Origin of the sequence: Deminuibacter soli (assembly GCF_003412455.1) — a bacterium.
GTDB classification, from domain to species: domain Bacteria; phylum Bacteroidota; class Bacteroidia; order Chitinophagales; family Chitinophagaceae; genus Deminuibacter; species Deminuibacter soli.
The window spans coordinates 1-57,671 of sequence record NZ_QTJU01000008.1 but is presented as its reverse complement, the minus strand read 5'-3'; the positions used below and the strand labels follow the sequence as shown (position 1 = coordinate 57,671).

Below are 57,671 nucleotides of genomic sequence, written 5' to 3'. Positions count from 1 at the left end.
CAGTAACGATATTAAGGAAGTGATGAGTAACGTAGAGTACGATGTCATCTGCTTCTTTACCCCAAGCGGTGTAAAAAGCCTCTACGATAATTTCCCCGGCTTCCAGCAAAACGGTACCAGCATTGGTGCATTCGGCAGCAACACGGCCAAAGCAGTGGAAGAAGCCGGGCTGAACCTCGAAATAAAAGCTCCCGCACCACAGGCACCCAGCATGGTAGCAGCACTCGACCAGTTTTTAACCAACGCAGCAAAAAAATAAAACACCACAGGCCAACAATGCCTGCGTTGCTTTTGTAAATACATTCCCGATCCTGCTCTTGACAAGCAGGATCTTTTTTTTAGCTATTCAAACTAACCCCAATGTCCAACCGATTGATCAATGAAACCAGTCCGTACCTGCTGCAGCATGCACACAACCCGGTTGACTGGTATCCGTGGGGACCAGAAGCGCTGGAAAAAGCAAAGGCAGAGAACAAGCCTATACTCGTAAGCATTGGTTATGCGGCCTGCCACTGGTGCCATGTTATGGAGAAAGAGAGTTTTGAGAACGATGCCACTGCCGCACTGATGAACCGCAGTTTTATCAACATCAAGATCGACCGCGAAGAGCGGCCCGATCTCGATCATATTTACATGGATGCCGTGCAGGCACTCACCGGCAGCGGCGGCTGGCCATTGAATGCTTTTCTTACACCTGACGGAAAACCGTTTTATGGCGGAACCTATTATCCGCCCGTAAGCGCCTACCAGCGTCCCAGCTGGACGCAGGTGCTCGAATCAATCAACGATGCCTGGCAAAACAAACGCGAAGAAATAGAAGCACAGGCCGGTAACTTAACCGATCACCTGTTAAATGCCAACAGCTTCGGCATACGCACACCCGGCGCCGAAGAAACGGCAGCCCTTTTTACCCGTGATAACCTGCAGCAGATTGCAGCTAATATATTAACCCAGGCCGATACCGAATGGGGTGGGTTTGGGCATGCACCCAAATTCCCGCAAACCTTTGCCATACAGTTTTTATTGCGTCATCATTATTTCACCGGCAGCGAACCTGCCTTACAACAGGCATTGCTGAGTATTGATAAAATGATTGATGGTGGCATTTACGACCAGGCAGGTGGCGGCTTTGCACGTTACAGTACCGATAAGGAATGGCTGGCCCCGCATTTTGAGAAAATGTTATACGATAACGCACTGCTGGTTGCCGTGCTGGCCGAGGCTTACCAGCTCACCGGCCGCCAGCAATACGCAAACGTGATACATGAAACCCTTGCTTTTGTAGAAAGAGAGCTCTATGCATCCGACGGCGGTTTTTACAGCGCACTGGATGCAGACAGCGAAGGGGTGGAGGGTAAATTCTATACCTGGCAAAAGGCAGAGATCAACGAACTGCTGGGCAATGATGCAGGATTGTTTTGCCAGCTATACGACGTGCAGGACCATGGCAACTGGGAACATACCAATATTTTGTGGATTCCCGGGCAGCGTGAAACGGTTGCAGCGGCTCATCATATAACAGTACAGCAGCTCGAAGAAAAAATGCAGGCCTGGAAAACACTGTTGCTGCAGCGAAGAGCGCAAAGAGTGCGGCCTGCGCTGGACAATAAAATACTGCTGGGGTGGAATGCCCTCATGACAACTGCTTATTGCAAAGCCTATGCAGCTACCGGTAACACCCATTACCGTGAGGTAGCAGAAAAGAACATCAGGATGCTTTCCAGTTTATTCAGCGCGGCAGACGGCGGTTTATTTCATTCACTAAAAAAGGATCAGCCTCCTGTTGAAGCCTTCCTTGACGATTATGCGTATTTTGTACAGGCACTGGTTGCGTTGCAGGAAATAACCGGCGAAGTGAAATACCTTGCCCGTGCAAAGGAGCTGATGGAGTATGTAGAAATGCATTTTGCAGCAGATGGGGGTTACTTTTTTTATACGCACAATAAGCAGCAGGATGTAATCGTTCGTAAGAAAGAAGTGTATGATGGCGCCACACCTTCCGGAAATGCAACTATGGCATTTAACTTGCTGTATTTGTCTGTCGCATATAACCGCCCCCAATGGTACAACCAGGCGGAAACTATGATCGCCGGATTAGGACAGGCCATTACCCGTTACCCCACTTCTTTCGGAGTATGGGCAGGTGTGGTTCAGCTGGCAACAATGGGACTGAATGAAATTGTTGTAACCGGCACCGATCCTGGCAATATCCTGAATGATATACTGCGTTGTTTTATTCCCAATAAAATTATCCAGTCGTCTTCAGCAACCCATCCCGACTTCCCATTACTGGCCGGCAAGCCGGTACAACCTGAAACCGCCATTTTCCTGTGTAAAAATTACGCCTGCCATGCACCCGTTTATGCGGTGCAGGAACTGATAAAATCTATCCGGTCAGGTATGTAAGCCATGCCTTCAAAACATGTCCCGCACAGCCGGAATGCGTTGTAATGAAAAACAGGCCAGTTTTATTGGAGTGATCATTAACATTTATTGACATAACCAGCAATAGCATTGCTAGTCAGCAAGTTGTTGCAATAAAAATGATTGGGGTTGAAACAATATTCTGAACAAAAAGGCGTTTTTAAGCCTTACCAGGTAGCTGCTTGTTAACGATTTAATAAAAGTTGCCTGATATGTTTAAATAGCTATATTTGCTCAATACCCTTCAAACCATATTAGTAGAATGAGAAGCCAATTGATCGCAATATCCGCACTAACTGCGCTTATTTTTGCAGCTGGTTGCAATAAAAAGGGGAAGTATCAGGGCCCCCCGGATGATGGCCAATTACATGGAGTAAGTCCTTCAGCGCGGGGTAGTATGGGTAAACCACTCGGTATGGTATATGTGCCACCGGGAACCTTCCACATGGGTCCCAGCGATGAGGACATCAATTACAATTTAACAGCCCGTAACAAGCAAGTGTCTATCAATGGATTCTGGATGGACGCCACCGAAATTACCAACAACGAATACCGTCAGTTTGTAATGTGGGTGCGCGATTCACTGGCCGCCGTTGACCTGGGTTATATGAAAACCGGTCAAAGCGGGGATACTGCCATTGACTGGAAAAAAGCGCGTACCATTAATTACACCGATAAAACCACGCTGGAAAAACTGAACCGCATGGTGTTGGCGCCGGATAACCGGTTGTACAATAAAATCGGGATCGATCCTGATAAACTGGTGTACAATATCCAGGGCTTTAACCTGAAAGAAGCCGCCAAACGCGAAAACGCAGGCGTACCGGTAAGTCACTTCATTTACCGCTACGAGCAGAAAGTATATCCCGATACACTGGTTTGGATGCGTGATTTCTCCTACTCTTATAATGAGCCGATGGCTAAACGCTACTATACACACCCTTCATTCGGCAATTACCCTGTAGTAGGGGTGAGCTGGAAACAGGCAGTAGCCTTCTGTCACTGGCGAACACATTACCTCAACAGTTTCCTCGAAGCCAAGAAAAAAGCAGTGGAAAGCGATTTCCGCCTGCCTACAGAAGCTGAATGGGAATACGCTGCAAGGGGCGGCCGCACACAATCCATGTTCCCCTGGGGTAACTTTTACCTGAGAAACAAAAAAGGTTGTCTGCTCGCCAACTTTAAACCAGGCAGGGGTAACTACCCTGAAGACGGTGGTTTCTATACCGTACGCGCCGATGCCTACTGGCCCAACGATTTTGGCCTGTACAACATGGCGGGTAATGTGGCAGAATGGACCTCTTCCTATTACTACGAAGGCTCTTACAACTTCCAACATGATATGAACCCCGACGTTCGCTACGACGCTAAAGACAATGATCCTCCCAGGATGAAGCGCAAGGTAGTAAGGGGTGGCAGCTGGAAAGATGTGGGTTATTACCTGCAAACCAGCACACGCAACTACGAGTACCAGGATACAGCAAAATCGTACATCGGTTTCAGGTGTGTGATTGACCTGCCTGCCATGCTCAAAAGGCGTTAATCGTTAAAGTTTAGCTATAAACGGAATACTAATAAACTATACCCAAGAATCCTTAAAGGCTGGCATCAGCCTTGTGAAAGACGTTTTCAGCAATTGAACCATACACAAAAACACAAACAAAAACTTAACTATGGCATCTGGAGTTTCTCCCGCAGTAAACAGGCTCGTAAACGTTATCGTATGCGTAGGCGCATCTATTGTAATTGTTGGTGCGATGTTTAAAATCCAGCACTGGCCAGGCTCTAGCGTATTCCTTCCGCTTGGTCTGGGTATCGAAGCAGTGATCTTCCTCGTATACGCGTTCTTGCCTCCGCCCGATAGTGGCCACGAAACAGCTCCTGTAGCTGTAACCGCAGCAGGTAACCCTGCACTGAAAAACATGGAAAAAATGTTGCAGGACGCAGATATCACTCCTGCCAACCTTTCTAAACTGAGCGCCGGTTTCCAGAAACTGGGCACTACAGTAGAAAAAATGGGTGAAATCAGCGATGTAGTAAAAGCTACAGGCGACTATACACAGAAAACCAAAGAAGCAGCCATTGCTTTAACTTCTGTAAAAGACGCTTACGTTACTACTGCCAACTCACTGGCTTCATTCAACAATGCAGCCGGCAGCACACAGGTGTTCCACGAGCAGGTACAGGTACTCACCAAAAACTTGTCTTCTTTAAATACTATTTACGAATTGGAATTGCAGGAAAGCAATAACCATCTGAAAGCCCTGAATCAGTTCTACAGCAAACTGGCCGAAGCTTCAGCTGCTATGAGCAACAGCGCCGATGACGCAGTCAGCGCTCAGAAACAGATTGCAATGCTGGCTACAAACCTGGGCAAACTGAACCAGATTTATGGCAATATGCTCACTGCAATGCAGGGTAGATAATAGCGCATATAAACTTGATGATCCAATTTCGTAACATGTATTAAAATCTATTCCTGATATGGCACTACCTAAAGAGCCACGGCAGAAGATGATTAACCTGATGTATTTGGTGCTGACTGCATTGTTGGCGCTGAATGTGTCGAATGAAATCCTGAACGCCTTTAAAACCGTGGATCGTAGCCTGAATAATGCCAGTGCAACGATTAATGATAAAAACGCAGCTATCTTCAAGTCTTTTGAAGCTAAATTAAAAGACCCAGCCAGCCGCGAACGTGCGGAGAAATGGCTTCCCAAAGCGCAGGAAGCGCAGAAATTATCTGAAGATATGTTCGCCTACCTCGAAGGACTTAAGGTTGAGCTGAAAAAACAGTCTGGCCTTGAAGTGAAGAATGGTGTGGAAGAATATAAGGAAGATAACCTGGAAGCTACCACCCACCTGTTCGTGGAAGGTAAATATGGCAAAGAATTACAGCAGAAATTAGCTGATTACAAAAACAAAATGCTGGCAATTGACCCGGATATTAAAACCGAATTTGCCAAAACATTACCTATCGATCTCAGCATCCCTAAAACACAGGAAGCAACCAACCAGAAATGGGAATTTGCTTACTTCCATATGACGCCAACGGTTGCAGGCATTACCATTATGAGTAAATTCCAGAATGATGTGCGCAACAGTGAAGCCATGGTTATTGATGCCATTCACAGAAAAGTAGGTGAAGTTGCCGTAGTATACGATCAGTTCCAGGCTATAGCCAGCCAAAGCTCGGCGTACCTGATGCCTGGCCAGGAATTAACCATCACCGGTGGTGTAGGTGCCTTCAGTAAAGCTGCAGCGCCTACCGTAAGCATCGATGGTGCTACCGTTCCGCTGAATGCTGACGGTGTTGCTGAATACAAAACAACGGTAGGCGGCCCCGGCGCGTATACTAAAAAGGTGCATATTTCGTTTAAGAAACCAGACGGCACCATGGGCTCACTGGATAAGGACATCGTTTATAACGTTGGTTCTCCCACCGGTGCAAGCGTAAGTGCTGACAAAGTGAAAGTACTGTACATTGGTTTGCCTAACGACCTCAGCGTAAGCGGCGGTAGCGTAGGTGACGAAAAAGTACAGGTTAAACTGGACAATGGTTCCCTGGAAAAAACCGGTCCCGGTAAATACGTAGCGCATCCTTCAACAGCAGGCAAGGCAAACGTAACCGTAGTTGCCGATGGCAAACCAACCAACTTCGAGTTCAGGGTAAAATCAGTACCTGATCCTGTTGCCATGATTGGTAAAGACAAAGGTGGCCGCGTACCAACCAATAACCTGAAAGCCCAGCAGGGTGTGCGTGCTGAACTGGAAAACTTCGTGTTTGAAGGGGTAAGCTTTAACGTAACCAGCTTCGTGGTATATGCTACAGGTGCTGGCTTTGGTAACCCGGGCATCGCACAGAATGCAGGTGCTTATTTTGGTGCAGACGCCAAAAGAATTATGAGCAAACTGCAACCTGGCAGCACGCTGGTGATAGATGAAATCAAGGCGGTAGGTCCTGACGGACGTACAAGAACCTTACCTACACTTGCTTTCAACTGTTATTAAGGATTTTACATTACAATATTTAAAATATGAAAACCAGTATAGTTAAAGCGATATTGTTGGCGGTAGGGCTGGTATCCTTCCTCGCGATCGATACGCAGGCGCAGAAAAAGAGAAAGCCGCGCGCACGTAGTGGTTATGGAACGACTACTGATACTACTCAGAACAACAATTCGCAATCTGGTTATGGCAATCCGCCATCGGGTTATGGTGCCCAGCCTTCATCAGGTTATGGTACCCCTCCGCCGGCTAACAATGCACAGCCGCAGAGCAATGTACCACTCGAGGTGATTCCTAATTCAGGCGGCGGTTTAACCGATACCATCAAGCAGTCGCTGCGTAATGACAATGCAGTAGAACGCAACCTGGTAAAAGAAAGAACGCCACTGACGTACGAGAACATCCGGGAAGATGATGCCGTTTACCGTCAGAAAGTATGGCGCGTAATTGACGCAAGGGAAAAAATGAACCTTCCGTTCCGTTATGCCGCTACAGAAGACAATGGTAACCAGCGTTTCATCTCTATCCTGTACAGTGCCATCAATGGTACAGACAGTGTAACAGCTTTCTCTGCCGATGATGACCGTTTTACAACGCCTCTAACCAAAGAGCAGGTGGTAAAATCACTTTCCGGCGGTGCTGGTTTTGATACAGTAGACGTAACCGACCTGAATGGTAACGTGGTAAAAAGGGAAGTACGCGGCAAACAGATACCGATTGATTCTATCTACAAATTCAAAGTGAAAGAAGAATGGATCTTTGATAAAGAATCATCACGCATGTTTGTACGTATCCTTGGTATCGCACCCATGATGCGTTTGCGCACCTCAAGCGGTATGGACCTTGGTGAAGATGTAGTGCTTTTCTGGGTGTACTACCCCGATCTGCGTCCCACACTGGCCAAGTACGAAGTATACAACGGTAAAAACTACGGTGGCCGTATGAGCTGGGAAGAGCTTTTTGAAAGCCGCATGTTCTCCAGCTACCTCGTAAAAAGTACTATTGATAACCCGTTCGACAAAGAGTTTAAAGAATACATTAAAGACCCCCTCTTCCGCTTGCTGGAAGGTGAGAATGTTAAAGATAAAATCTTTAACTACGAGCAATCGCTCTGGTCTTACTAAGGTTATTCAAATAATATAAAAGGTCCCGGCTCGTCCGGGACTTTTTTTGTGCCTGTATCAACCGGTTTCCAGGGCAACTTTTCATAAGTGTCGTTTCTACACAAACCGTTGCGTATTTACTTTGATAGATGGTTAAAAAATGGACGGCTGCCGTTCAGGCAAAATTGAATGGCAATAATGGCCCTGGTTTCTTGAAACGCTTGCTGTGACTGCATTTCACGAGTAGTAATGTGTATATAAAACACGAAAGTATTATGCAATCGTGTACATTAAAAATTGTATATAACTGCAAAAAAACCAATGAAAAAACTTGCCGGAGCATTTTCATTACTTACCTTTACCCTGGTTTTTCATAGGATATTGGATTTTAAAATGGGGTTGGATTTCTATCCTGGCCCCTTTTTTATTTTAGGCCTGTCCTCAACAGAAACACCGGTTTTGCGCAACCGCTTTCAGGCAAATCTTCCGTACGGCTACATGTTCTCCCGACTATGTTTGCTCCCCTGTTTTTATCGGCAAAAAATAATCAGTTATCGATATTGCCTGCTGCTTGCTCCGGGTTCGCTTCCCCGTGTTCGGGTTCGTGAAAATGATTAAAAACAAGCATGGCTTTTGCCTTCCCGATTAAACCGGAAAGTTCCGCTACTGTTTTGCCCTGGATGTTTTTAACAGACTTGAATTCTTTCAACAGCTGGGTGGCCGTTTGCTTGCCAATTCCCTGTATCTGCTCCAGTTCGTTTACAAAAGTGCCCTTTGAGCGTTTTTGCCTGTGAAAGGTGATACCGAAACGGTGCACTTCGTCGCGTATGCGGCGTATCAGTTTCAGGCCCTCGCTGTCCCAGGGTAGTTTGATCGATTCACTGTCGCCGGGGAAAAACAGTTCTTCTTCGTTTTTTGCGAGACCCATCAACGTCATTTTACCCACCAGTCCCAGTTCGCGGATGCTTTCCATGGCAGCGCCCAGCTGGCCTTTGCCTCCGTCGATAATCACCAGCTGGGGCAGGGGCTTTTCTTCTTCGGTGAGGCGTTTGTAGCGGCGGTACACGACTTCTTTCATGGTGGCAAAATCGTTGATGCCGGTAACGGTTTTTACATTGTAATGGCGGTAATCCTGTTTGGCGGGAATACCATCCCTGAAACAAACCATGGCCGATACCGGGTAACTGCCCTGGAAATTGGAGTTATCGAAACATTCGATGTGCACCGGCACTTCGGGCAGCTGCAGGGCCTGTTGTATTTCGTACAGCACTTTCTTCTTCTCCATATCGGTACGGCCTTCCAGCTGCAGTATTTTGCGTTTGTGCAGCTCTTCCTTAAAGTAATTCACGTTTTTAAGGGAAAGATCCAGCAGCTTCTTTTTATCGCCGCCTTTGGGCAGTGTAATGGTTACATTGCCGTCAGGGTATTCAATGGCAAAGGGCAGTACAATTTCATGCGCGGCACTGTTTAGCTTCTCGCGCAGGTTTAGCACGGCAAATGCCAGCACATCTTCTTCGCTTTCTTCAATCTGGGCTTCCAGTTCAACGGTATGGGTTTGCACAATGGTGCCGTTTTCTACCATCAGGTAGTTCACGTAAGCCGTGTTGTGTTCTTTTAAAATAGAGAATACATCGAGTGTGCCCAGGTGTTTGCTCACAATAACAGAGCGCGACTGGTAGTTTTCGAGGTGTTCAATTTTGCGGCGTACCATCTCCGCTTTTTCAAACTGCATGTTTACGGCCAGTTCGGTCATCTGCGCTTTAAACACATTGATCACGGGTGTAAGGTTGCCTTTCAGCAGCTGACGTACCTGCTGCAGTCCTTCTGCATAATCTGCTGCAGTTTGCAGCCCCTCGCAGGGGCCTTTACAATTGCCCAGGTGATATTCAAGACAAACCTTGAATTTGCCTTTCTGTATGTTGTTCTGCGTAAGATTGAGCTTGCAGGTACGCAAAGGAATGTATTGCCTGATAAAGCTGATGAGTTCCCGTACTTTACCTGCTGAGGTAAACGGCCCCAGGTATTCGCTGCCATCGTTTATTTTGCTGCGGGTTAAAAAGATACGCGGGTAGGGCTCTTTTTTAATAACGATGTACGGATAGGTTTTATCGTCTTTCAGGTTGATGTTAAACCTGGGCTGAAACTGTTTAATCAGGGAGTTCTCCAGTAAAAATGCATCCTGTTCCGAATCTACAATGGTAAATTCAATGCGGTTAATGCGCTGCACCAGCTCGTGTGTTTTATAGCCGGTGAAGGTTTTGGAGAAATAGGAGCTGATTCTTTTGCGAAGGCTTTTGGCCTTACCCACATACAGCAATGTGCCGCCTGCATCAAAATATTTGTAGATGCCCGGTTGAACCGGGATGGTGGCTGCTATTTGCTGAAATTCCTGCTGCGTCATGTCTTGCCTGTTAATTTTGTCCGTTCCACACGAGGGTGGTTTGTGTATTGCTGTTTTTGCCTTTGTGGCTGATGCTTGTGTTGATGGTGCAGCTTTCGTTCTGCTTCCATCCCAGGCGGGTAACAATAGAACTGTCGTTGCGGTTTTCCATGGTGGTGATAAAAATGCGTTTCACTTTCTGGTCTTCCGGTTTCAGCAGCACATCAATGCGCTGTACAGGCAGGTCTTTGTTGTTGGTGGTATAGCTGATGGTATAGCTGTTGGTGCTCTGGTCGCCGAATACGGATTCGCTGTAATATTTTTTGATAGCGGGTTCTGCAATATTAAACCGGGTAAATACCTGTGTAGCTTCATTAAACTGCTCGCGGGTAATAGTGGCCGAATCTTTTTTATCGTCGGTTACCGTGAGGCGGTACATAAAGTAAGGCACGCTGTCGATAGACTTGATTTGCGCGCGCAGGTAATCCTGCACAGGAAAAAATGCCACGGTATCGTTGTTGTAGGTATTGGGCGGTGGCGCCGCATGCTGTTTGCAGGCTGAAACCAGCAGCGCACAGGCTGCCAGCAAGTACAATGATTTCATACGGTAAAGATACGGCCATAAAAAAAGAGAAGATGCACAGATGGCATCTTCCCTTTAAGCAGTTGTGTTTGTGTTGCGGCTTTAACGAATGGTTTTGGTAACGCTGAGCTTAATCCCGTAATCAAGCAGGTATTCTTTGATGGGATAAGCCGATTTGAAGGTAGACAGCTGCTGGTAACGGAACTGCGGTCCAAACTGCCACCTATAGTCACCCGTACGGTAACTGATATAGGCGCCGAAGCTGGTGTTCACATTCCAGTGACGCAGAAGGGATGACCCGTCGGTATAATTTTTCAGGTTGGTAGAGAGCACAAACGGGTCTTTGTTAAACATATAGGTGGGCGCTGCGAGTGCGGTAACGCCCCAGGTGAAAGGTTTTGTAGCGCTGGCCTTCCAGTCGATCCCGATAGGCAGTGACAATTCACGGTACCGGTTTTTGAGGATGGACAGTGTATTTACAGTGGTGCTGTTGTCGTAAGTAGGGGCAGGCTGCGGGCCGGGGCCTGAAGAGCTGCCAGGCAGGGGCTGGTCATTGCTGTGCTGGGTATAGGCTTCAATGTCGTACTGGCGCTGATTATACTGCAAACCGCCTTTCAGGGTCAACTGCCTGTTAAGCCGGTAACCGAGCAAAACGCCCACTTCCATGCCTATGGCCGGTTTGTGACGTACCACCTTGTTTACGTCAACCGAAGTGTTGCCGCTGAGCGGGGTAGGTAAAAAGCGCTGCAGGTCTGCATTGCCTTTATCATTCAGCAGGCGGCGGTAGCTGGCCGAGGGCGTAATGTACGCTTCTATATCAAACCTGGAGATCCTTGGTTTTAAGGTAATAGCCGTAGTCTGTTTGGTAAAGCCGAGGTTTTTCAGCAATTCATCGTTGGGATTATGCGTGGCCGCGTTGGCGCTGAAATTAAACTTGTTATTGTAGGTGAGTGTGTCAAACCTGTAAGCGGCATTAAATGCAATACCTGAGGCAGGCAATGTATCGGCACGGCTGAAATTAAACGTGTCAACCAGCGCCTGTGCAGTAGCTTCTGCGGGTAACTGCAGCTGCGCAGCAACCGGTGGCGGAGCCGGTGCAATGGCAGCGGCGGTAACACTGGCGGCTACAGCAATATCGGCTGCCGGGGCATTTTGCTCGTGTATTCTTTGCCTGGCATCATCAATGGTGCGGCGGGTAATAATTTCTGTGGCAATAGATTCTTCGAGCGGTTCAACAGAATTGGGGGCGGGTGTAGCGAGCGCAAGCTGCACTTCGGGTGTAGCCATGCGGTAACGGGTATTGTTAAGCAGCTTATCTGCCGGTTTTAACAGTAAAGTGCTTACTACCAGCAAGGCAATGATAATAATGGAAATAAAGGTGAGGGCAGGCCAGCGGCCACGTTCATGCAATTGCTCGTGAATATTACGCCACAGCTGATCGCCCGGATACATCCGGTGATGCTTTACCTTATTTTGAAGGTAATCCTCAAATTCGTCGTTATAAAAGGGGCTTCGCATCGGTAAGGCTCATATCATTTATTAGTCTTCAAAGAGAGCAGCCACGCTGCATCGGGTTCCGGTTTTTCCAGAATCTTTTTTCTTACAAGAATCGTTTCAAGCATAGCACGTGCACGGGTATACTGGCTTCTGCTGGTACTTTCCTCAATATCGAGCATTTCTGCAATCTCCTTATGACTGTAGCCTTCAATGGCATATAGGTTTAAAACGGTTCGGTAACCAATGGGTAGCAGGCGGATACATTCAATAACCTGTTTGGCCTGCATAATGGCAGGAATGGTATCTTCGCGTACCTGCAGCAGCGCGGCATGCGCGAGGTCTACATTTTCATTGAATTTCTTGTGTTTCTTGATCAGGTTGATACAGGTATGAACAACGATACGCCTGATCCATCCTTCAAAAGCGCCCTTGTGCTGAAAGGTGTGAATTTGTGTAAACACTTTGATGAAGCCCTCCTGCAGCATGTCTTCCGCATCTTCACGGCTTTGCGCAAAGCGATAGCACACCGAGAGCATCTTGGGACTGTACCTGTTGTACAATTCCCGCTGTGCAGCCGGATCGTTTTGCAAACAGCCTGTTAAAAGAGCACTCTCATCCATCAGCAGTGATTGTGTCTTTTAAAAATACACATAATTTTCGGTAAAACCTTAAATAATGGCCGGTAGACAGGGGGAAGAAAATTTTGCAACATTGTTGAAAAAATGATCCATATCCCTAAATTTGCAGCATTGTATCAAAATTAAACAGCAGTTATGAGGCAAACGGTTTTTCTGGCGTTGCTCATGGGGTTGGCAACACAGGGAGCATTAGCACAAAGAGATTCTACTGGCAAGAAAGAGACAGGATCGCGTTCGGTACATCCCGTATTGACGGGCAGGATAACCGACGCCAAAACCGGTAACATGCTGGCAGGAGCAACCATTTATTTTCCCGACGCACACACAGGTGCCATCGCAACCGGCGACGGCAGTTATAAAACCCGTGTGCTGGGCAATGGCAAACACCTGGCTGAAATAAGCTACCAGGGTTATGCCACCGTGATCAGGGAAATTACCGTTCAGGGAAACACCACGCAGGATTTTGCACTGCAACCGGCCGTGGTAGAGCAGGAAAACGTAACCGTAACCGGTGTTACCTCGGCCATCAGTACCAGGCGCTCACCGCAATCGATCGAGATTGTTAAACACAACGACCTGCTGAACACTTCTTCTACCAATGTAATTGATGCATTGACCAAAACAGTACCCGGCGTGGCAGGTGTTACAACCGGCCCGGCTATTTCAAAACCATTTATCCGCGGCCTGGGCTACAACCGCGTGCTTATTGTAAACGACGCTGTTCGCCAGGAAGGCCAGCAATGGGGCGATGAACATGGCATTGAAGTAGATGACTACAGCGTAAAACGTATTGAGGTGCTGAAGGGACCGGCTTCATTGATGTATGGCAGCGATGCACTGGCAGGTGTAATTAATATACAAAGCTTAACGCCTGCGCCTGAAGGCAGCATGAATGCCCATGTGCTGAGCGAATACCAGACCAACAGCCGCCTGCGTGGTTTTTACGGCGATGTGGCAGGCACCAAAAATGGTTTCAGCTGGTCGGCTTACGGCAGTTACAAAGGGGCAGCGGATTACCGCAACAAATACGACGGCCCGGTTTTTAACTCCAAGTTCTACAACAAGAATGTAGGCGGTTTGCTGGGTTACAGCGGCAGCTGGGGCTACAGCCATTTAATGGCCAGCAGCTTTGACCAGCACATTGGTTTTAACGAAGGCGAACGTGATTCTGCCACCGGCAAATTTTTAAAGGAATTGCCCGGAGGTGAGGAAGTAATTGCCAGCGGATCTGACTTCAGCAAAATAAAACCGGTGGTGCCTTTTCAGCACATTCGCCACTTTAAAGTAACCAGCGACAATGCGTTCAACATCGGCAAAAGCAAGCTGGATGTAACCGTTGGCTACCAGCGCAGCCGCAGGCAGGAGTTTGGTAATGTAGACGATATCAGCACACCCGATGCCTTTTTTGATTTGAAAACCGTGAACTACAGCGTACGTTACCACTTACCTGCATCCGGCCCCTGGCGTACCAGTTTCGGAAGCACAGGCATGTATCAAACCAACACCAACCGTGCAGCAGAAGTGCTGATACCTGATTACAGTTTATTCGATATTGGTGGTTTTGTTTTTGAACAATACTCTACCGATAAGTTAACCGTGAGTGGTGGCGTTCGTTTCGATAACCGCCATGTAAACGGCAAACAGTTGCTGGAAGACGGCGCTGAAAAATTTGCACCTTTCACGCAGAACTTCTCCAACCTCACCGGCAGCGTGGGCGCAAGCTACGCACTGTCGCATGTAGTGAACCTGAAAGCCAATATCGCCCGCGGTTTCCGCGCACCCAATATGGCCGAACTGGCCAGCAACGGTGCACATGAAGGCACGGTTCGCTATGAAGTGGGAGACCACAACCTGAAGTCTGAAACCAGTTTGCAGGGCGATGCAGGTGTGGAAGTAAACTCCGAACACGTATCACTGGATGCAAGTTTGTTTTACAACCACATCACCAATTTTATTTACTACCGCAATGTGCTGAATGCTGCAGGGCAAGACAGTACAGTGGCCGATCCTGACGACGGCTCGCCTCTGAACGTGTTTAAATTTGCACAGCAAACCGCGAACCTGTACGGTGTAGAAATGAAACTGGATATTCACCCGCACCCGCTTGACTGGCTGCATTTCGAGAACATTTTCTCTTACACACGCGGTAAGTTTACACAGGCTGTTGATGACAGTAAAAACCTGCCCTTTGTACCTTCCGCACGTTATATTTCTGAACTGCGCGGCAACTTTTTTGCACAGGGTAAAAATGGGTTGAAGAACCTGTATGTAAGTGTAGAAAGCGATTACACCTTCGATCAGAACAATGCATTCACCGGCTTTGCTACTGAAACCGCCACGCCCGGCTACTGGCTGATTAATGCAAGCATCGGTTCGGACTTTACCGATAAAAAAGGCAGAACATTGTTCAGTTTACACCTGGCCGGTTATAACCTGGGCGATGTAGCCTATCAAAGTCATTTAAGCCGTTTGAAATACCTCCCGGTAAATGAGGCTACAGGCAGACAAGGCATTTTTAACATGGGCCGTAACTTCAGTATAAAGCTGGAAGTGCCGCTAAGCTTTCATATTTAAATAAAAAAAATCCCGGCTGCTGCAGCCGGGATTTTTTTTATTGTTCAATTGTTTGATGGTTCCATTGTTTTATTGCCCATTGCCGTTGGCTGCTGCCGGTACAGGCTGTTTGGCGGCCGGCTTGCCGGAAGCAGGCATGGCAGCAGGCTCTGTGATTGCAGGATATTTGCGTTCGCCAATTTGCTGACGCCACATGGCGTGATACAGACCATTGATGGAAAGCAACTCCTGGTGGGTGCCGGTTTCAATAATGCGGCCTTTTTCCAGCACATAAATCCTGTCTGCATGCATAATGGTGCTAAGGCGGTGTGCAATTAAAACAGTGATCTGTTCTTTCAGCATCGAAATGTTTTTGATGGTAGCCGTAATTTCTTCCTCTGTAATAGAATCCAGTGCAGAAGTAGCTTCATCAAAAATAAGCAGGTGCGGGCGGCGCAGCAGCGAGCGGGCTATGCTGAGGCGTTGTTTTTCACCACCGCTGAGTTTTAAACCACCTTCACCAATTACGGTTTGCAAACCATTGTCGGCCTTGGCCAGCAGGGTATGGCAGCTGGCTTTGTACAATACATCTTCCAGTTCTGCATCAGTGGCATCGGGGTTTACAAACAACAGGTTTTCTTTAATGGTGCCTGCAAACAGCTGCGTATCCTGTGTTACAAAACCAATTTGCGTGCGCAGCTCATCAAAATCAATATTGCTGCTGTGCACCCCGTTGTAATTGATATCGCCTTTTTTTGAACTGTACAAACCTACCAGCAGTTTTACCAGTGTGCTTTTGCCTGAACCGGATGGACCAACAAAGGCAATGGTTTCACCTTTCTTTACTGAAAAGCTGATATGCTCCAGTGCAGGGAAATTGGCTGTCTGATGCTGGAATGTGACATTATTGAAATCAAGTGTTTCAATACCGCCGATATGTGCAGGGTGCAGCGGTTTGATTTCTGCAGGCCGTTGCATCAGTTTTTCAAAATTCTCCAGCGATGCTTCTGCTTCGCGGTAAGAGGAGATGATGTTGCCGATTTCCTGCAATGGCCCGAAAATAAAGAATGAATAGAATTGCATGGAGATCAATTGCCCTACGGTTAAAATATCCCGGTACACGAGCAACATCAATACAAACAGGATCACCTGGCGCAGCGTATTTACAAAGGTACCCTGTATAAAACTCAGGGTGCGTATGCTCTTCACTTTCTTCAGTTCAAGGCCGAGTATTTTATAGGTATTGTTGTTCAGCCTTCTTATTTCCTGCTCACTTAAGCCAAGGCTTTTGATCAGTTCAATATTGCGCAAGCTCTCGGTAGTGGTACCAGCCAAAGCGGTGGTTTCTTTTACAATGACTTTCTGGATGCGCTTTATTTTTTTACTCAGCAAACTGGTTAAAAAGGACAGCAGCAGGATACCGGTGAAGTAAATAACCGGGAGCGACCAGTGTATGGAAAACGCGTAAATGGTTACAAATACCACACCCACGATCAGCAGGAAAAACACGTTGATAAAGTTGGTAATAAATTTCTCCGTATCAGTACGCACCTTGGTTAAAATGCTCAGCGTTTCACCGCTGCGCTGGTCTTCAAAATCCTGGAATGGCAGCTTGAGGGAATGTTTCAGGCCGTCAGTGAATATTTTGGCGCCGAATTTCTGGATAATCACATTGGTAGCATAATCCTGGAATGCTTTGGCAATGCGGGATATCATGGCTACGCCCATTAATAGCAGCAATACCCATATAACCCCTACCACAAATCCATGCGGGTCTACTGAAAAGTTTTTGTGTTTTACCGCATACTGGTCAATCAGTTGCCTGAAATAATAGGGGTCCAGCAGGGAGAAAGTCTGGTTAATCGTGGCCAGTAAAAGCGCAAGTAACACCAGCCACTTGTGTGGTTTTAAATAATGAATCAGAATCTTCATGCAATATATTTTAAACGGGCATTTTACTTTACCCGCTACAGGGGCCTGTTTTATGTTGAAAAATTACGCTTTTCCTCAACAACAATCATGCTGCTGCCCAATGCTGTCAAGATGACTACCTGCCGGCCCAGCCTTCCCTGTCAAGACTGCGGTACTGGATGGCTTCTGCCACATGCATGTTCTGTACCTGGTTGCTCCCGGCAAGGTCTGCGATGGTACGGCTGACCTTCAAAATACGGTCGTAAGCGCGGGCGGACAGGTTAAGTCGTTCCATGGCATTTTTCAATAATGTTTCGCCTGCGGCATCAGGACGGCACCATTGGTGCAATAATTTCGTATTTATCTGCGCGTTACAGTGTGTACCGGGTTGCTGTGCATACCGTTGTGCCTGTATGTCGCGGGCTTTCAACACCCTGTTGCGGATAAGGGCAGAAGGCTCTCCCGTCTCTTGCCTGCCCAACTGCTGAAACGACACCGGGGTAACCTCCACATGCAGGTCAATACGGTCGAGCAAAGGACCTGACACCTTGTTCAGGTATTTCTGTACAGCGCCGGGCGCGCAGGTACATTCTTTCTCCGGGTGATTGTAAAATCCGCAGGGGCAAGGATTCATGCTGGCGATGAGCATAAAATTGGCCGGAAAATCCAGTGCAATGCGTGCGCGCGAAATACTCACACGCCGTTCTTCCATAGGTTGACGCATTACTTCGAGCACGGTGCGTTTAAATTCGGGTAATTCATCTAAAAATAACACACCGTTGTGCGCCAGCGAAATTTCACCCGGTTGTGGCAGGCTGCCTCCGCCAACGAGGGCCACATCGCTGATGGTATGGTGTGGCGACCGGAAGGGGCGCCTGCTTACCAGTGCCATATGATCGGGCAGTTTGCCGGCCACACTGTGAATTTTGGTGGTTTCCAGTGCCTCGCTCAGGTTAAGCGGTGGTAAAATAGTGGGTAACCGCTTGGCCAGCATGGTTTTGCCTGCGCCCGGCGGACCGATAAGCACAGCATTATGTCCCCCGGCTGCGGCAATTTCCAGCGCACGTTTAATGTTTTCCTGGCCCTTTACGTCGGTAAAATCCACATCGAAAAGGTGCTGTGTATGAAACAACTCTTCTGCCGCATTGACTGGTACCGGTTGCAGGGGTTGTGTGTTGTTGAGAAAATGGATCACCTCGCTTAAATGCGATACACCATATACCGGCAGCAGGTTGGCAATGGCTGCTTCTTTGGCGTTCTGGAGCGGAACAATAAGCCCGGCAAAGCCTTCGCGGTGTGCCTGCATGGCAATGGGCAGTGCGCCTTTAATGGGTTGAACGGTACCATCGAGCCCCAGCTCGCCCATCATTACATACTGCTGTAATTTATCAGGCTGTTGCAATTGCTCGGATGCGGCGAGTACACCAACAGCAATAGGCAGGTCAAATGCAGAGCCGCTTTTTTTGATATTGGCCGGCGCCATGTTCACCACCAGTTTGGTGCGCGGCATATGGAGCTTATTGGTTTTGATGGCGCTTTCAATGCGCTGCAGGCTTTCTTTAACGGCATTATCGGGAAGGCCCACCATGTAATAGTTGCGGCCGGGCAATACATTTACTTCAATAGTGATGGTAATGGCATCAACGCCATATACGGCGCTGCCAAAGGTTTTGACGAGCATGTGTGCGATGTTTAAATAAGGTTAGGGAATAAAGATAGCGGGCAGATGCATATGTACAAGTGTGCAGAAATAATGAACAGGAATGGAGGGCAACTTTTTATGGTTTGTCAGGGAGATCTGTTGCCATTTTACGTACAACAACAATTTAGCTACGTTAAAAAATCAATTACACGCATTTACGGAAAAGGCAGGCCGTTACAGGCAGAAATATATCAGATTACAGGCTGATTATAAAAACACCACAACCGTACACTTATGAAACGCAATAACAGGATGGGTGTTTATGCACTTGTCTTTAGCCTGTGCCTGTTGCTGCTATTACCTGCTGTAAGCCATGCACAGGAGCAAACCGTTAACCAGCTTGCGTTTAAAGGTGGTTATGGTTTTGAAACCCCGGATGGCAGCAACGGGTACAGCGGCAGCATTGGATATGGCAGAACAGTGGGCAAGGCCATACTGTCGTTAACAGCACAATGCCTGGCGCTTGGGCATTTAAGTCAAACGCTGCGCAATGCCAGGCAGCAGGGCGCTGCCCCAGGCAGTTACCGGTCACTGTATATTACACCTGCCATTGGCTGGTGTATCATGAACGAAGAATACCCGGTGATGCTGCAGGTGCATACAGGGCTTGGTTTCCGGCTGTACAACTATGCACTGCCCGGTGCGCAGGATAAAACCATGCAACCCGCCTTTCCGCGCAATGGCAGCAACTGTGCATTTTATGCGGGCATGCAGGCGAGTGTATTTATTACCGGCACCTTGCGGTTGGGCGCGTTTGCAGATACGTATAGCAACAACAAACCCGCCGATGCAGTGCTGGCGGGTTTACTGGTAAGCGTTGGCTGGTAGGTATTACAGCTGTTCAAGCATATTTACCACGCCTTCGTTTTTCAATATCAGGTAGCCCAGGCGATCGTTGCTGATGCCATGTTTTAACTGGTAATTAAATTCAAGCTGGTCGTTGTTTACCTGTGTTTCAAAATAGCGGAACTGGATGTTGGAATGCACTTGCAGCTGGTCACCTATTTCGTACAAATGGGTAGAAAGGATAAACAGCGTATTCTGCATTTTGCGCAAGCCTTCGATAACAACCGTGCTGCATTTCATGGCGTCCTGCACGTTGGTGCCCTTAAACAGTTCATCAATGAGGATCAGCCATTTTTTGCCGTCGCTTATTTTTTCAATGGTTTTGCGGATGCGTTGTACTTCATTGAAAAAGTAGCTTTCGCCTTTAACGATATTGTCTGCCACTTGTATGTTGCTCAGCAACCCGTCGAACATTGTGAGCTGCATGTGTTGTGCGGGAACGCCCATACCTACATGCGCCAGGTAAACGGCTATGCCAACTGCTTTGATGAATGTGCTTTTGCCGGCCATATTGGCGCCGGTTAAAAACAAAAAGTTCTCATGTTCGGTTAAGGCAATATCGTACGAAACAGGTGTTTGCAATAAAGGATGAAACAACTGCGTGGCGGTAACAGCCGGTTTTACTGCCTCGATAAATTCAGGGAATATAAAGTTGAACTGTTTGCATGCAACGGCCATACTGTAATACGCGTCCAGCTTGCTGTACATTTCTATCAGTTCTACCACCTGCTGTTTAAAATGGTAGCGCAGGTAATTGCCAAAACGCAGCATGCGGTCAACCGGCAACGGTTGGGAACGGTCCACCTGCAGCATCTCTTGTATTTGCGGGCGTTGCAGTACCTGGTCAATACGCGTTGCAATATCTTTGAGCTGCGTGGATTGATTACCGGGTGTAAGCAGCCGGCTCAGCTCTTGCAAACCTTGTACAAAGTCGATGAAATGGGTTACCGAATACCGAACAATGCCAAAATCGGAAGGATTGGTGATTTTGTAGATAAGGGCAGTCAGGAGGTTGGAACTGGCCGGTATATCATTGACAGCGGTTTCGTAGAAACGGCCGATCACCATGATAGTGCCGTTGGATATTTTCTGCGGCCAGTGTGGCTCAATGGCAATAACCTGACGTAGCAATGCCTGGGTATCGGTGATATCTTTTAAGGTAGAGAGCGGTTTGCCCAACAATACGCGCAGCCATTCCCGGCCGCCGATGGTTCGGGTAAAGTCGAAATGATGGATAACAGACAACTCTTCATCATGAGACATGATAGACAAATCGTACAAGGTGGTTTTGTCGGCCTGCATAGTGGTATTTCTGGTTTACGTTACGGTATTGGGGTTGATGTTTAGGGCAGTTTACCTGGTAAATTGCAAACGCATCCCCCTATTAGATTCATCGAACTGCCCGTTTTCATAAACCAGGTTGCCATTAATAAAAGTATGGGTAACCGAAGCCGGGTAGGTAAAGCCTTCAAACGGGCTCCATCCGCATTTGTATAAAATATTCGACTTGTTAACGGTATAGGGTTGATTCATGTTTACCAGCACAAGGTCAGCAAAATAGCCTTCCCTTATAAAACCACGTTCTTTGATCTGGAAGCAGGTGGCAACGGCATGGCTCATTTTCTCCACCACTTTTTCAATACTGATGGCGCCCTGCTGTACATAATGCAGCATGGTAAGCAGTGAGTGCTGAACAAGCGGTAAACCGGCATGGGCTTTTTCATAGGCCTCCTGTTTTTCATCCCAGGTATGCGGTGCATGGTCGGTTGCGATCACATCGAGGCGGTCATCGAGTAAAGCTTTCCACAAAGCCTGCTTATTATGGGGTGCCTTGATGGCCGGATTGCATTTAATTAAATTTCCCAGCCTTGCATAATCATCGCTGGTGAAATGCAGGTGATGCACACACACCTCGCAGGTGACGCGCTTGTTTTCGAGCGGCACCAGGTTGGTGAACAATTGTAGTTCTTTCTCAGTAGTGATATGTAAAATATGCAGGCGGCTGTTGTGTTTTTTGGCAAACTGTATGGCCCGGAATGAAGATTCAAAACAAGCTTCTTCATCGCGTATTATTGGATGATCCGATGCTTCCAGCACCGGCTTTTCTGCTTTGCGTGCAGCGAGGTTGCGTTTAATGATGGCTTCGTCTTCACAGTGTGTGGCAATGAGCAATTCACTGTTGCCAAATACTTTTTCGAGCATCAGCGGGCTATCAACCAGTAAATTGCCGGTAGAAGATCCCATGAAGATTTTTACGCCGCACACATCATTCTTTTTGGCGTTGGTGGCCAGTACTTCTTCAATATTGTCGTTGGAAGTACCCATGTAAAAAGAGTAATTGGCCAGTGCAGTTGCGGCAGCGATATCGTATTTGTCTTCCAGCAGTTGCTGTGTAAAAGCCGGCGGGTTGGTATTGGGCATTTCCATAAAACTGGTTACACCGCCTGCCACGGCTGCCTTTGCTTCTGTATAAATGCTGGCTTTATGCGTGAGGCCGGGTTCGCGAAAATGTACCTGGTCGTCGATGGCGCCGGGCAACAACATCAATCCGGTGGCATCAATTTCTTTAACAAGGCCTTTGGCATCAATCTTGCCGCCTATTTGCGCAATTCTGCCACTGCTTATCAACACATCGCCATGACTGATCTTATTTTCATTAACGATTCCCGCGTTTTTAATCACATAATCCATATAGTCATTTAATTTAAAGTATGCTTATGCAAGGTATGAAACAATGGATGATTCTATTAACTACCCTGTTAATTAGCATCGCCGCGTTTTCCCAAACCGACTACATTCCCCTTTGGGATAAACAGAACCAGGTACTGGACCGCCTGGGTATTCAGTTGCGCAACGATTCGGTGCTTGAATTCAGCTCCGTACGCCCCTACAACCGCCAGAAGGTGACCCAGCGGGTGCTGTATATTGATTCGCTGGATAAGGCCGGGGCCCTGCCTTTTAAACTGTCGCAGCTGGACCGCTACAATATTCAGCGGCTGCTGATGGACAACGAAGACTTTGCGCCAGCCTATTTTGATTCGTTCCGCATTAAAAAGCCCGTGTTTAATACATTCTACAAAAATCCCGGCAGTCTGTTCGCTGTGAACACGCCCGATTTTAAACTGGTGGCTAACCCGCTGCTGAACCTGCAATACGGGCATACCAACGATGGTACAGGCAATCTTTTTGTGAACAGCCGTGGCATTTACCTGCGCGGCAACATTGCCAACATGGTTGGCTTTTACACCTACCTAACCGAAAACCAGGAGCGGGACCCGCGTTATGTACGGCAGTTTTTTGTAGCGCACAATGCTGTGCCGGGCGAGGGGTACTATAAAACCTATGGTAAAAACCTGCAGGGGTTTGATTACTTTGATGCCCGCGGTGGTATTACCTTTCATGCCAGCAAATATTTTGATTTTGTGTTTGCCTACGACAAACTGTTTGTGGGCAACGGTTACCGCAGTATGTTCCTGAGCGATTTCAGCAACAGCTTCCTGCATTTTAAAGTAAATGCACGTTTCTGGAAATTCAATTACCAGAGCGTATTTGCAGAACTTACCTCTGCATTTAAAAGCGGCCCGGATTCTATCCGTCCCAAGAAATACATGGCCCTGCACCATATTACTTTCCAGGCTTTCAAATGGCTTAACCTGGGCTTGTATGAAAACATCATGTTCAACCGCTCCAATGGCTACGAGCTTAATTACCTGAACCCGGTAATTTTCTACAAAGCCATCGAGCAGGGAATGGGCAGCCCGGATAAAGTGAGCACCGGCCTGGAAGCTACTTCCAATATCACCCGCAATATCCAGCTGTACGGTCAGTTCCTGATAAATGAATTCCAGGGCAGTACCTTCTTCCAGCTGGGGGCAGGCAGCTGGCGTAATAAACGGGCCATACAGATTGGCGGTAAATACATCAATGCTTTTGGCATCAACAACCTGGACCTGCAGCTGGAAGGCAATTTTGTAAGGCCGTACACTTATGCGCACTATGATAGTATCGGCAATTTCTCCCACTACAACCAACCGCTGGCACATCCGCTGGGCGCCAATTTCAGGGAGCTGGTGGCCCTGGCCAAATACCAGCCTTTCAAAAAATTATGGTTGCAGGGTAAGCTCATTGCTTTTAAACAGGGGCTTGACAGTGCAGGCAAAAACTTTGGCTCAAATATCTTCCTGAACTATTACACACATGCTGTTACCGATGATGTGAAAATAGGCGTAGGCCTGCCGGTAACCAGTGTTACACTCGGCTTTAACGCCTCGTACGAAATATTTGAGAACACTTATATTGATTTCAACGGAACCTACCGCACCTACAACATACAGGGCCGCCCCAACAGCAACGCCCTGTTTTATACGTTTGGCTTCAGGATGAACATGGCGCGGCGGGAGTTTAATTTTTAGTGAGTGAGTTGAATGTTTAAGGTTGAATGTTTGAAGTTTAAAGTTGGGTTGGGAAATGGGGTATGCAGTGATGCATACCTTCTTTGCTTACGGTGAGCGGCTTGTAGCCTGTAGCTTGCTGCTCGCAGCTGTTCGCTAATCTTCCAGGTTCAGCGTAAAGAAAATCATGCGCGACTGCAGTTTGTCGAATACGCTGGAGTATTTAAGCGATGGGTCGCGGCTGTGAATATTGGTGAGGCCCTGGCTGAATTTGATTTCCGGCGATACGGTTACGAAACGGAGGTAGAAGTTGAAACCGATGCCGGTTTCTACGCCAAAATCACCTTTTTTCAGTTTTACCAGGTCTTCCGCATTGCGCGCGGCCGAGTTGCTGGCCAGGTCAAGATCGTATTTGATACCGCCCAGCAGGTATACCCTGAAATTGTGTATGCGGTCTGAATTGAATTTGAAATGGAACGGAAAGCCCACGATGGTGGAAGGCATCAGCTTTTGTTCGATGATACTCTCGCCGGGTGACGGGTTTTTGAGTGTATAGGTGATGTACTTGGAACCACCGATGATGAGCTGCGGGTTGGCCCTGAATTCAAGGTGATTGCTGATACGCAGGGTGCCCAGCAGGCCAAGGGCGATACCGCCTTTTGAACCGGGTTCGGTAACCAGGATGCTGTCGTTCTGGTAAAACCGTGGATTTTTTGAAGTATGCAGGTATGATGAGTTGTAGGAAATACTCATTCCAAAATAATAACGCCAATCATCATGATCGGGCCTGTTAAGGCCAATGCGTTGGGCCTGGGTACGAAAAACGCCTGTCAAAGCCAGCAGAAACAGAAAAGCAGCCTTCCCCAAATATCTCCCGGCTATGCAACGTTTGTTAAAATAAATCATTGAAATAAATAATATAACTTGTTTCAAAGCGTACAAATTGTCCAGTCGTGCTGTTTGTAAGGATTAATAACGTTATTCACGCAAGATAATTGTATGCGCAGCAAACAGCAGCTAAACCCGGCCGGTTAACGGGCGCCGGATTGATATAAGCCGCACATTGTCAGCCATGCAACCAGGGGAAAGAAACGTTCAGGGGTTGAAAAAATAATTACTTTGAACCGCAATAATAGCAGCAGATACCCATGGTCAGCGGCTTAAAATAGGTGTTGCTGTAGCCTACGGTTTCCATGATTTTTACAAACTGGTCTCTTTCAGGAAAAGCCTGTACCGAATCGTTCAGGTACTGGTAGGCCTCCCTGTTTTTCGAGAAAAACTTGCCCACTCCGGGCGCCACAATATTCATATACAATTTATAAATGCCTTTAAAACCTGCTTTCCTGGGGCGGGAAAATTCCAGCACCACCAGCTTGCCGCCTGGTTTCAGCACGCGGTACATTTCACGCAGGCCCTTTTCAAGATTTTCAAAGTTGCGCACGCCGAAAGCAACCGTAATGGCATCGAACGTATTGTCTGGGAATTGAATGGTTTCACTGTCGCCCAGGACAAGGGTGACCTGGTTTTGCAGGCCCAGCTTTTCAATTTTCTTGCGGCCGTGCTCCAGCATGCCTGCGGAAATGTCGATGCCGGTAATGGCAGCCGGGCGCAGCATGCGGTAGGTCATAATGGCCACATCGCCGGTGCCGGTAGCCACATCCAGCACATTTTGCGGATGAACGGATGCCAGCTGGCGGATAGCTTTTTTGCGCCATTGCACGTCAATACCCACACTCAGAAAACGGTTCAGGAAATCGTAGCGGTATGCAATACTGTCAAACATCTGAGCCACCTGCTGCTTTTTGTTGAGGCCGCTGTTCTGAAAAGGTACTATCTTGTCGTGCGCAAATTTTGCCATAGGGGTGCAAAGATATTGAATATCGAACAAGGAATAAGGAATGATGAATATCGAAGGGCGGAAGAAATCAAACCGTGTTCGGTATAGTTGTTGGTTAAGGTTTTGGCAAAATTTGAACACAGTTGGCGGTAACTATATAGATGTGTTATTTTCATCAGGTATTATTACCGCGTAATAAGTAAATAATTTAAGTTTGGGCAACAACCGGTTAGTAAAATGCAAACTGGCCGGCGCAACCGCTTAACCAGATCAAAATACAGGCATGCAAACAGGAGAAGATATACGCCGGCTCAATGAGCAGATTCAGCAATCGGCCGCTTTTGTAGATGTTTTACGCAACGAACTCAGCAAAGTGGTGGTAGGCCAGCAATACATGGTAGACCGCCTGCTGATTGGTTTACTCAGCAACGGGCACGTATTGCTCGAAGGGGTTCCCGGCCTTGCCAAAACCCTTACCATTAAATCGCTGGCCCAGGCCGTTCATGCGAAATTCAGCCGTATACAGTTTACCCCCGACCTGTTGCCTGCCGATGTGGTGGGCACCATGATTTATAACCAGCCGCGCAACGAGTTTATGGTGCGCAAAGGCCCCATCTTCGCCAACTTTATACTGGCAGATGAAATTAACCGCGCCCCGGCCAAGGTACAAAGTGCCCTGCTCGAAGCCATGCAGGAACGACAGGTAACCATTGGTGAAGAAACTTTCCGCCTCGACGATCCCTTCCTGGTGCTGGCCACGCAAAACCCGCTGGAGCAGGAAGGTACCTATGCATTGCCCGAAGCACAGGTTGACCGTTTTATGCTGAAGGTAATTGTAGGCTATCCTGATAAAAAAGAAGAACAGCTCATCATCCGCCAGCAGGTGCAGGGCTTAACTGCGCCGCAGGTAAAACCCGTGGTAACGGTGAACGACCTGATACAGGGCCGTGAACTGACCCGCCAGGTGTACATGGATGAAAAAATTGAACAATACATTGTAGATATTGTATTCGCCACCCGTTTCCCCGACCAGTACGGAATGGCCAATCTCAAAAATTACATCAGCTACGGCGGTTCGCCACGCGCCAGCATTAACCTGGCCCTGGCTGCCAAGGCACAGGCCTTTATGCAGAAACGCGGTTTTGTAATACCCGATGATATCAAAGCCATTTGTAAAGATGTGCTGCGCCACCGCATTGGTATTACGTATGAGGCAGAAGCAGAAAACATTACATCCGAACACATTGTAGATACCATTATTAAAACCGTGCAGGTGCCATAGGTACTGTTGATAACATGAGTAAAAGCAGCAAAAAAGACAAACAGCAACAGGAACCAGCCGCGAAAACGGCTGCAGCCGGTGCTGCAAAGGATGCAGCTGTTACCAGCCAGCAAACAGCGCTCATGAAAAAAGTGCGTGAGCTGGAAATAAAAAGCAAACGGCTCACCAACCACCTGTTTACCGGCGAATACCACACGGCATTTAAAGGCCGCGGTATGGCGTTTAAAGAAGTGCGTGAATACCAGCCGGGCGATGATGTGCGGTTTATTGAATGGAATGTATCTGCCCGCATGGGCCATACCTACAGCAAGCTGTTTGAAGAAGAACGTGAGCTGTCGGTTTACCTGCTGGTAGATGTGAGCGCGAGCAGCCTGTTCGGCACCTTCAGGCAAAGTAAAAAAGACCTGATCACCGAAATATGTGCGGTACTTGCTTTTTCGGCCATCAGCAACAACGATAAGGCCGGGCTGATCTTCTTCAGCGACCGCGTGGAGAAGTACCTGCCCGCAAAAAAAGGACGTGACCATGTATTGCACATGGTGCGCGACCTGCTTACGTTTGAAGCACGCTCTGCCAAAACGGATATTATACAGGCATTGAATTTTTTAAACAATACCACCCGGCACAAAAGCATTGTGTTTGTGCTAAGCGATTTTGCCGACAGCGGTTACCAGCAGGCATTGCGCGTGGCTGCCAAACGCCATGATGTGGTGGGGGTGCAGGTATACGACAAGCGTGATGAGCAATTGCCTAAAGTTGGTTTGCTGCAGGTACGTGATGCAGAAACAGGTACACAGGTCTGGCTCGATACCAGCGATGCCATGACCCGCCTGCGCTACAACCAGCAGTTTATCCGCATTCTTGAAGATGCAAAACAATCGTTTCGCAACGCAGGAGCCGATTTGCTGCAACTGGCCACAGGGCAGGATTTTGTAAAAGCGCTGCAGGAATTTTTTATGAAACGTGCATAATATACAGGTGCAATAAAAACACAAACGGCAGGAATTAAACCGGTGCAGCTTTTAAATGACTAAATTGAAGCATACATTGTATACATATGTTTTTGGGTTGCTGGCGTGTATTTTTTGTTGTACCACCGCACACGCACAGCGTTTGTCTGTAACAACCGACCGCGATAAAATATTGCTGGGCGAACAGGTTATGCTTGAGCTGAGGCTTGAAGACGTTAATCCCCGCACGAGTGATATTAAAGAATGGTTTGTTATTCCCGACACAGCCAACCACATTGAAGTGTTGCAACGCCAGGCTATTGATACCGTTGATATCGGCGGCAGCAACACTTACGTGCAGCGCATTGTATTTACCTCCTTCGATTCGGGCCGCTGGCAGCTGCCGCCCTTTTCTGTTACCGTAATAGATAAAGCAACAGGCAAAGCCAATGTGTTCAACCGGCCAGATTTATATATTGATGTGTTGCCTGTAGATGTATCGCAGCTGAAAGATTACCACGAAATGAAAGACATTGCCGTGGTGCAGGTAAAAAGCTATACCTGGATCATCATTGGCGCAGTGGCCATCGGCCTGTTAATTATATGGCTGCTCTGGAAATTTGTGATTAAGAAGATGCTGGCCAAACCGAAAAAAGCAGTGCCTGCAGCTGTAAAAGGCGATGCCCTGCAAACGGCCCTGCAACAGCTGGCACAATTGAAAACCGAGCGGCCTGATACACCTGCAGCGGTAAAAGCCTGGTTTATCCGTCTCGATGATACCTGTCGCAACTATACAGCGCAAACTGCCTTGCCGCGTGCCTTACAGCTAACCACCGATGAACTGATGGTGGCGTTGCAGGCAAAGCTGGCTAACACGCAGCTGCGTACCGATTTTTACCAGCTGCTGCGTTTGTGCGATGCGGTGAAATTCGCAAAGTATGTTCCAGACTATGCGCAACAGCAGCAGGCGGTGGATACAGCCGTTGATTGTATCAGGCAAACAGACCAAACCTTAAAATCACAGCAAACGACAACAGCAACAGCGCATGTTAACTGAGTGGTATAAACATATTGAATTTGCATACACGTGGGTATTGGGCTTTTTGCTGCTGATACCCATACTGGCTTTTGAATACTTCCGTCGCCACAACAAAACGCAGGCTGCCATGCTGGTAACCACCACGCATTTTGTAAAAGACGTGAAAAGCGTGCGCACCACACTGCGCCATTTCCCTTTTATACTGCGTTGCCTTGCGCTTGTGTTCCTGATTGTAGCACTGGCACGCCCCAGGCAACGTTTCTCCGAAGAGCAGCTGAACGGTGAAGGCATCGATATTGTGCTTTGTTTCGATATCAGCGGCAGTATGACGGAAAAAGACTTTACGCCCAACCGCCTTGAGGCTGCCAAAGCAGTGGCCACCGATTTTGTAAAAGGCCGCCCGGGCGACCGTATCGGGATTGTTATTTTCAGTAACCAGAGTTTTACTTTATGTCCCATCACGGTTGACCACAATACCGTACAGGCACAGATCGACAATATACAAAGTGGTTACCTGCAGGATGAAGGCACAGCCATCGGCTCAGGCCTGGCCACCAGCGTTGACAGGCTGCGCAATAGCAAATCGCGCAGTAAAATTGTCGTGTTGCTCACAGATGGGGTAGATTTCGGCGGCGCAGTGCCACCCGATATTGCCCGCGATATGGCTAAACTGTATCACGTAAAAGTGTACACCATTGGCGTGGGGTCTGAAAAGGAAATGGAAGAAGTGGTACAAACGCCTTTTGGCCCGGTAACACAAAAAAAGAAACTGGAATTTAACGAAGGACTGCTGAAAGACCTCGCCACAGCCACCGGCGGACAATACTTCCACGCCACCGATAAAGAAGCCCTTCAGAAAATTTACGGCAGCATTAACCAGCTCGAAAAATCAAAAGTAGAAGTAAACACCTACACACGTTACAACGATAAATTCTATATCTGGCTCATGATTGGCCTTGGCCTGCTTACATTGGAGCTGATCATGCGCTATACCGTTTTCCGCAAATTTCCATAGGCAACACAGCCGCAAAAGTGCGTGGTTGCTGGTATTGCACAGTTTCTTCGCACAATATGCGCAAAAACAGGCATGCCCCTGTGCAATATTGTTTGGTATTATAGCTATTCCGTAAAACAAGTGTATTTGTTACACTTAACTGGTTATATTTGAGTAATACGGTACTGCTGCCAGATGAACAGATGATACACAGAACAATTATACACTTCCCTTTCTGTTGCCAAACATCTATTCTACATATGAAAAATCACGTTTTGCTTGCCTGTACGGTATTGCTGCTGCTTGCGCAAAGCTGCCGTAAAACAGAAGAAGCTGCTATTGCAGCCAACAACGGCGCCACTACAACGCCGCGCAGTTTATCAGCCATTTTTACCAATGCACTCGGCTCTATCGACAATGGCAACTATGCCGATCCCTGGGTTATTAAAGTTGGTAGTACTTACTATTACTGCGGTTCAGATGGCGGGCGTTTATGGATTACCCAGTCCGCTACACTTGAAAACATTTTAAAACCTGCCAAAACCTACATTTTTACACCACCTGCCGGCACCGGTTACTCCAGCGATTTATGGGCGCCTGAACTGCATTTTCTCGGCGGGCACTGGTACGTATATTTTGCAGCAGACAATGGTAACAACGACAACCACCGCATGCATGTGCTCGAAGGCGGCACCGACCCCAACAACCCGCTTAACGGCAGCTACACTTACAAAGCGCGCCTGGCGGCTGCTACAGACCGGTGGGCTATAGACGGCTCGCCCTTTACCTATAACGGGCAAACCTATTTTGTATGGTCTGGCTGGGAGGGTACAACCAATGTATCGCAATACCTGTACATCGCCGCCATGAGCAATCCCTACACCATCAGCGGCGACAGGGTAGAAATTTCCAGGCCTGATTATGCATGGGAAAAAGTAGGTTCGCCTACTGTAAACGAAGGGCCCGAGGTATTGGTCAGCGGCACTACTATCAGTGTTATTTATTCTGCCAGCGGCAGCTGGACAAACGATTACTGCCTGGGCCGCCTCACCTGCACCAATGGCAATGTAATGAGCAAGGCCTCCTGGACAAAGGGTGCCACGCCTGCCTTTTCGCAATTTGGCAATGTATATGGCCCGGGGCATGCATCCTTTGTACAATCGCCTGATAATATACAATGGTGGATTGTTTACCATGCGGCTAATTCAAATGGCTCCGGTTGGGACAGGCGCATCATGATCCAGCAGTTTGCGTGGGACGGCAACACACCTTATTTCGGCTATCCCATTGAAAAAGGCATTCCTATTCCTGCCCCGTCAATTAATGCCAGCTATGCCATGCCAATTGCCAACGGCACTTACCGTATTAAATCTAAAGTAACCGGTCAGTGTGTAGATGTGCCCAGCGGTACTGCCACACCCGGTACGCAGATACAGGAATGGACAGATAATGGAAACATTGCGCAGAAATGGACCTTTACCAGCCTGGGCAATGGTTATTACAAAATAAAAGCAGCCGTGAACGGCCTTTGCCTGGATGATGCCGGCGCTTCGCTTAGTGCAGGCAATATCCTGATTCAATGGAACGATATCGGCGGATCGGCGCAGGAGTGGCGTGTGCAGGATATGGGTGGCGGGTACTTCAAAATCATCAATCACAGAAGCCTGCTGGCGTTAAACGTACCCAACAGCAATACCACACCCGGCACCAAGCTGGAACAATGGTACGAAAATCAGTACGATGCCGAATTGTGGAGCATTGTACCATAGCCGGGTAAAATACTAACAGGAATGCCGTTTGGTAAAACACCCTGCAAAGTGTTTCGCCAAACGGTATTTTGTTTTGTACCATAGTGAGTGATGGCTGTTAATGGAAAGTGCAGTGTAGCGGCCCCTGTACGCCATTTTTCTTGTAAAAACAGGTGTTGGCGGTGGGGACACCGCCAACGGCTATAAACTTAGCTTGCAGCTATAAGCTCCCGGCTAACAGCTTTCTCTTTATCTTCGCCACGCATGAAGGCATTTGTTTATAAATCAACCGGCAGCTGGTACACTGTAAAAACAACAGCGGGTAAAGTGGTGAACGCGCGCATACGTGGTGCGTTCAAAATAGAAGGACTGTCTTCTACCAATCCAATTGCCGTGGGTGATGAAGTGATGCTGGAAATGGAAGAAGGTTCGGAAAACACCGCCACAATTGTGGAAATATGCGACCGGCGCAATTACATTGCCCGCAGCTCGCCCCACAACCGGCACCAGCATCACATTGTAGCCTCCAACCTCGATCAGAGCCTGCTGTTTGCCACGCTGCGCGAGCCCAAAACCTCGCAGGGATTTTTAGACCGGTTCCTGGTGCAGGCCGAAGCCTTTCATGTGCCGGCCATACTGGTGTTTAACAAAGCCGATTTATACCGTAAAAAAGAGCAGGAGCAGTTTGAAGCGCTCAATGCAATGTACCAGGCCATTGGGTACGAAGTATTGCAGATAAGCCTCGAAAAAGGCACTGGCCTGGATAAGCTGGAAGATGTGCTGAAAAATAAAACAACGCTGCTGAGCGGGCATAGCGGTGTGGGTAAATCTACTTTTATTAACGCGGTATTTCCCGATATGCAGCTGAAAACGCAGGAAGTGAGCGGATGGAGTGGTAAAGGCATGCATACTACAACGTTTGCCGAGATGTTCGACCTCCCTTATGGTGGCAGGGTGATTGATACACCCGGCATACGTGAGTTTGGACTGGTAGATATAGAACGCCAGGAATTATCGCACTATTTCCCGGAGATGCGCAGCCGCATTCAGGAGTGCCAATTCAATAATTGCCTGCATGTAAACGAGCCCGGCTGTGCAGTAAAAGACGCGATAGAAACGGAAGAAATTGCAGTAGACCGTTATGTCAGTTACCTCAACATGCTTGATACCATCAGCGATAAAAATTACTAATGCACCATCGGCCTGCCCCTTAACTGGGCAAGCAGCTCCTGCACCGCACGCTGGTCTTTCACGTTCTGTGGAAAAAGACTAACGCCATTGTACATATTGTACTGCAGCGTAAGCTGTCGCCCACGGTACTTGAAGTGCCAGTCAATACTGTCTGCCTCATCGTTTTTGGCAACAAAGCGAACGTGCTTGTTATTGCTCAGCGTAACGGTGAAAGCATAAAACTGGTTTAAGCTTGCATTTTCATCCAGGATTGTGCCTGATGTTGTGGCACCCACATATACGGACTTCATAATTCCCCCTTAAAACCTAAAATTTATTAAGTTTATATTTTTCTGCTTTTTTAACGTCTTTCATCGCTTTGGGGTCGCTGCTGATGATTTTTTCCGCTCCAACGTTTTTACCATTACTCGGACAGCCATATTTGGCGCCGCAAGCTGACAACAGGTTTACAAAGAGGGAAAATAGGATAGCCCTCGTTAAGGATTTCATGATATTGGGATTTTAGGGTTGCGTTTTTAGCAGTTAGTTGTGGTTGTACGCGAACTATCCTGTATAATTAGACAACAGGAATTCTATTTCGCTGCATTAATTTCACTAAACCACGAAGAATATTTTACATAATTCCCGGCAATGCGTTCAATTTCGCCGTGAATCATGTCTTTCGATATTTCTTTCACCTTTTTGGCCGGTACGCCCGCATAAATACAGCCGGCTTCCACAATGGTGCCTTCCAGTAAAACAGCCCCGGCAGCAATGATGGAATTACTGTGAATTTCGCAGCGGTCCATCACAATAGCGCCCATGCCAATCAGCACATCATCCCAGATATTGCAGCCATGCACAATGGCATTGTGGCCTACCGATACATTGTTGCCGATAACAGTGGGATTTTTCTGGTAGGTACAGTGCACCACCGCGCCATCCTGGATATTCACTTTATTGCCCATCTTAATATAATGCACGTCGCCGCGCACTACGGCATTGAACCAAACGCTGCAATCATCGCCCATTATTACATCGCCCACAATGGTGGCGTTGGGTGCAATAAAACAATTGTTGCCAAACTGCGGTTGCTTGCCTTGTACAGGTAAAATCAATGCCATAAAATGCCGAATTTTGAAGCAATTTCGAATTTTAAGTTGAGCAAAGCGTAAAAGATGAACAATATTTCCAACAGGCAACTGTTTCTGCGTCACGTGGCACAAACCTCACCCGCACCTATCGGCCTGGAGATGGTAAAAGCCGCCGGTATTTACCAGTACGATGTAAGCGGAAAGGCTTATACAGACCTTATTTCAGGCTTCAGCGTATGCAATATCGGGCACAGCCATCCCAAAGTGGTACAGGCCGTGCAACAGCAGGCAGCGCAGTACATGCACCTGATTGTGTACGGGGAATTTATTGAAGGTCCGCAGGTGTCATATGCACATTTGCTTACCAGCGTATTACCTGCTTCACTCAACAGCGTTTATTTCACCAACAGCGGCACTGAAGCTACCGAGGGAGCCATGAAACTGGCCAAAAGGGCCACCGGCCGCACCAAAATAATCGCTTTCAACAAAAGCTATCATGGCAGCACACAGGGCGCCCTGAGTGTAATGGGCGACGAGTACTGGCGCAACGCCTTCAGGCCCCTGCTGCCCGAAGTGTATCACTACGATTATGGCAGTGCAGCAGTACTCGCCGCGATAGATGCGCAAACTGCCTGCGTAATTGCCGAACCCGTACAGGCAGAAAGCGGCATACACCGCCCCAATGCCGCCTGGCTGCAGGCTTTGCGCAAGCGTTGTACCGAAACAGGCACACTGCTCATTATCGACGAAATACAGGCAGGTTTTGGCCGTACCGGCAGTTTGTGGGCGTTTGAACAATATGAGATAATACCCGATATATTATTGCTGGGCAAGGCCCTGGGCGGCGGTATGCCGCTGGGTGCTTTTATTGCAGATAAAAAGCTGATGGACACGCTCACCAGCGACCCCGTGCTGGGGCATATTACCACGTTTGGCGGCCACCCTGTATCGTGCGCAGCAGGTAAGGCGGCACTTGAAGTATTGCTCGAAAGCGACTGGATAGAACAGGTGCAGGATTATGAAGTAATACTTGAACAAAAATTACAGCATCCCAAAATACTGGCACTGCGCACCGCAGGCTGCTGGGCCTCGCTTACATTCAGCTGTTTTGAAGCCAACCACAAAGTAATACAGCGTTGTATTGCGAATGGCTTAATCACCGACTGGTTTTTGTTTGCGCCCGAATGCCTGCGCATTGCACCGCCGCTGTGTATTACGCCGGCAGAGCTGGAGCAGGTGTGTGATGTTATTTTGCAATCCATCGATGAAGCTGGTTTGGAATAAAGCCGTACCTTAGTTGTCCCGGTTGGTATGCCTGCCGCACCCGGATACAAAACCTGTCTGCCGCCAAGCGCAGTAACGTGTTATGTATGCTGATTTGTGCACAGGCAGGATATTCTTCATTCTTATTTAACCAACCCATGCAAAAAGTGCAAACTCCCGCAGCAGGCGTAGAAACGACTATTTACCCTGTACTGCTGATGATCAGCCTCTCGCATTTGCTGAACGACACCATCCAGTCGCTGATCCCGTCCATTTACCCGCTGGTTAAAAAATCGCTGGTACTTAATTTCAGCCAGCTTGGTTTAATCACCTTCACATTCCAGTTAACGGCTTCCCTGTTGCAACCCTTTGTAGGCCGTTTTACCGACCGCAGGCCGCAGCCTTATTCCCTTGCCATAGGCATGGGTTTTTCACTGCTGGGCCTGGTGCTTTTATCGCAGGCCAACAGTTATCAGCTGGTGCTGGGCGCTGTAGCGCTGGTAGGTATCGGCTCTTCTATTTTTCACCCGGAGGCAAGCCGTGTGGCCTATATGGCAAGCGGCGGCAAACGTGGTATGGCGCAATCGCTGTTCCAGGTAGGTGGTAATGCCGGCAGCTCGCTGGGGCCGTTGCTGGCGGCGCTGATTATTGTTCCTTTTGGCCAGGGTAATGTGCTGTGGTTTTCACTTGCAGCACTGCTGGCCATTGCTGTATTATGGCGCGTAGGTAACTGGTATAGCAGTAATATGGCGCGCATGAAGCCTAAAAAACAGGCAACGCTTGACGATCGCCCTGCCTTGTCAAGGGAAAAAATAGCCTTCTCATTGCTGATTTTGCTGCTGCTGATTTTCTCGAAGTATTTCTACATGGCCAGTATGACCAGCTATTATACTTTTTACCTGATGGACAAATTTCATATTGGTGTGCAGCAATCGCAGGTATACCTGTTCGTATTCCTGTTCTCCATTGCAGCCGGCACTTTTATCGGTGGCCCGGTAGGCGATAAAATAGGCCGCAAAAAAGTGATCTGGTTTTCTATCCTGGGCGTGGCACCGTTTACACTGGCATTACCGTATGCCGGTTTGCTGGTAACCGGCATATTATCGGTATTCATCGGTTTGATTTTATCATCTGCGTTCTCGGCCATCCTGGTGTATGCGCAGGAATTGCTGCCCGGTAAAGTGGGCATGATTGCCGGTTTGTTTTTCGGTCTGGCCTTTGGCATGGGCGGTTTAGGCTCGGCCATACTGGGCCGCCTGGCCGATGCGCATGGTATTCGGTATGTGTACCAGCTTTGTGCGTTTTTACCCCTCATTGGTTTGCTTACGGCATTTTTACCCAATGTAGAAAGAAAACATACTGCAGCTTAACCGGCAGCACCGCCGCGTTTTGTTTTTACAGATTTTGTTTTACCACCAATAAACGGCTGAAAATAGCTGGGCATAAGCTGCCTGGCTTTTTCAGCTTTAGGGGGTGCCGGTTTCTGGTATTCGAAATAATAAATCTTCAGTAAAATGATGAAATACGAAATAAGCAGCGGCCCGAAAATAAGCCCGGTGATGCCGAAATAACGCAGTCCCATAATTACACCGAGTACAGTAACAATGGGGTGAACATCGGCCATGCGTTTGGCCAGTACAAAGCGCACAATATTATCTGAAAGCCCGATAAACAGGGCGCCCCAGATAACCACAAAAATGCCCTGCCAGGTATGGCCGGTGATCAGGAAATACAGGCTTACCGGCAACCACACCACGCCTGCGCCCAATACCGGGATAATAGAGGCAAAACCGGTGATTACGCCCCAGAAGCCGGCTTCGGGTAAACCGGCAATCATATAACAGGCATACCCCAGCGAGCCCTGCACCAGGCATATCAGCGGCACACCCACCGCATTGCTGAAAGTGAGTTTTACCAGTTCTTTTCCAAACATTTCAATTTTGCTGCGCGGAAAAGGCAGGAAAAAAACAATGCCTGCCTCCAGCCTGTTAATGCTGGTAAGCATAAAGTACAGGAAGAAATACATGATCAGGATAGTGGAAAACAGGTTAAGTCCCTGGTTAAGCAAAGCCGATAAAACCACGGTGGCAAAAGCCTGCACCTTCTCCATGCTTTTGTCTGAAATAAGATTGGTATGAAAGCGTTCCTGAACAATTTGGTCAATATGCCGCAAGGGGTCCATAATGATATGGGGATTTTCTACCACGCTTATTACCTTGTTGTATAAAAGCGTGGTTAACAAACCGATGGGCAGCAGAATGATAAAAAAGGAAATAAGGATCATGAGCAGGGCTGCCGATGTTTTTTTCCATCTTCTTTTCTTGATAAGCCATTCCATAGCAGGTTTGCTGAGCACGTAAAAGATAGTGGCAGCAAGAAATGCGGTAAAAAACTGGATAAGGCTGAAAAAAAGAAAAACCGAAAATAGTATGATAACGGCTAAAAACAGGTACCTGTTGACTTTATAGTCCTGGCGGTTTTCCATTTAATTTTCTTTAACTGGTACAATGCTTGTACCACTTTAAAACAAATTCATTTGCCTACGGTAAAAATCTTGTGTATGACAGAGAACCAGAAATTTATAGCAGGTATTGCCATTGGTGCAGCAGCAGGTGCGGCACTGGGCATTTTTTTAAGCAGCGACAAGGGAAAGGAACTGATTGCGCAGATCAAGGATATTGCTTCAGATACATCGGAAGAATTGAAATCGAAACTCACCGGATGGGAAAAGGATATGAAGGATTGGGTACAGCGGGGCAAATCTTTTGTATCTGACCTCAGCGACAGTGCGGCTGAAACACTATCCTAAAAATTGAACAATGCAACAACAAGAGGAACAGTTTTTTGCTGAATCCCGGAAAAAGGTAAGGCAGTACCTGAGCAACAGGTTGCTGCTGATTAAACTGCAAACCGTTGAAAAAATAGCCAAGCTGGCAAGCGCCATGTTTGCCGGGTTAATCATCGCCGTGCTGGGCTTTTTTATCCTGCTCTTCCTGAGTATTATGGCAGGGTACCTGTTTGCAGCACTTACACACAGCCTGTTTCTGGGTTTTGGTATTGTAACCCTGTTTTACATTATACTGCTGATAGTGCTGGTTGCCATGCGCAAGCGGATACTGGAGAAGTTTATCGTAAACACCGTTATCAAAATAATTTTTGATCAAACAGAACCTAAGGAAAATGGCCACAATAACTGATAAGGATTTATCAGGCATCAATAACCTCGATGATCTGAGAGCGAAAATCCGTAGTGTGCAGGTTGACCTGAAACAGCAGGAAACGGATTTAGCCGGCAGGTGGAAGCAGCTGCCGCAGGAAGCCATTAAGGCCAGTGTTGGCTCAGTGGTGCCTTTTTTCCTGAACAACAAGGTGGCAGGCAGTACGTGGAAGCTGATGCGTACCGTTACTACGATGTTCTTAAACAAAAGACGAAACGACGACCTGAAAGAAACCTTATGGAAAAGCACCCGTCAACTCGGCGTGTTCACCCTTCTGAAAGGCGCTTTCAGTCTATTGCAAAAAAAGAAGGCAGGATCTCCGAAGCATCGTGATGCAAGCGGAACTGCACCTACTGAATAGTTTACCCAAATACCGTTTTCCTTGAAACTTTTTCTGCGCAGGTTTATCAAAGTGGTTCTATGGACGATAGCCGGTATATTCTTTATCGTTATACTGGCAGTGATTCTTATTCAGTTACCTTCTGTGCAGAATTTTGCCAAGAATAAAGCCGTTGCCTACCTCGAAAAAAAGCTCAAAACAAAAGTGAGCATCGGCCGCCTTGCTATTAATTTTCCCAAACGCATTGTACTGGAACATATTTACCTCGAAGACCAGCACCGCGATACGCTGCTCTCCGGCGATACCCTGCGTGTAGATATTGCGTTGCTGAAACTACTGAAGAAACAGGTGGTTGTGAGTTATGTAGAGCTGGTAAACATCAAGGCCAATGTACGCCGCATACAGCCGGATACAACATTCAACTATGAATTTATTACCAAAGCATTCTCCGGCGATTCAGATACAGCTACTGCGCCGGCAGACACCAGCAGCGGTATGCAGTTTAAGCTGGGCACCGTGCGCCTGAAACGCATCAGCGCCAGCTACCAGGATGATGCTACGGGTAATGAATTTCATTTATACCTCGGCGATTTCCGCACACAGATCAACGAGTTTGATCCCACACATATGGTCGTGTCCATCCCGGGTATACACCTGGCAGATGTAAGCACCCGCATACGCACCTACAAGCCTACCCTGAAAGTAGCGCCTGTGCCGGTTGATACAACCAATACCGGTCCCATACAGGCATCTATTAGGCTGGACACCATTATGCTGCAACGCCTGAAAGTGCAGTATGATGATGAAATTGCTGCCATGCACTCCGTGGTAAATATGCAGCTGTTTAATGTGTTCACCGATAAAATAGATCTCGCACATACCGCCATCAGTTTAAAACGCATTGACCTGGAAGAAACACATGCTGCAGTTACGCTGGATAAACAGCAGAAACCACTGATCGTAAAAAAAGTGGAGCATGTGGCAGACAGTGTGCAGCAACTCAACTGGCGTTTTACGCTGGCAGCGCTCAACCTCAAAAACAACAGCCTGGCCTACGATGATAACAATATGCCGCAGCTGAAGAAGGGGATGGACTACAGTCACATGAACATCACCTCTATTAATGTGAACGCATCGGCATTGTCATTTACACCGGTTGAATACAAAGGAAAAATAGACCAGCTGGGTTTCGCAGAAAAAAGCGGCTTTGTATTGCAAAGAGCAGGAACCGAATTTTTATACAACCAGCATGAGGCACAACTGCGAAACCTGGTAGTGCAAACGCCACATTCGCAGCTGCACAACCAGCTGCTGCTGAAATATCCTTCTGTAGAAAGCATCAGCAAAAAGCCGGGTGAGGTATATGTAGATATGCTGATAGACAGCACCAACATTGCCGTGAATGATGTAGTAACCGCTGTACCCATGCTCAATGCACAGCTTGGCAAATACCGCAACAGCACCATTCATTTTGCGGGTAATGCCAAAGGGTATGTAAAAGATATCCATATCGGCAACCTTGAATTCAGTGGTATTGGCAGTACCGCACTGCAAATGCAGGGCAGCATGAAAGGCTTGCCCGATGCAAAAACTGCCTATTATGATATACAGCTGAAAAAAGCGACCACTACCAGTGCAGACATTGTTAATCTTGCACCGCCCAAATCATTACCATCTACCTTTCGCATACCCGAAACCATGAGTGCTACCGGTTATTTCAAAGGCACCATGAAAAGTTTCCTCGCTAATTTAAATGCACGCACCAGCCGGGGTAATATTGCCGTAAAAGGCAGTCTCAAAAACAACGGCGCAGCCTATACCGCGCAGCTTACTGCCGACAAGGTGAATGTAGGTTACCTGATGAAACAGGAAAAGAATGTAGGCATTGTAAGCCTCAGTGCCGATGTAAACGGCGCAGGCACCAATTACAAAACCATGACGGCTACCATGCACGCCAAGCTGGCAGAGGCTGCTGTGCGCGGATATAACTATCATGGCCTTACCATGCAGGGAAATATAAAACAGGGCCTCGCACAACTGCAGGCAGCTATGACTGATCCCAACCTGCATTTTGCACTGCAATCTACTGCCGATACAAAAGTGGGTAAGTTTCCTGCAGTGCAGTTGCAACTAACACTCGACACTGCCAACTTTAATGCCCTGCACCTGGTAAAAGATACCATGACGCTGCACGGCAAAATTGATGCAGACTTTGCCAATACCAATCCCGATACTTTACAGGGCCGTTTAACCATCAAAGACCTGGTATTTGTACACGATTCTGTGTTGCTGAAAACAGACAGCCTGTTGCTGGCCGCACACCATAGCCAGGATTCACAATATGTTGCAATAAGCGCGGAAATGGGCCGGCTTGACCTGGCCGGTAAATACAAACTCACCGAGTTGGGCACTGCTTTGCAGCATACCATTCACCAGTATTACGGCATACCCGGGTTTAAAGACACAGCCTTTACACCGCAAAACTGGCGCTTAAACATGCTGCTGCAAACCTCGCCGCTGGTTTTGCAGTTTATGCCGCAGCTGAAAGGCACTGATACGATAGGTGCCCATATTGATTATGCCAGCAGCGACAACCTGCTGAAGCTGGATATGGCCGCACCCAAAATTCAATACGGCGAACAGGTGATACAGAATACACATGTGTTCGCAGTAACCGAACCCAAACAGCTAACCTATGGCCTTACCTTACAGAAAGCAGGCAGCAAAAGCTTTTATGTAAACCAGACTGCCCTGAATGGCCGTATTGCAGACAGTACTATTTACGCCACGCTGCATCTGCAGGATAAAAATAACAAGGAGCGGTATGCATTGGGCGTACAGTTAAAACAATTGGGCGATAGCCTTCGCCTGGCGTTTGATAAAGACAGTCTGCGCCTGAACTACGAACCCTGGACGGTTTCGCCCGACAATGCGATTATATATGATACCACCGGCATTATTGTACACAACTTTGCACTGAGCAAAGGTGGCCAGGAGTTTGCGATCAACAGTCCGCAAGGCACTACTGCATCGCCAATTGATGTAAGCTTTAAAGACTTCAACATAAAAACGCTCACCAGTTTTGCAGAACAGGATTCGCTGCTGGTAGATGGTGTAATCAACGGCAAGGCCGAGATAAAAGATGTAATGAAGAACCCGGTGTTTACGTCAGATCTTGCTATTAATAATCTTAGCTACAAAAAAGATACACTGGGTAATGCTGTTATCAAAGTGAACAACGAGCAGGCCAATACCTATGCAGCCAATGTGGGTTTAACCGGCAACAACACTGATATACAGCTTGATGGTAAATATTATACCGGTGAAAGCCGCATGGATATGCAGCTGGCCATCAAACGCATGAACCTGGCTATTGCAAAGGCATTTGCTGCCGGGCAGTTAAAAGATATTGGCGGTAACCTTACCGGCAATATAGCCATGGCCGGTACCTTGCAGAAACCTGATATCAATGGCAACCTGCAATTTCACGATGCATTTATACAGCCCACCATGCTGGGCGAAAAATTCAGGCTCACCAACGAACGCATTGATGTAAACAGCAACGGTATTGAATTCAATGCCTTTACGCTGGCAGATTCTGCGAACAATAAAGCGGTGCTGGATGGCACCATCGGGTTTGCAGATTTCACCAATCCTACGTTTGACCTGATTCTGCGCGCTACCAATTTCAGGTTAGTGAATGCTACCAAGAAAGACAATCCCATGTTTTACGGCAAGCTGAACATGGATGTGGGTATCGACGTAACCGGCTCGATGAATGCGCCTGAAATTGATGCAAGGCTTAAAGCCAACAAGCAAACCGATTTCACTTTTGTGTTGCCCTCTGAAAATCCAGAAGTAGTAAGCAGGGAAGGTATTGTACATTTTATTGACCCTACTGCCAAACGCGATTCAGCACAAAACGCAGCAGATACGCTGGCGCTGCAACCCATTACCGCGCTCAGCGGTATGGATGTAAATGCCACCATTGAAACAGACAGCACTGCGAAGTTTACACTGGTAATTGATGAGCTGAATGGCGATGCATTGAAAATAAGCGGCAAGGCCGATCTCGCAGCCAGTATGGATGAAAGCGGCAAAATGAGCCTCACAGGTGATTACCGTTTGCACGATGGTTCGTACCAGGTAACGCTGAGTGTACTGAAAAAGAAATTCACCGTACAGAACGGCAGCACCATTACCTGGACTGGCGATCCCATGCAGGCCAATATTGACATCACCGGTGTGTATTCAATAGAAGCACAGCCCATCGATTTGGTGGAAGACCAGCTGGCAGGCCGTTCAGGTGCAGATGTAAACCGTTTTAAACAACGGCTGCCCTTCCAGGTATTGCTGAAAATGAAAGGCGAATTGCTGAAACCCATTATCAGCTTTGACATTGCCTTGCCTGAAGAGCAGCAAAACCAGTACAAGGAAGTAGAAACCAAACTCGAACAGCTGCGTACCGATGAATCGGAAATGAACAAGCAGGTATTCGCCTTGTTGCTGCTGGGTCGCTTTGTACAGCAGGACCCCCTGCAGAGTGCAACAGCATCTACCAGCACCGACACACGCATACGCCAGAGCGTAAGCAATATTCTTACCGACCAGCTGAACCAGCTGGCAGGCAGCCTTATTAAAGGTGTGGATCTGAATTTTGGATTAAACTCGGAAGACGACTACACTACCGGCCAGCGCGAAACAAAAACCGATTTAACGGTTGGTGTTTCCAAATCGCTGCTCAGCGACAGGCTGAAAGTGAGCGTGGGCAGCAACTTTGAGCTGGAAGGCCCCGCTGCGGAGCAGCAGCAGAATGCGGCCAATATTGCCGGTGATATCGCGATAGATTACCAGCTTACCAAGAATGGCCGGTATATGATTCGCGGTTATCGCAGAAACAAATATGATGCGGTAGTAGAAGGGCAGGTGGTGGAAACCGGTCTTACCTTCATTTTCACGCTCGATTACGATCGCTTCTGGGAACTCTTCCAGTCCAAGAAAAAATACTGGGAAAACAGGCGTAAGAAACGTGCCCCACAAAATCCTCCCAGCAATCCAAACAATACATCAGGAACCGGTAAACAAGCTGATTCAGGCAAATGAAGAAAGGTTATTACATATACTGCTGTTTAATATTGCTTGTCGTGGCCGCAGGTTGCAGCACCACGAAACATGTGCCCGATGGTGATGCGCTGTACATGGGCGCCGATGTAAAACTGAAAGGCGTGAACGATAGTGTGAAATACGATAAAAAAGCGCTGCGTTCAGAGCTGGCCGGACTGGTGCGCCCTGCACCCAATAAATCATTTCTCGGTATCAAGTTCAAATTACTGTTTTATAACTGGGGTGGTTTTGTACGCCGCAAGCTGGGCGAAGAGCCGGTACTGCTGAGCAGTGTAAACGTTCAGAAAAACAGTGATGTATTGCAGAACAGGATGGAGAACAGGGGATATTTCCGCTCTGAATTAAGTTTTGATACAACGGTGAAGAAAAAGAAAGGCAGGATTACCTACAACGTTACCGTTTATCCGCAATATGTGATCAACAGCATTAAATATCCTGCTGATTCAAGCGATATCAGCAAGGCCATTGCACGGCAACGCAGGCGCGCGCTTACACGTGTTGGCAAGCCCTACGATCTGGATAATATCAAAAATGAATACGCGCGTATTGATGAACGCTTAAAGGAACGTGGCTTTTACTTTTTCAGTCCCAATTACCTGTTGTACGATGTGGATTCTTCTATCGGCAACCACCGGCTGGATATGACATTGAAAATAAAGCCCGGCACTCCCGTGAATGCGACAAAGATATACCGCATCAATGATGTACTGGTATATGCTGATTACAACCTGAGTGCAGATACCACCGCACGCAGGGCCAGGCAGCGGGCAGTGAAATACGATTACTATTATATTTATGATCCGCACAGGAAATTCAACCCGAAAGTATTTAGCCGCGCACTGATTTTTAAGCCAGGCGATCCCTATAACCGCAAGGCGCACAATCTTTCCTTAAACAGGCTCGTGAGCCTGGGGGTGTACCGTTTTGTAAAAGCCCGCTTTCAGCCGGTTGATACACCGGGTGTATACAAGCTCAATACCTTTTACTACTTAACCCCGGCGCCTAAAAAATCACTTCGGTTTGAAGTATCAGGACTAACCAAATCCAACAACGCCAACGGTACCGATTTAACCCTCAGCTGGCGTAACCGCAACTTTTTTAAAGGAGCTGAATTATTTACTGCCTCCCTTTACGGAGGCTTTGAAAAGCAGTATGCAGGGCAGCAGAAAAAAATAAATATCAGCCGCGTGGGTGTTGATTTAAACCTGCTGATGCCACGCGTGGTGGGGCCTGTGCAGTTTAAAACCAACGGCGGTTTTGTACCCCAGACAAGAATTAACGCAGGTTATGAACTGTATAACCGTACAGATCAATATACCTTGAGTTCTGCCAAGGCAAGCTTTGGATATATATGGCGCGAAACCATTACCAAAGAACATCAGCTCAATCTTATTTCCATAAATTATGTAAAGCCTACCAAAATTGATTCTGCATTCCAGAAAGGGCTGGACACCAATATTACGCTAGCACGCAGTATAGAACGCCAGTTTATCATCGGCAGCAACTACAACTTCAATATCAACACGCAGGCAGCGCCCAACCGTAACCGCAACAATTATTATTTCAACGCCAATGTTGATTTATCAGGCAACGTGCTGGGTTTGCTGACAGGGGCCAACGTAAAAGCCGGCAAGGAGAAAAATATTTTCGGAACACCGTTCTCTGAGTATTCCAGGCTTGAATTTGACTTTAGACATTACCTGCGCATAGGCAGCAGGCGAAGCGACAATACGCTGGCCAGCAGGGTATTGGTAGGCGCAGGATGGTCGTACGGCAACAGCATAGCTTTGCCATTTGTTAAATCATTCTTTGCCGGTGGTGTAAACGATATCCGTGCATTCCGTGCGCGCTCGCTGGGGCCGGGAAATTATTATGGCGGTAATGCAGCTGTAGTAGGCTATCTGCCCGATCAGCCGGGTGATATAAAAATACTGATGAGCACCGAGCTGCGCGCGCGGCTGATATCTGTATTATATGGCGCCGTGTTTGCCGATGCAGGCAATATATGGCTTACACACGATGACCCCACCAGGCCTGGCGGTAAGTTTAGCAGCGATTTCCTGGATCAGTTTGCAGTAGGCACAGGTGTTGGTTTGCGTGTAGACATCAAGTTTTTCGTGATACGTTTTGATGCCGCCTTCCCCATACGTAAACCGTTTGTTACCACCGGGTCAAAATGGGTAATTAATCAGGTTAATTTCGGCGACGCCGACTGGCGCAAACAAAACCTCGTGTACAACCTCGCTATCGGGTACCCGTTTTAATGGTATTGCAAACCCTGCTAGCAATGGTTTAATTAAACAAAATACAGGCGGCCATAACAGCTCAGACAGCAGCTGGTGATGGCCGCCTGTTATCTTTTTGTATCCTTTTCTAAAAATGGCGGCTGCATGGAACAAACTATGCTTATTTTGCCGCTTGTTATCTGCAACCAAGCTGCTGCTCCCGGAAATTATTCTCAAAATGAATCGCATGAAAAAAATCTGTTGCTGGGTATTGAGTTGTTATACCAGCCTGGCCATGGCGCAACCTGTGCAGTACACGGTTGCCAACGCACATTCGCACAATGATTACGAAAACACTATCCCGTTTTTAACCGCTTATTATGCAGGCTTCGGCTCTATTGAAGCCGATGTATATGCTTACAAAGATTCCCTGCTGGTATCGCACGAGAAAATTCAGCCCAATGGTGTACACCGCAGTTTTGATTCACTGTACCTGCGCCTGCTGAACCAGATGGTGGTGGCACACAATGGCCACCCATATGCAGATACTACCCGCAAACTGCAGCTACTCATCGATATAAAAAATGATTCCCTTGTTACCATCAGCCGCGTAATGGCTGCCATTTCCAGGTACCCCAACCTGGTAAATAACCGCCAGGTACATTTTGTACTCACCGGTGCCCGCCCGCCTAAAACGGAATACAGCAAGTACCCGGCGTTCATTCATTTCGATGGCAATGTAGGTGAAACCTATCCTGATGATGCCTGGCCTAAAATTGATATGCTCAGCGCCGATTTTCACCGCTTCAGCGAATGGAATGGCAAAAGCAATATCCTTGCACCGGATATCGCTAAACTAAAGCCATTGGTTGAAGATGCGCACAAACACGGCAAGCCTATCCGTTTCTGGGCTACACCCGATGTGGTGAATGCCTGGTACCAGCTCATGAAACTGGGTATCGATTACCTTAACACCGATCATATCCACGACCTCGCGGCATTCCTGAACAACCTGCCGGCGAATAGCTATACCAATCCTGCAGCGCCTTACACTGCTTACCAGCCCAGCTTTGCAAGCGACGGTGCAGAAAAGAAAGCAAAGAATGTTATCCTGCTCATTGGCGATGGAACCGGTCTTGCACAGTTGTACAGCGGCTACACAGCCAATGGTGGTCAGCTCAATATTTTTAATATCCGCAACATGGGTTTATCTAAAACCAGCTCACACGATAACTACATCACTGATTCTGCTCCTGGTTCTACCTCCATTGCATCGGGCGTAAAAACCAATAACCGCTTTGTTGGGGTTGACCATACCGGCCGCGCACTTACCTTGCTGCCGGTATATTTTAACCGCCTCAAAAAAACAACCGGCCTGGTTACCTGCGGTGATGTAACCGACGCCACCCCGGCCGATTTTTATGCGCACCGTGCACTGCGCGACAGCTCTGCTGCTATTTTCAACGACCTGGCTGCTGCTCCGGTACAATTGCTGATGGGCTCTGGCAACAAAAGTTTTACCCCTGCGCTTGCTGCCCGGCTGCGCAACAGCGCCTTTAACATCGACAGCGTGGTAGCCCATGTGCCTGATACCACCACCGGCAAATGGCTTATCATGGAACGTCAGGCTGAATTATCTATGCTTAACCACCGCGGTCCCTGGCTGCAGGAAGCTTTTGATAAAACACTCAACATTCTCAAACGCAACAAAGCCGGTTTCTTCATGATGACCGAAGGCGCGCAGATTGATCATGGCGGCCATGCCAACAACCTGCCCTATGTGGCTACCGAAGTAATGGACTTTGACCAGGTAGTTGGCCGTGCCTTACAATTCGCCGATGCAGATGGTGAAACACTGGTGATTGTTACCGCTGATCATGAAACAGGCGGCTTATCGCTGCTGGGCGGTGACTTCGGCAAAGGCTATGTAACCGGTAACTTCTCCACCAACGACCATACCGGCATACCCGTACCGGTATTTGCTTACGGTCCCGGTTCACAGCTGTTCCGTGGTGTATACGAAAACACAGAATTGTTTCATAAAATACTGGATGCAACAGGAGCTGCTGCCCGATAAAAAAAACTTATGAAAAGAAGAACATTATTAAAAACGCTCGGTGCACTTTCTGTAGCACCTGCTGTATTACCTGCAGCTGCTGCAGCAGCTACAGCCCCGCGTTCTGCCAAACCGGTATTGCGACTGGCGCATATTACCGATGTGCACCTGAAAGGCGAACTGAATGCACCGGAGAAATTTGTACGCTGCCTCGAACATATCCACCAGCAATCGCCTAAAGTTGACCTGGTATTGAATGGTGGAGACACTGTTTTCGATATGAATAAAGAGCAACTGCCTACCATTGAAGCCGAATGGAAGTTATGGCACAGCATTATTGAAGCACACTGCCACATACCCATGAAACATTGCCTTGGCAACCACGACATCTGGTGGTATGAAGAGGGCACCAAGGGAGATCCTGCCTACGGCAAGCAGTACAGCCTGAAGCAACTGAAAATGGAAGCACCCTGGTATACATTTAACCAGGCAGGCTGGCAATTTATTGTGCTGGATAGCGTACACCTCGATATCGACAATACCTGGTACATCGGCAAACTGGGCGATGCGCAGTATACCTGGCTGGAGCAACAGCTGGCACAACTGCCTGCCACAACGCCGGTTTGCATACTCTCGCACATTCCCCTGCTCACTGCTACCCTGATGATCGAAGACAATATTGTAAACAGGTGGGAGTTCACCGGCGGCGATATGCACACCGATATCGCCAAACTAACCAAACTGTTTGTACAGCACCCGAACGTAAAACTGTGCCTGAGCGGCCACATCCACATACGCGACAAAGTGGTCTACAACAATGTCACCTACATCTGCGACGGCGCGGTAAGCGGTGCCTGGTGGAATGGCAACAGGCGCGAAACCCCGCCCGGCTACGGTCTCATCGATCTCTATGCTGATGGCACCTTCGACGAGCAATATGTGCCTTACCTGGAGCGTTAGCGGGTACGTAGCTAAATAATCATCAGTGAAATACAAAAGCAGTGCAGAAGCATTGCTTTTGTGTTTTAAGAAATACACCACTCTTTTTACCGGAAATTGATGTATTGGGGCGTCATATTATCTAAAACCTCCCTGCATGTATACCAGCAAATTATGGCGAAGCCAACGCCTATTGCACAGATCAGAAGGTTTACCGGCAAGTTTGGTACCGGGTAGTCAGCCCGGAACAAAAAACGCAGGTTCACAAAGTTCAGGGCAATAAACAGCAGGCTGGTGAACAGGGTAACCAGGAACGACCTGGCGTAAAACAGCAGAAAAGGTTCCGTTATAGAAGTATATGTTTCACCGAAGGATTTTACAGCCTGGAATAGCGCAGGCGCGTTGGCAGAAGAGATGATCAATACGCCCAGCAGGATAAAGGCTGCCGGCAGCGTCTCCGCATCGTTCATCCCGCTGTAGGGTCGTTTCAATAGTTTCATGCGCCGCAATAATAGCAGGCTTACATAAATAACCAGGTAGCTTTGAACAATAAGCAGTGGAAAAGTAAATATAATATGTGTGGGTAAAAATGTTTTCATTGTTGTATGTGTTATTGAAGTAATGTTACGTTCCAGCGGTTAATATCAGCAAGGTTGGCAGGAATTTGTCCGGGGCCAAACCCGGTAGCAGTAGTTTCCCATAAATAATAGTGTGCTCCGTTAACAGGGATGGCTATGGCAGTGTTTGATGGTGGTTCATCAAGGTCAACGGCAATCAATGCATGTTTATAATAAGTGCTGGTCAGCAGTGCTACTTTATAACCCAGCTTGCCCAGTATATCATACAACAGGAGGGCCCTTGTATCGCAATCTCCTTTTAAATCACCCATAAATTCTACAGGTGATTGTACACCAAATTTTGAGTATCCCTTGCAACAATCACCATTGCAGCGCGAGAGGTATTGATTTACGTAGCTATCAGTATAGTTGTCATAACAGGATTTGTTTACTACCAGTGCATAGGGTATGGATTGAATGCAAGACACAATCATTGATGCCTCATGTTGCCGGTCAAGAAACCTGGCTTTAGCCAACGAATCGAACCTGCCTGCCATAGATGTTATATAAATATCATCGGTTTGCAGCATAGAGCGGTATACCGCGCCAATACCCAGCGCAGCATACTGTTGTTCATCCATTTGTTCATGCGCAATGGCCGATTGATGTATGGCAGACGATGGTATGGAAAGTTGTATGGCATAGTGAGTACTATCCCTGTCTTCCCATTGAAGATTATGGCGAATGATGGTATCTGCCTGCTGATTCTGCCCCTGCACAACATCTCTTGCTGAATTGATGTGCGCATGACTTCTGCGTGGAACAACACGCATTGCACGGTGTGATGTATGCAACAGCGAAAACATTGCAGAAAACAACAGCAGGCAGGTTATAATGGCCCCCAGCCACGGCAGCAGTTTGGCAAACAGGGAAGCAATCCGCGCCAGTAAAATGACCAGCAACGGAAATAGGAAAGGAGCAAGAATAAGCAGGATCCCTGGCCTTATGATTACAATGAGGAGCAATGCTACCAGCCACCACCAGGCAGACTGGTTTCGGTCGTCATCCTTGTAAACAGGTGTCTTGGTGGTGGGGTCTGTTTTCGGTGTGCCGGGTTTAGGCTTATATATCCTGTACTTTTTCCAGTTTGCCCAATAAGTACTACCGTCCGGTGCATAAAATTCCTGCCTGGTATAAATGTAATCTGAATCGGTTTTCGTCTCCACACGCCCGGTAGGGCCGGAATACTCCGTATATTCTTCCGTTATGTTTTCCTCGTACTGGTGCAATACATAACCAAACATTTGTCCCTGCAAGGTGCCAAAACTCTGTGCTTCATGCCGTACCATATCTTTCAGCACAGGGTCTTGTACACGAATGTCGTATAACCAAAGCTGGTAATATTCCTGTTCACCTGCATTCATCACCCTGCAGGTAACCGGCTGTTTTAAAGGTGTAGCCATGGAGTGTGCGGCCGCATAAGCTTGCAGGTATTCAGCTGGCGGATCGTTATAAATATGTGATGAGAAGATGGTTGCCAATACTTCTGTAGGAATGATCGTAAACCGCTGTTCCCATTGTTGGGCATAGGTATCAGTTAACTCCGGCTCGCCCTGGAACTTGATATCAATGGTGCCCTGTACATATACTTTTTGTTCGTGTACTACTGTGTAGGTTTTGGTCCTGGTTGTTTTGCCAGGTTCAAAAACGGGTTCAGGGTTGTGTGTTGTTGCAGGTTTCAGTTGTGTGACTTGTTCATGTGCTGCCCGGTATTCATCATACACAGCCCGGTTAATCTCATTGCTCAGCACTTCATATGCCTCATTGATTGCTTTGAAGCGCTCTTCTGCCCCGGCAGCATCTCCAGGATTTTTATCCGGGTGATGTTGGTTGGCCAAACGGCGGTAAGCTGCACGCAGGGTTTCCGGCGTGCATTTGCTATCGACACCCAGTATGCTGTAATAGTCCTTTGTATAGTCCATTGCAGTTAATATAAACTAAGGCTGTTCAAGGTATTTTTGAAGAAAATCAGCAGTGTGTGCAGCAGCCGGCGGTTGTTTACGCCTGGTATTAAAGGGAGGATCCTCATACCGGGTAAAAATACTTACCGGCTCATCAAACAATGTGCAATACCGGTCGGTGAAAAATTTATAGGCATCAAGTATCAACGCCTTTTCATGTTGTTTTTTCAGCTGGTAATATTCGTGCTTACTCGATAAGGTATACACCAGGTAACCGGGCAGTAAAAACAATAGTACAATCGCCAAAGTCAGCAACCATGCACCCGGGTTCCTGTGGTGAACTTTTTGTACGCGAAACAGGAAGAAGCTGTTACGGCCGATGGTTTGTTGTGCTGCATTGCTGAAAGCTTCCATTCTTTGCTGTATGCGTTGTATGCCGCTGTCTATGGCAGCAAGCTCAATATTATACACAGTTGTGCCGTAGGTGTTTTTCTGCTGCATACAGTACGCTTTCCTGGCGATGAGCTTATCGATCTCCCCTTGCTCCATCGCATCAATTTTAGCTGTGTGCGACAGCAGCAGTTGTTGCTTGTATTGCTCAACAGCTGGTAATAGTTTAGATGCATACAGCGAAATAACCAGCGGCTGTGCAAGCAAAAAGCCCATGAATGCAATAAACCCCATGCGGATGACATTGGAAAAAGTAAATATCCCCTTGCTGCTGTTTTCTTTTGCAAATGTGTTTAACAGGAAAATATAAATGCAAACCACAGCAGGCAAAAGAATATGGCAAGTGCTATTTCTATAATAATAGCATGAAACAGCAGGTCTATGGCATATCGTACGCTTAGCCAGGTAAGCAGCATAATGGCTACAATCAGCAACGAAGAAATATAAAACCGTTGCAGAACTCCTGCACTGCGCATCAGCGAGTACTCAGCACCCAATAGCCTTACAAAGCTTTCGGGTGAAAACATCCAGGATCTGTTGTGCTGGCTCATACCGCTAAGCCTTTATCCTGTGGCTGTGTTTCGTTTACAAAAAGTTCCGGGTTGTCATGAATCTGCTCTTTCTTTTTGTCTGTCCACCGGTTTAATGCTGCTTCGCTTAACTGGCTTTGCGCCTCCAGCAGGGCTATTTTTTCCTTCAGCAACCGCAGTACCTGGTGTTGCACTATTTTATCTCTTTCATGCCCTTCCCTGTCCTGGTAATAATTATACTGTATCTCAATCCCGTTTTCTGCTTTAATCAGCTCTTTGATATTCTCTTCCATATAGTCATACGGGCTCTTGATCAGCATCAGCTTAAAAAAGATCGGTGTGAGCTCGATGGCCATAAACAGCAGGGTAATGAATAAGGAAATGACAGGCCCGGAAATTTCATGGCATATTTTAATGCGTTCCAGCAACCCGTCAAGGCCCGCAGCATACTTCTGGCTCTGGTTTAATGCAGCTTCCCTTCTTTTTTCAATTTCTTCTTTTTCGCCTTTTACTTTTACATATTCAGGACTGTTTTCGAGTGCTTTAATTTCCTGGGCAAGTGCATCCATCTGTTGTTTGATGGCAGCTGCTATGGGGCCGGGGTAGCGATTTTCGCATTGTTTAATATAGTCATCCTCCAGTTTTTTGTAACGTTGTCGTTTATCTGTTAATTCTGCTTCTATCTTTTCAATCCCGCTTTCCTTCTTTGCAATCTCGCTATTGAAAATTGAATCGGTTTTTGCCTTATATGCCTGCTGTTGTTCAATCTGTTTCTCATGCAGCTTGATATCTATTTCGGTTTTAAACATTCTTATCTCAACCGGCTTTGATATTGTCATAGCAATGATAGCGCCCATGAATAACCTTGGCAGGGCTCCCTTCAATTCTTTCCGCGTTATTTCTTCAGTGCCATCTCCTTTACCTGTGCTCGAAACAATAAACCGGTCGAGGTTAAATATCATTAGTCCCCATATAATGCCAAATACCAGCGCTTTCAGCATCGTGGGTATATCAATGCTGTTGTAATTACCGCTAATATCTGCCGCCGTTTTAAAGGAGTTGATGGCATTGCCCCGCGGCTCAAAAATGGTATAGAAGGCATACCCGCCTGCAAGGCCGGCCATAAGCCCTGTTGCTACAATAATGCCGCCCAGGCACAGGTATTTCACCTGGTCGCCATAAGTGCTGCGCTCAAGTATGTAACGGTCTGCACCTGCAGCTTTCCAGAATAAGCGCATAAGAAATGAAGGTGGTGAGCTCCGGTAAAAATCACGGGACATAGTAGGTCAGTTGAGGTTGATTAATGGATATACTATATACTGCAGCGTTGATAGTCAGCGGTAGCTGCAGTTGCAGCTTTTTTAGCTGAATAGCTGGCATGGTAAAACCAGGTTGCACAGTTGCAATAGAACAGGTTAGTGCGTTAAGAAAAACTGCATCGAAATAGTGTAGCGTTTGCGCATCTATATGTACGTGTTTAAGCGGTAATACTGTTTTGACAGATCGCCAAACATTACTCAGTTTGATTGTAACACAGGCTGTGCCTGCAGGCAGGCTGCATACGGCGGCGCCGTTTCGTTTGCGGTATACAATGTTGCCCGGACTAACGCGTATTTTGCCTGCATGAACAGTATCCCAGCTTAGCAGCAATAATTGCCTGTTTTCCACCACCAGGTCTATGCAGTCCAGGCTGGCAAAACGGGGTTTACGGAAATCGGATAGCCACCGTAGCTTTTTTACTACCCGGTAACACCAGTATTTCATGAGTTGATGATTAGCGTGCAGATTGCTCCCATTTACAGAGCGTTTTATTGCTTTTCTGGGCGCTTTCCAGTGTGGTTTGTACAATGCGGTGCTGGCAATTGCTTAAACCGCGGCAATTTGCTTTGTAGTGATACCTGATGGCACCGGTACTATCACATACATACACCGTTGTAGTGGTGTTGCCACATTTAATGTTGCTGAGCAACAGTAAAACAAATAAAAGCGTTTTCATTTGCCGGTACGGATAACGTTTTCACAATACACCACAAGGCATATGTTATTGCGTGTGGCAAGGTTTGGAACAGTATATACAACCGTTTGCCTGGTTATGGTATTTCTTAGCTTCACGTACGGCATCGGCACAGTTATCAAATTGCCCGAGGTATGTTCTGTGTGTAGGCTTGGGCAGCCAGGCGCAATCTTCAGCATGCACCTCATGATCACCATTGTCTTGTGCTACTTTTGAAACGTAGTATCCTTTTTTCATGTTGCAGTGTTTATGTTTCAAAAGTAGCTGCTGTTAAACACTGTTTTTTATGGGAAACCGTAAACGACCTTAAACTTTTCAATCTTAAATAACGCCCGTTTCTATGCAAAAAGCCACCAGCTGCTCGTTGGTTGAAAACCCAAATGCTTCCTTCATTTGATTAAGCCGCTTTTCCACACTGCTTAATCCGGATGGTTTAATCTGCTTCTTTTGCAGGTGTTCAGGAATATCTTTCTGCCGTGTTCCCCTGGCCAGCAGCGATAATACGGCTATATCAAAATCATTGAAGTTATAGGTATTCTTCTGTTTAATCAGCTCCATCAGGTGTCTTGGGAAATAGCGCTGGTTAACGGCAATTTTGGCGATCGCCTGTTTCAATTCTTTTGCGTCGTTCCTTGCTTTACGCACATAACCGTCAATATCCAGCTTGTTAAATAACTTCTCGATAACTGCAGCCTCACGTGTTGCAGAAAATACCAGTACTTTCAGTTCTGGTTGTATCTTTCTTGCAGCCTCAATAAGTGCTGCTCCGTCTGCAAGTTGCTGTGCCTTTGTGTCTTCTTCAAATGAAAGGTCTGTGATAAGCAAATCATACGGGTCGTTACGCAGCTTGCTGTTCTTTATCCGGTCAAGTGCATCATCACAATAATAAACATAATCCGTATGGGGAATCTGCAATTCGTCAAGTGTTGCCTGTACAGAGATATTTGCACTTTCGTGGTCTTCTGCTATTAATACTTTTGTTATCATGCGGAGGTTTAAGCAATTGGAAGATGAATCTCAATTTTCAATCCCCTGGGGGTATTGCCGGTAAAATTAATCTGGCCGTTAATGCTGTTAATACGGTTTTCCGTATTGGTTAATCCATTGCCATAACTAAATGCAGCAGGCACTCCCACGCCATCATCTGTATATTGAATTTTTACCCGGTTACCCTTCCGTTCAAATTTTACGACCACGGTTTGTGCCTCGCTGTGTTTGCGCATGTTCACCATCAGTTCCTGCAATACGTGTTTCAGTTCTTTTTTTGCCTGGTCGTTTACAGTCGCCCATAAGGCGGCCTCGTTGCCTACAACCAATACCTTGGTATGCTCATTCCCGAATGATTGAAGTGATTGCGCCAGTGCTGTAGGGTAATCAACCGGCTCAGGTTCCGGTTGCTCATAAGAAATATCACGCGATTGTTCGTACAGCTTTTCTATTTCATCCAGCAGCTGCTCTTTCTGCAGCTTGTTGTGTTCCACCTGTGTCATCACCTGGTATAACCCATTCGCCACCACATCGTGCACTTTCCTGGAAGTCTTAAGCCGAAGCTCGCGCATGGCATTCTCCGACTGCTGCTTTCGCTTGCGGTCCCAGGCAATGATCATAAATAACACAATGACCAGAAGAACAACGATGCCCCCAATAAACACCCGCTGCAGTATAATCTGGATCCTTTTTTCTGTATTGTCTTTCTGCAAACGCAGGTTGTCAGCTTTATTTTTTTCCGCGTCATAACGAATCAGGGCATACTGGTTCTTCGCAGCATTGCGCCTGGTTTGCAGGCTGTCGCTTAAATAATGGTAGCGTGTAAAATACTGCTGCACTTCTCCCGGCGCACTCAGCGGAATGATTTTTTCCAGTGCTTCCAATTCATCATCCGGACTATTCAACTGCTGCGCAACAGCATACCTTTTACGGGCATAGAGCAGGGCAGAATCTGGCCGGGATTGACGGTAGTAATCAGCCAGGTGCGCATAACTGGCATTCAGCCCCCAGTCATCCTGCTCATCCTGGCGGATTTGCAGTGCCGCGTGTAGTTCAGGTGCTGCCTCGTAACCGGAATTTTGCAGCCATTTTACGTTGGCCAGGTTAGACAATACCCGCGCATACTCTTTCTTATTATTCCGGCTGCTGTTAATAATGGAATCGTAAATGGCGATCGCTGCACCGTACTGCTGCTTTTTGCAGTAAGCAACAGCCTTGTCGTTTAAGGCAATGGTTTTAGCATCTGCGTCAGTTGCAAACTGTAAAGCATGGTTGTAGTAGTCGAGCGCAGCGTCATAGTTTTTCAGGTTAAGACTGCTGGTGCCAAGTTCGTTATAGTCGGAAGAGAGGCAGTTGTAGTCCAGTTTCTTTTGCTCATTGAGATATTGAAGCGATAACAGCAGGCTTTCCTGTGCGCCGAAATAGTCGCCTGCGTCAGATTGAATCACGGCCATGTTATTATAAGCCAGGGCAACCAGTAAACTATCTTTCTGGCTGGCCGCGACTTTATTGAAGTAGTAAAAAGCAGAATCGTTTTGCCTGTACAAAAAAGATTCGCCTTTATCATAATCCAGGGTTGTGGTAAAAGCAGCGGTTTTAGGTTGTTTGCTGCATGCACAGATGCAGGTAAGCACCAGCAGCAGAATTAGATGGCATGTTTTCAAAAAGGGCTATTTGACTTAAAAATAAAAAAATCATATATTTCGAAGGAGATATTCGGCTTAAAAAATAAGAGGCCGTCTCAAAAGTATTTGGGGCGGCTTTTTCAATATTGGCCGGTATACCACGCTATATAGCGGAGACTTTGATTAAGTGAGGTAAAATTATAAGATCACAGGATTGTGTTAGTAGAAGGGC

General features: G+C 47.4%; 48 protein-coding genes (1 of these 48 running past the window's edge). 24 read left to right on the top strand and 24 right to left on the bottom strand.

Annotation, left to right across the window (positions count from 1 at the left end; all coding sequences use genetic code 11):
• The 6 genes from DXN05_RS18640 to porN form a co-directional block, all read left to right on the top strand.
• Positions 1-259, top strand: the 3' portion of a protein-coding gene (locus DXN05_RS18640; protein WP_116848802.1) for a uroporphyrinogen-III synthase. 539 nt of this gene lie to the left of the window's left edge; only the last 259 of its 798 coding nucleotides appear in the window; its start codon lies off the left edge, out of view; it ends in the stop codon at positions 257-259.
• A 101-nt stretch (positions 260-360) separates the two neighbouring features.
• Positions 361-2,406 carry a thioredoxin domain-containing protein gene (locus DXN05_RS18635; protein WP_116848801.1) on the top strand — a complete coding sequence of 682 codons (2,046 nt, stop codon included), beginning with the start codon at positions 361-363 and terminating at the stop codon, positions 2,404-2,406.
• A gap of 280 nt (positions 2,407-2,686) precedes the next feature.
• A complete protein-coding gene (gene porK, locus DXN05_RS18630) occupies positions 2,687-3,967 on the top strand; it encodes a T9SS ring complex lipoprotein PorK/GldK (RefSeq protein ID WP_116848800.1) in 1,281 nt (426 codons plus the stop codon).
• 130 nt (positions 3,968-4,097) lie between these two features.
• A complete protein-coding gene (gene porL / locus DXN05_RS18625) occupies positions 4,098-4,850 on the top strand; it encodes a type IX secretion system motor protein PorL/GldL (RefSeq protein ID WP_116848799.1) in 753 nt (250 codons plus the stop codon).
• A gap of 58 nt (positions 4,851-4,908) precedes the next feature.
• Complete coding sequence (porM, locus tag DXN05_RS18620; protein ID WP_116848798.1) at positions 4,909-6,435, top strand: type IX secretion system motor protein PorM/GldM; 1,527 nt, start codon at positions 4,909-4,911, stop codon at positions 6,433-6,435.
• Positions 6,436-6,461: 26 nt separating this feature from the next.
• The gene (gene porN / locus DXN05_RS18615; protein ID WP_116848797.1) at positions 6,462-7,556 is read left to right on the top strand and encodes a type IX secretion system ring subunit PorN/GldN; all 1,095 of its coding nucleotides are present in this window, start codon (positions 6,462-6,464) and stop codon (positions 7,554-7,556) included.
• 526 nt (positions 7,557-8,082) lie between these two features.
• Here the strand turns inward: porN and uvrC are convergent.
• The 4 genes from uvrC to DXN05_RS18595 all read right to left on the bottom strand — a co-directional run bounded on the left by uvrC (position 8,083) and on the right by DXN05_RS18595 (position 12,615).
• Positions 8,083-9,936, bottom strand: a complete 1,854-nt coding sequence (gene uvrC / locus DXN05_RS18610) for an excinuclease ABC subunit UvrC (RefSeq protein WP_116848796.1) — start codon at positions 9,934-9,936, stop codon at positions 8,083-8,085.
• A gap of 10 nt (positions 9,937-9,946) precedes the next feature.
• A complete protein-coding gene (locus tag DXN05_RS18605) occupies positions 9,947-10,519 on the bottom strand; it encodes a hypothetical protein (protein WP_147313988.1) in 573 nt (190 codons plus the stop codon).
• 81 nt (positions 10,520-10,600) lie between these two features.
• Entirely contained in the window at positions 10,601-11,950 is a 1,350-nt protein-coding gene (locus DXN05_RS18600; protein ID WP_158559322.1) for an outer membrane beta-barrel protein, read from the bottom strand.
• A gap of 80 nt (positions 11,951-12,030) precedes the next feature.
• Positions 12,031-12,615 carry an RNA polymerase sigma factor gene (locus DXN05_RS18595; protein ID WP_116848793.1) on the bottom strand — a complete coding sequence of 195 codons (585 nt, stop codon included), beginning with the start codon at positions 12,613-12,615 and terminating at the stop codon, positions 12,031-12,033.
• 153 nt (positions 12,616-12,768) lie between these two features.
• Here DXN05_RS18595 and DXN05_RS18590 point away from each other — a divergent pair, with 153 nt between their 5' ends.
• Entirely contained in the window at positions 12,769-15,207 is a 2,439-nt protein-coding gene (locus tag DXN05_RS18590; RefSeq protein WP_116848792.1) for a TonB-dependent receptor, read from the top strand.
• Positions 15,208-15,276: 69 nt separating this feature from the next.
• Here DXN05_RS18590 and DXN05_RS18585 read toward each other — a convergent pair whose 3' ends face one another.
• On the bottom strand, positions 15,277-17,118 hold the full coding sequence (locus DXN05_RS18585; protein WP_116848791.1) for an ABC transporter ATP-binding protein: 1,842 nt from the start codon (positions 17,116-17,118) through the stop codon (positions 15,277-15,279).
• Positions 17,119-17,233: 115 nt separating this feature from the next.
• A complete protein-coding gene (locus DXN05_RS18580) occupies positions 17,234-18,778 on the bottom strand; it encodes a YifB family Mg chelatase-like AAA ATPase (RefSeq protein ID WP_116848790.1) in 1,545 nt (514 codons plus the stop codon).
• Between the two features lie 255 nt (positions 18,779-19,033).
• On the opposite strand from DXN05_RS18580, the gene DXN05_RS18575 reads away from it, so the two are divergent.
• Positions 19,034-19,627 carry a hypothetical protein gene (locus tag DXN05_RS18575; protein WP_116848789.1) on the top strand — a complete coding sequence of 198 codons (594 nt, stop codon included), beginning with the start codon at positions 19,034-19,036 and terminating at the stop codon, positions 19,625-19,627.
• A 3-nt stretch (positions 19,628-19,630) separates the two neighbouring features.
• Here DXN05_RS18575 and DXN05_RS18570 read toward each other — a convergent pair whose 3' ends face one another.
• Entirely contained in the window at positions 19,631-20,947 is a 1,317-nt protein-coding gene (locus DXN05_RS18570; RefSeq protein ID WP_116848788.1) for a MutS-related protein, read from the bottom strand.
• A gap of 51 nt (positions 20,948-20,998) precedes the next feature.
• Entirely contained in the window at positions 20,999-22,336 is a 1,338-nt protein-coding gene (locus DXN05_RS18565) for a dihydroorotase (RefSeq protein WP_116848787.1), read from the bottom strand.
• Between the two features lie 20 nt (positions 22,337-22,356).
• On the opposite strand from DXN05_RS18565, the gene DXN05_RS18560 reads away from it, so the two are divergent.
• A complete protein-coding gene (locus tag DXN05_RS18560; protein WP_158559321.1) occupies positions 22,357-24,057 on the top strand; it encodes a hypothetical protein in 1,701 nt (566 codons plus the stop codon).
• Between the two features lie 135 nt (positions 24,058-24,192).
• Here DXN05_RS18560 and porT read toward each other — a convergent pair whose 3' ends face one another.
• Complete coding sequence (porT, locus tag DXN05_RS18555; protein ID WP_116848785.1) at positions 24,193-24,942, bottom strand: type IX secretion/gliding motility protein PorT/SprT; 750 nt, start codon at positions 24,940-24,942, stop codon at positions 24,193-24,195.
• Between the two features lie 208 nt (positions 24,943-25,150).
• The gene (gene ubiE, locus DXN05_RS18550) at positions 25,151-25,894 is read right to left on the bottom strand and encodes a bifunctional demethylmenaquinone methyltransferase/2-methoxy-6-polyprenyl-1,4-benzoquinol methylase UbiE (protein WP_116848784.1); all 744 of its coding nucleotides are present in this window, start codon (positions 25,892-25,894) and stop codon (positions 25,151-25,153) included.
• A gap of 262 nt (positions 25,895-26,156) precedes the next feature.
• Between ubiE and DXN05_RS18545 the strand changes: the two genes are divergently transcribed.
• The 6 genes from DXN05_RS18545 (at position 26,157) to rsgA (ending at position 33,077) form a co-directional block, all read left to right on the top strand.
• Positions 26,157-27,155, top strand: coding sequence for an AAA family ATPase (locus tag DXN05_RS18545; protein ID WP_116848783.1), 999 nt, complete (start codon positions 26,157-26,159; stop codon positions 27,153-27,155).
• 14 nt (positions 27,156-27,169) lie between these two features.
• Positions 27,170-28,126, top strand: coding sequence for a DUF58 domain-containing protein (locus DXN05_RS18540; protein ID WP_116848782.1), 957 nt, complete (start codon positions 27,170-27,172; stop codon positions 28,124-28,126).
• A gap of 55 nt (positions 28,127-28,181) precedes the next feature.
• Entirely contained in the window at positions 28,182-29,162 is a 981-nt protein-coding gene (locus DXN05_RS18535; RefSeq protein WP_116848781.1) for a hypothetical protein, read from the top strand.
• Positions 29,152-30,159 (top strand): vWA domain-containing protein, encoded by a 1,008-nt coding sequence (locus DXN05_RS18530; protein ID WP_116848780.1) that lies wholly within the window; start codon positions 29,152-29,154, stop codon positions 30,157-30,159. The genes DXN05_RS18535 and DXN05_RS18530 overlap by 11 nt, the downstream gene beginning before the upstream one ends.
• 239 nt (positions 30,160-30,398) lie before the next feature.
• Positions 30,399-31,907 (top strand): RICIN domain-containing protein, encoded by a 1,509-nt coding sequence (locus tag DXN05_RS18525; protein ID WP_158559319.1) that lies wholly within the window; start codon positions 30,399-30,401, stop codon positions 31,905-31,907.
• Between the two features lie 243 nt (positions 31,908-32,150).
• A complete protein-coding gene (gene rsgA, locus DXN05_RS18520) occupies positions 32,151-33,077 on the top strand; it encodes a ribosome small subunit-dependent GTPase A (RefSeq protein ID WP_116848778.1) in 927 nt (308 codons plus the stop codon).
• On the opposite strand, the gene DXN05_RS18515 is transcribed toward rsgA, so the two are convergent.
• The 3 genes from DXN05_RS18515 to DXN05_RS18505 form a co-directional block, all read right to left on the bottom strand.
• The gene (locus tag DXN05_RS18515) at positions 33,074-33,367 is read right to left on the bottom strand and encodes a DUF3630 family protein (RefSeq protein ID WP_116848777.1); all 294 of its coding nucleotides are present in this window, start codon (positions 33,365-33,367) and stop codon (positions 33,074-33,076) included. The two genes, rsgA and DXN05_RS18515, sit on opposite strands and share 4 nt — an antisense overlap.
• A gap of 16 nt (positions 33,368-33,383) precedes the next feature.
• Positions 33,384-33,566, bottom strand: coding sequence for a hypothetical protein (locus tag DXN05_RS18510; protein WP_116848776.1), 183 nt, complete (start codon positions 33,564-33,566; stop codon positions 33,384-33,386).
• 83 nt (positions 33,567-33,649) lie between these two features.
• Complete coding sequence (locus DXN05_RS18505) at positions 33,650-34,180, bottom strand: gamma carbonic anhydrase family protein (protein ID WP_116848775.1); 531 nt, start codon at positions 34,178-34,180, stop codon at positions 33,650-33,652.
• Between the two features lie 54 nt (positions 34,181-34,234).
• On the opposite strand from DXN05_RS18505, the gene DXN05_RS18500 reads away from it, so the two are divergent.
• Both DXN05_RS18500 and DXN05_RS18495 read left to right on the top strand, forming a co-directional pair.
• Complete coding sequence (locus DXN05_RS18500; RefSeq protein ID WP_170148880.1) at positions 34,235-35,434, top strand: aspartate aminotransferase family protein; 1,200 nt, start codon at positions 34,235-34,237, stop codon at positions 35,432-35,434.
• A 137-nt stretch (positions 35,435-35,571) separates the two neighbouring features.
• The gene (locus tag DXN05_RS18495) at positions 35,572-36,783 is read left to right on the top strand and encodes an MFS transporter (protein WP_116848940.1); all 1,212 of its coding nucleotides are present in this window, start codon (positions 35,572-35,574) and stop codon (positions 36,781-36,783) included.
• Here DXN05_RS18495 and DXN05_RS18490 read toward each other — a convergent pair.
• Positions 36,780-37,898 (bottom strand): AI-2E family transporter, encoded by a 1,119-nt coding sequence (locus DXN05_RS18490; RefSeq protein ID WP_116848774.1) that lies wholly within the window; start codon positions 37,896-37,898, stop codon positions 36,780-36,782. The two genes, DXN05_RS18495 and DXN05_RS18490, sit on opposite strands and share 4 nt — an antisense overlap.
• A gap of 75 nt (positions 37,899-37,973) precedes the next feature.
• Here DXN05_RS18490 and DXN05_RS18485 point away from each other — a divergent pair, with 75 nt between their 5' ends.
• From DXN05_RS18485 to DXN05_RS18455, 7 genes are all read left to right on the top strand, one after another.
• Positions 37,974-38,222: a YtxH domain-containing protein gene (locus DXN05_RS18485; RefSeq protein ID WP_116848773.1), complete on the top strand. Its 249-nt coding sequence runs from the start codon at positions 37,974-37,976 to the stop codon at positions 38,220-38,222.
• 10 nt (positions 38,223-38,232) lie between these two features.
• A complete protein-coding gene (locus DXN05_RS18480) occupies positions 38,233-38,610 on the top strand; it encodes a phage holin family protein (protein WP_116848772.1) in 378 nt (125 codons plus the stop codon).
• Positions 38,594-38,992, top strand: coding sequence for a hypothetical protein (locus DXN05_RS18475; RefSeq protein ID WP_116848771.1), 399 nt, complete (start codon positions 38,594-38,596; stop codon positions 38,990-38,992). Before DXN05_RS18480 ends, DXN05_RS18475 begins: the two co-directional genes overlap by 17 nt.
• A 21-nt stretch (positions 38,993-39,013) precedes the next feature.
• Positions 39,014-44,074: a translocation/assembly module TamB domain-containing protein gene (locus DXN05_RS18470; protein ID WP_116848770.1), complete on the top strand. Its 5,061-nt coding sequence runs from the start codon at positions 39,014-39,016 to the stop codon at positions 44,072-44,074.
• Positions 44,071-46,359 carry a translocation and assembly module lipoprotein TamL gene (gene tamL, locus DXN05_RS18465; RefSeq protein WP_116848769.1) on the top strand — a complete coding sequence of 763 codons (2,289 nt, stop codon included), beginning with the start codon at positions 44,071-44,073 and terminating at the stop codon, positions 46,357-46,359. Before DXN05_RS18470 ends, tamL begins: the two co-directional genes overlap by 4 nt.
• A 208-nt stretch (positions 46,360-46,567) precedes the next feature.
• Complete coding sequence (locus DXN05_RS18460; protein WP_158559317.1) at positions 46,568-48,397, top strand: alkaline phosphatase; 1,830 nt, start codon at positions 46,568-46,570, stop codon at positions 48,395-48,397.
• Between the two features lie 9 nt (positions 48,398-48,406).
• Positions 48,407-49,336 carry a metallophosphoesterase family protein gene (locus tag DXN05_RS18455; RefSeq protein ID WP_116848767.1) on the top strand — a complete coding sequence of 310 codons (930 nt, stop codon included), beginning with the start codon at positions 48,407-48,409 and terminating at the stop codon, positions 49,334-49,336.
• Between the two features lie 86 nt (positions 49,337-49,422).
• Here DXN05_RS18455 and DXN05_RS18450 read toward each other — a convergent pair whose 3' ends face one another.
• The 10 genes from DXN05_RS18450 to DXN05_RS18405 form a co-directional block, all read right to left on the bottom strand.
• Positions 49,423-49,914, bottom strand: a complete 492-nt coding sequence (locus tag DXN05_RS18450) for a hypothetical protein (protein ID WP_116848766.1) — start codon at positions 49,912-49,914, stop codon at positions 49,423-49,425.
• Between the two features lie 11 nt (positions 49,915-49,925).
• Positions 49,926-51,854 carry a J domain-containing protein gene (locus tag DXN05_RS18445; protein ID WP_116848765.1) on the bottom strand — a complete coding sequence of 643 codons (1,929 nt, stop codon included), beginning with the start codon at positions 51,852-51,854 and terminating at the stop codon, positions 49,926-49,928.
• A gap of 15 nt (positions 51,855-51,869) precedes the next feature.
• The gene (locus DXN05_RS18440) at positions 51,870-52,517 is read right to left on the bottom strand and encodes a hypothetical protein (RefSeq protein ID WP_147313984.1); all 648 of its coding nucleotides are present in this window, start codon (positions 52,515-52,517) and stop codon (positions 51,870-51,872) included.
• Between the two features lie 59 nt (positions 52,518-52,576).
• Positions 52,577-52,834, bottom strand: a complete 258-nt coding sequence (locus tag DXN05_RS18435; RefSeq protein ID WP_116848763.1) for a hypothetical protein — start codon at positions 52,832-52,834, stop codon at positions 52,577-52,579.
• Positions 52,831-54,051: a DUF4407 domain-containing protein gene (locus tag DXN05_RS18430; RefSeq protein WP_211330098.1), complete on the bottom strand. Its 1,221-nt coding sequence runs from the start codon at positions 54,049-54,051 to the stop codon at positions 52,831-52,833. The genes DXN05_RS18435 and DXN05_RS18430 overlap by 4 nt, the downstream gene beginning before the upstream one ends.
• A 31-nt stretch (positions 54,052-54,082) precedes the next feature.
• On the bottom strand, positions 54,083-54,577 hold the full coding sequence (locus DXN05_RS18425; protein WP_116848761.1) for a hypothetical protein: 495 nt from the start codon (positions 54,575-54,577) through the stop codon (positions 54,083-54,085).
• A gap of 10 nt (positions 54,578-54,587) precedes the next feature.
• Positions 54,588-54,809, bottom strand: a complete 222-nt coding sequence (locus DXN05_RS18420) for a hypothetical protein (protein WP_116848760.1) — start codon at positions 54,807-54,809, stop codon at positions 54,588-54,590.
• 45 nt (positions 54,810-54,854) lie between these two features.
• Complete coding sequence (locus tag DXN05_RS18415) at positions 54,855-55,064, bottom strand: hypothetical protein (RefSeq protein ID WP_116848759.1); 210 nt, start codon at positions 55,062-55,064, stop codon at positions 54,855-54,857.
• Between the two features lie 84 nt (positions 55,065-55,148).
• Positions 55,149-55,814: a response regulator gene (locus DXN05_RS18410; protein WP_116848758.1), complete on the bottom strand. Its 666-nt coding sequence runs from the start codon at positions 55,812-55,814 to the stop codon at positions 55,149-55,151.
• An 8-nt stretch (positions 55,815-55,822) separates the two neighbouring features.
• Complete coding sequence (locus DXN05_RS18405) at positions 55,823-57,478, bottom strand: tetratricopeptide repeat-containing sensor histidine kinase (RefSeq protein WP_211330097.1); 1,656 nt, start codon at positions 57,476-57,478, stop codon at positions 55,823-55,825.
• Positions 57,479-57,671 lie beyond the last annotated feature (193 nt).

Excerpts from the sequence above, each read along its gene's own strand:
- DXN05_RS18430 (WP_211330098.1), bottom strand. The coding sequence starts at position 54,051 with ATGCGCTTATTCTGGAAAGCTGCAGGTGCAGACCGTTACATACTTGAG.
- porL (WP_116848799.1), top strand. The coding sequence starts at position 4,098 with ATGGCATCTGGAGTTTCTCCCGCAGTAAACAGGCTCGTAAACGTTATC.
- porM (WP_116848798.1), top strand. The coding sequence starts at position 4,909 with ATGGCACTACCTAAAGAGCCACGGCAGAAGATGATTAACCTGATGTAT.
- DXN05_RS18510 (WP_116848776.1), bottom strand. The coding sequence starts at position 33,566 with ATGAAATCCTTAACGAGGGCTATCCTATTTTCCCTCTTTGTAAACCTG.
- DXN05_RS18590 (WP_116848792.1), top strand. The coding sequence starts at position 12,769 with ATGAGGCAAACGGTTTTTCTGGCGTTGCTCATGGGGTTGGCAACACAG.
- DXN05_RS18635 (WP_116848801.1), top strand. The coding sequence starts at position 361 with ATGTCCAACCGATTGATCAATGAAACCAGTCCGTACCTGCTGCAGCAT.
- DXN05_RS18460 (WP_158559317.1), top strand. The coding sequence starts at position 46,568 with ATGAAAAAAATCTGTTGCTGGGTATTGAGTTGTTATACCAGCCTGGCC.
- DXN05_RS18580 (WP_116848790.1), bottom strand. The coding sequence starts at position 18,778 with ATGCTCGTCAAAACCTTTGGCAGCGCCGTATATGGCGTTGATGCCATT.
- DXN05_RS18540 (WP_116848782.1), top strand. The coding sequence starts at position 27,170 with ATGAGTAAAAGCAGCAAAAAAGACAAACAGCAACAGGAACCAGCCGCG.
- DXN05_RS18605 (WP_147313988.1), bottom strand. The coding sequence starts at position 10,519 with ATGAAATCATTGTACTTGCTGGCAGCCTGTGCGCTGCTGGTTTCAGCC.
- DXN05_RS18480 (WP_116848772.1), top strand. The coding sequence starts at position 38,233 with ATGCAACAACAAGAGGAACAGTTTTTTGCTGAATCCCGGAAAAAGGTA.
- DXN05_RS18600 (WP_158559322.1), bottom strand. The coding sequence starts at position 11,950 with ATGTATCCGGGCGATCAGCTGTGGCGTAATATTCACGAGCAATTGCAT.
- DXN05_RS18420 (WP_116848760.1), bottom strand. The coding sequence starts at position 54,809 with ATGAAAACGCTTTTATTTGTTTTACTGTTGCTCAGCAACATTAAATGT.
- DXN05_RS18505 (WP_116848775.1), bottom strand. The coding sequence starts at position 34,180 with ATGGCATTGATTTTACCTGTACAAGGCAAGCAACCGCAGTTTGGCAAC.
- DXN05_RS18435 (WP_116848763.1), bottom strand. The coding sequence starts at position 52,834 with ATGAGCCAGCACAACAGATCCTGGATGTTTTCACCCGAAAGCTTTGTA.
- porK (WP_116848800.1), top strand. The coding sequence starts at position 2,687 with ATGAGAAGCCAATTGATCGCAATATCCGCACTAACTGCGCTTATTTTT.
- tamL (WP_116848769.1), top strand. The coding sequence starts at position 44,071 with ATGAAGAAAGGTTATTACATATACTGCTGTTTAATATTGCTTGTCGTG.
- DXN05_RS18485 (WP_116848773.1), top strand. The coding sequence starts at position 37,974 with ATGACAGAGAACCAGAAATTTATAGCAGGTATTGCCATTGGTGCAGCA.
- rsgA (WP_116848778.1), top strand. The coding sequence starts at position 32,151 with ATGAAGGCATTTGTTTATAAATCAACCGGCAGCTGGTACACTGTAAAA.
- DXN05_RS18530 (WP_116848780.1), top strand. The coding sequence starts at position 29,152 with ATGTTAACTGAGTGGTATAAACATATTGAATTTGCATACACGTGGGTA.
- DXN05_RS18455 (WP_116848767.1), top strand. The coding sequence starts at position 48,407 with ATGAAAAGAAGAACATTATTAAAAACGCTCGGTGCACTTTCTGTAGCA.
- DXN05_RS18495 (WP_116848940.1), top strand. The coding sequence starts at position 35,572 with ATGCAAAAAGTGCAAACTCCCGCAGCAGGCGTAGAAACGACTATTTAC.
- DXN05_RS18565 (WP_116848787.1), bottom strand. The coding sequence starts at position 22,336 with ATGGATTATGTGATTAAAAACGCGGGAATCGTTAATGAAAATAAGATC.
- DXN05_RS18410 (WP_116848758.1), bottom strand. The coding sequence starts at position 55,814 with ATGATAACAAAAGTATTAATAGCAGAAGACCACGAAAGTGCAAATATC.
- uvrC (WP_116848796.1), bottom strand. The coding sequence starts at position 9,936 with ATGACGCAGCAGGAATTTCAGCAAATAGCAGCCACCATCCCGGTTCAA.
- DXN05_RS18595 (WP_116848793.1), bottom strand. The coding sequence starts at position 12,615 with ATGGATGAGAGTGCTCTTTTAACAGGCTGTTTGCAAAACGATCCGGCT.
- DXN05_RS18440 (WP_147313984.1), bottom strand. The coding sequence starts at position 52,517 with ATGGGGTTTATTGCATTCATGGGCTTTTTGCTTGCACAGCCGCTGGTT.
- DXN05_RS18475 (WP_116848771.1), top strand. The coding sequence starts at position 38,594 with ATGGCCACAATAACTGATAAGGATTTATCAGGCATCAATAACCTCGAT.
- DXN05_RS18445 (WP_116848765.1), bottom strand. The coding sequence starts at position 51,854 with ATGGACTATACAAAGGACTATTACAGCATACTGGGTGTCGATAGCAAA.
- DXN05_RS18425 (WP_116848761.1), bottom strand. The coding sequence starts at position 54,577 with ATGAAATACTGGTGTTACCGGGTAGTAAAAAAGCTACGGTGGCTATCC.
- ubiE (WP_116848784.1), bottom strand. The coding sequence starts at position 25,894 with ATGGCAAAATTTGCGCACGACAAGATAGTACCTTTTCAGAACAGCGGC.
- DXN05_RS18570 (WP_116848788.1), bottom strand. The coding sequence starts at position 20,947 with ATGCAGGCCGACAAAACCACCTTGTACGATTTGTCTATCATGTCTCAT.
- DXN05_RS18585 (WP_116848791.1), bottom strand. The coding sequence starts at position 17,118 with ATGAAGATTCTGATTCATTATTTAAAACCACACAAGTGGCTGGTGTTA.
- DXN05_RS18500 (WP_170148880.1), top strand. The coding sequence starts at position 34,235 with ATGAACAATATTTCCAACAGGCAACTGTTTCTGCGTCACGTGGCACAA.
- DXN05_RS18560 (WP_158559321.1), top strand. The coding sequence starts at position 22,357 with ATGCTTATGCAAGGTATGAAACAATGGATGATTCTATTAACTACCCTG.
- porT (WP_116848785.1), bottom strand. The coding sequence starts at position 24,942 with ATGATTTATTTTAACAAACGTTGCATAGCCGGGAGATATTTGGGGAAG.
- DXN05_RS18415 (WP_116848759.1), bottom strand. The coding sequence starts at position 55,064 with ATGAAAAAAGGATACTACGTTTCAAAAGTAGCACAAGACAATGGTGAT.
- DXN05_RS18515 (WP_116848777.1), bottom strand. The coding sequence starts at position 33,367 with ATGAAGTCCGTATATGTGGGTGCCACAACATCAGGCACAATCCTGGAT.
- DXN05_RS18535 (WP_116848781.1), top strand. The coding sequence starts at position 28,182 with ATGACTAAATTGAAGCATACATTGTATACATATGTTTTTGGGTTGCTG.
- DXN05_RS18450 (WP_116848766.1), bottom strand. The coding sequence starts at position 49,914 with ATGAAAACATTTTTACCCACACATATTATATTTACTTTTCCACTGCTT.
- DXN05_RS18575 (WP_116848789.1), top strand. The coding sequence starts at position 19,034 with ATGAAACGCAATAACAGGATGGGTGTTTATGCACTTGTCTTTAGCCTG.
- DXN05_RS18525 (WP_158559319.1), top strand. The coding sequence starts at position 30,399 with ATGAAAAATCACGTTTTGCTTGCCTGTACGGTATTGCTGCTGCTTGCG.
- DXN05_RS18490 (WP_116848774.1), bottom strand. The coding sequence starts at position 37,898 with ATGGAAAACCGCCAGGACTATAAAGTCAACAGGTACCTGTTTTTAGCC.
- porN (WP_116848797.1), top strand. The coding sequence starts at position 6,462 with ATGAAAACCAGTATAGTTAAAGCGATATTGTTGGCGGTAGGGCTGGTA.
- DXN05_RS18545 (WP_116848783.1), top strand. The coding sequence starts at position 26,157 with ATGCAAACAGGAGAAGATATACGCCGGCTCAATGAGCAGATTCAGCAA.